This is a genomic window from Nocardia xishanensis NBRC 101358 (assembly GCF_001613365.1).
Taxonomy (GTDB): domain Bacteria; phylum Actinomycetota; class Actinomycetes; order Mycobacteriales; family Mycobacteriaceae; genus Nocardia; species Nocardia xishanensis.
Genome location: NZ_BDCF01000030.1, coordinates 1 through 56,090, shown reverse-complemented (window position 1 = coordinate 56,090; position 56,090 = coordinate 1). Strand labels below are relative to the sequence as shown.

Annotated in this window: 55 protein-coding genes, 2 tRNA genes and 1 pseudogene (1 of these 58 running past the window's edge); 35 read left to right on the top strand and 23 right to left on the bottom strand. The window is 69.5% G+C overall.

The genetic code is table 11. The features are described 5' to 3' along the window. From NX1_RS22295 to NX1_RS22280, 4 genes are all read right to left on the bottom strand, one after another. A protein-coding gene (locus tag NX1_RS22295) for an RNA polymerase sigma factor (RefSeq protein WP_245668626.1) crosses the window boundary here: on the bottom strand, positions 1-823 show its 5' portion. Its footprint begins 59 nt before the window's first position; only the first 823 of its 882 coding nucleotides appear in the window; it begins with the start codon at positions 821-823; its stop codon lies beyond the left edge, outside the window. Positions 824-901: 78 nt separating this feature from the next. Next, entirely contained in the window at positions 902-1,774 is an 873-nt protein-coding gene (locus NX1_RS22290; protein WP_068062858.1) for a haloalkane dehalogenase, read from the bottom strand. A gap of 106 nt (positions 1,775-1,880) precedes the next feature. Beyond that, entirely contained in the window at positions 1,881-2,768 is an 888-nt protein-coding gene (locus tag NX1_RS22285; RefSeq protein ID WP_068062962.1) for an RNA polymerase sigma factor, read from the bottom strand. A 116-nt stretch (positions 2,769-2,884) separates the two neighbouring features. Further along, complete coding sequence (locus NX1_RS22280; RefSeq protein WP_068062855.1) at positions 2,885-3,763, bottom strand: haloalkane dehalogenase; 879 nt, start codon at positions 3,761-3,763, stop codon at positions 2,885-2,887. 213 nt (positions 3,764-3,976) lie between these two features. On the opposite strand from NX1_RS22280, the gene NX1_RS22275 reads away from it, so the two are divergent. After that, positions 3,977-5,176 carry a winged helix-turn-helix domain-containing protein gene (locus NX1_RS22275; RefSeq protein ID WP_068062852.1) on the top strand — a complete coding sequence of 400 codons (1,200 nt, stop codon included), beginning with the start codon at positions 3,977-3,979 and terminating at the stop codon, positions 5,174-5,176. Positions 5,177-5,219: 43 nt separating this feature from the next. Here the strand turns inward: NX1_RS22275 and NX1_RS22270 are convergent, their stop codons facing one another. Beyond that, complete coding sequence (locus NX1_RS22270; protein ID WP_068062848.1) at positions 5,220-5,660, bottom strand: toxin-antitoxin system HicB family antitoxin; 441 nt, start codon at positions 5,658-5,660, stop codon at positions 5,220-5,222. Positions 5,661-5,807: 147 nt separating this feature from the next. Between NX1_RS22270 and dapA the strand changes: the two genes are divergently transcribed. Both dapA and NX1_RS22260 read left to right on the top strand, forming a co-directional pair. Further along, positions 5,808-6,716 carry a 4-hydroxy-tetrahydrodipicolinate synthase gene (dapA, locus tag NX1_RS22265; protein WP_068062845.1) on the top strand — a complete coding sequence of 303 codons (909 nt, stop codon included), beginning with the start codon at positions 5,808-5,810 and terminating at the stop codon, positions 6,714-6,716. A gap of 55 nt (positions 6,717-6,771) precedes the next feature. Beyond that, positions 6,772-8,868, top strand: a complete 2,097-nt coding sequence (locus NX1_RS22260; protein WP_068062843.1) for a ribonuclease J — start codon at positions 6,772-6,774, stop codon at positions 8,866-8,868. Positions 8,869-8,923: 55 nt separating this feature from the next. On the opposite strand, the gene NX1_RS22255 is transcribed toward NX1_RS22260, so the two are convergent. Beyond that, positions 8,924-9,478 (bottom strand): WKL family lipoprotein, encoded by a 555-nt coding sequence (locus NX1_RS22255; protein ID WP_068062841.1) that lies wholly within the window; start codon positions 9,476-9,478, stop codon positions 8,924-8,926. A gap of 60 nt (positions 9,479-9,538) precedes the next feature. Continuing rightward, on the bottom strand, positions 9,539-9,907 hold the full coding sequence (locus tag NX1_RS22250) for a DUF4189 domain-containing protein (protein WP_084501663.1): 369 nt from the start codon (positions 9,905-9,907) through the stop codon (positions 9,539-9,541). A gap of 164 nt (positions 9,908-10,071) precedes the next feature. Here NX1_RS22250 and NX1_RS22245 point away from each other — a divergent pair, with 164 nt between their 5' ends. Next, the gene (locus NX1_RS22245) at positions 10,072-10,695 is read left to right on the top strand and encodes a TIGR03085 family metal-binding protein (RefSeq protein WP_068062839.1); all 624 of its coding nucleotides are present in this window, start codon (positions 10,072-10,074) and stop codon (positions 10,693-10,695) included. Positions 10,696-10,810: 115 nt separating this feature from the next. Further along, on the top strand, positions 10,811-13,378 hold the full coding sequence (locus NX1_RS22240; RefSeq protein ID WP_068062836.1) for a DNA translocase FtsK: 2,568 nt from the start codon (positions 10,811-10,813) through the stop codon (positions 13,376-13,378). A 63-nt stretch (positions 13,379-13,441) separates the two neighbouring features. Here the strand turns inward: NX1_RS22240 and NX1_RS22235 are convergent, their stop codons facing one another. The 4 genes from NX1_RS22235 to NX1_RS22220 all read right to left on the bottom strand — a co-directional run bounded on the left by NX1_RS22235 (position 13,442) and on the right by NX1_RS22220 (position 15,313). Then, complete coding sequence (locus NX1_RS22235) at positions 13,442-14,122, bottom strand: GAP family protein (RefSeq protein WP_068062958.1); 681 nt, start codon at positions 14,120-14,122, stop codon at positions 13,442-13,444. A 78-nt stretch (positions 14,123-14,200) separates the two neighbouring features. Further along, positions 14,201-15,025: a class I SAM-dependent methyltransferase gene (locus NX1_RS22230; protein WP_218024168.1), complete on the bottom strand. Its 825-nt coding sequence runs from the start codon at positions 15,023-15,025 to the stop codon at positions 14,201-14,203. A gap of 113 nt (positions 15,026-15,138) precedes the next feature. Continuing rightward, positions 15,139-15,212: transfer RNA gene (locus tag NX1_RS22225), tRNA-Arg, on the bottom strand. Between the two features lie 27 nt (positions 15,213-15,239). Further along, a tRNA-Leu gene (locus tag NX1_RS22220) sits at positions 15,240-15,313 on the bottom strand. 575 nt (positions 15,314-15,888) lie between these two features. Between NX1_RS22220 and NX1_RS22215 the strand changes: the two genes are divergently transcribed. Continuing rightward, positions 15,889-16,878 carry a TerC family protein gene (locus NX1_RS22215; protein WP_068062820.1) on the top strand — a complete coding sequence of 330 codons (990 nt, stop codon included), beginning with the start codon at positions 15,889-15,891 and terminating at the stop codon, positions 16,876-16,878. 72 nt (positions 16,879-16,950) lie between these two features. On the opposite strand, the gene NX1_RS22210 is transcribed toward NX1_RS22215, so the two are convergent. Together NX1_RS22210 and NX1_RS22205 are read right to left on the bottom strand one after the other, a co-directional pair. Next, a complete protein-coding gene (locus NX1_RS22210; RefSeq protein ID WP_068062817.1) occupies positions 16,951-17,235 on the bottom strand; it encodes a YciI family protein in 285 nt (94 codons plus the stop codon). 24 nt (positions 17,236-17,259) lie between these two features. Continuing rightward, positions 17,260-17,826 (bottom strand): amino-acid N-acetyltransferase, encoded by a 567-nt coding sequence (locus tag NX1_RS22205; protein WP_068062815.1) that lies wholly within the window; start codon positions 17,824-17,826, stop codon positions 17,260-17,262. 143 nt (positions 17,827-17,969) lie between these two features. On the opposite strand from NX1_RS22205, the gene pgsA reads away from it, so the two are divergent. From pgsA to NX1_RS36985, 6 genes are all read left to right on the top strand, one after another. Next, positions 17,970-18,650, top strand: coding sequence for a CDP-diacylglycerol--glycerol-3-phosphate 3-phosphatidyltransferase (pgsA, locus tag NX1_RS22200; RefSeq protein WP_084501662.1), 681 nt, complete (start codon positions 17,970-17,972; stop codon positions 18,648-18,650). Continuing rightward, positions 18,647-19,138, top strand: coding sequence for a CinA family protein (locus NX1_RS22195; RefSeq protein WP_068062812.1), 492 nt, complete (start codon positions 18,647-18,649; stop codon positions 19,136-19,138). The genes pgsA and NX1_RS22195 overlap by 4 nt, the downstream gene beginning before the upstream one ends. A gap of 141 nt (positions 19,139-19,279) precedes the next feature. Next, positions 19,280-19,738, top strand: coding sequence for a helix-turn-helix domain-containing protein (locus NX1_RS22190; RefSeq protein ID WP_068062952.1), 459 nt, complete (start codon positions 19,280-19,282; stop codon positions 19,736-19,738). 199 nt (positions 19,739-19,937) lie between these two features. Beyond that, positions 19,938-20,765, top strand: coding sequence for a phage shock protein PspA (gene pspA / locus NX1_RS22185; protein ID WP_068062809.1), 828 nt, complete (start codon positions 19,938-19,940; stop codon positions 20,763-20,765). Between the two features lie 162 nt (positions 20,766-20,927). Beyond that, positions 20,928-21,818, top strand: coding sequence for a phage shock envelope stress response protein PspM (pspM, locus tag NX1_RS22180; protein ID WP_084501661.1), 891 nt, complete (start codon positions 20,928-20,930; stop codon positions 21,816-21,818). A 149-nt stretch (positions 21,819-21,967) separates the two neighbouring features. Continuing rightward, positions 21,968-22,141 carry a hypothetical protein gene (locus NX1_RS36985; RefSeq protein ID WP_169810825.1) on the top strand — a complete coding sequence of 58 codons (174 nt, stop codon included), beginning with the start codon at positions 21,968-21,970 and terminating at the stop codon, positions 22,139-22,141. A 66-nt stretch (positions 22,142-22,207) separates the two neighbouring features. Here NX1_RS36985 and NX1_RS22175 read toward each other — a convergent pair whose 3' ends face one another. After that, on the bottom strand, positions 22,208-22,795 hold the full coding sequence (locus NX1_RS22175; protein WP_084501660.1) for a peptidylprolyl isomerase: 588 nt from the start codon (positions 22,793-22,795) through the stop codon (positions 22,208-22,210). A gap of 118 nt (positions 22,796-22,913) precedes the next feature. Here NX1_RS22175 and NX1_RS22170 point away from each other — a divergent pair, with 118 nt between their 5' ends. From NX1_RS22170 to NX1_RS22155, 4 genes are all read left to right on the top strand, one after another. Beyond that, on the top strand, positions 22,914-23,621 hold the full coding sequence (locus tag NX1_RS22170; protein ID WP_068062948.1) for a PIG-L deacetylase family protein: 708 nt from the start codon (positions 22,914-22,916) through the stop codon (positions 23,619-23,621). A 343-nt stretch (positions 23,622-23,964) separates the two neighbouring features. Then, complete coding sequence (locus NX1_RS22165; protein ID WP_068062807.1) at positions 23,965-25,128, top strand: glycosyltransferase; 1,164 nt, start codon at positions 23,965-23,967, stop codon at positions 25,126-25,128. A gap of 44 nt (positions 25,129-25,172) precedes the next feature. After that, entirely contained in the window at positions 25,173-25,367 is a 195-nt protein-coding gene (locus NX1_RS22160) for a DUF3046 domain-containing protein (protein ID WP_067782853.1), read from the top strand. Continuing rightward, entirely contained in the window at positions 25,364-26,605 is a 1,242-nt protein-coding gene (locus NX1_RS22155) for a phosphotransferase (protein WP_245668625.1), read from the top strand. Before NX1_RS22160 ends, NX1_RS22155 begins: the two co-directional genes overlap by 4 nt. Positions 26,606-26,634: 29 nt before the next feature. On the opposite strand, the gene NX1_RS22150 is transcribed toward NX1_RS22155, so the two are convergent. Then, the gene (locus NX1_RS22150) at positions 26,635-27,150 is read right to left on the bottom strand and encodes a CGNR zinc finger domain-containing protein (protein ID WP_068062805.1); all 516 of its coding nucleotides are present in this window, start codon (positions 27,148-27,150) and stop codon (positions 26,635-26,637) included. A 156-nt stretch (positions 27,151-27,306) separates the two neighbouring features. Between NX1_RS22150 and NX1_RS22145 the strand changes: the two genes are divergently transcribed. The 6 genes from NX1_RS22145 (at position 27,307) to NX1_RS22120 (ending at position 32,492) form a co-directional block, all read left to right on the top strand. Then, on the top strand, positions 27,307-27,768 hold the full coding sequence (locus NX1_RS22145; protein ID WP_068062802.1) for a VOC family protein: 462 nt from the start codon (positions 27,307-27,309) through the stop codon (positions 27,766-27,768). A gap of 17 nt (positions 27,769-27,785) precedes the next feature. Then, a complete protein-coding gene (locus NX1_RS22140; protein WP_068062797.1) occupies positions 27,786-28,670 on the top strand; it encodes a pyridoxamine 5'-phosphate oxidase family protein in 885 nt (294 codons plus the stop codon). Positions 28,671-28,694: 24 nt separating this feature from the next. After that, positions 28,695-29,144 (top strand): nuclear transport factor 2 family protein, encoded by a 450-nt coding sequence (locus tag NX1_RS22135; RefSeq protein ID WP_068062794.1) that lies wholly within the window; start codon positions 28,695-28,697, stop codon positions 29,142-29,144. Positions 29,145-29,338: 194 nt separating this feature from the next. Next, positions 29,339-30,382 carry a recombinase RecA gene (gene recA, locus NX1_RS22130; RefSeq protein ID WP_067782568.1) on the top strand — a complete coding sequence of 348 codons (1,044 nt, stop codon included), beginning with the start codon at positions 29,339-29,341 and terminating at the stop codon, positions 30,380-30,382. A gap of 346 nt (positions 30,383-30,728) precedes the next feature. Beyond that, positions 30,729-31,316: a recombination regulator RecX gene (recX, locus tag NX1_RS22125; protein WP_084501668.1), complete on the top strand. Its 588-nt coding sequence runs from the start codon at positions 30,729-30,731 to the stop codon at positions 31,314-31,316. A gap of 315 nt (positions 31,317-31,631) precedes the next feature. After that, positions 31,632-32,492 (top strand): 3-hydroxyacyl-CoA dehydrogenase, encoded by an 861-nt coding sequence (locus tag NX1_RS22120; protein ID WP_068062792.1) that lies wholly within the window; start codon positions 31,632-31,634, stop codon positions 32,490-32,492. Positions 32,493-32,638: 146 nt separating this feature from the next. On the opposite strand, the gene NX1_RS22115 is transcribed toward NX1_RS22120, so the two are convergent. The 4 genes from NX1_RS22115 to NX1_RS22100 form a co-directional block, all read right to left on the bottom strand. Further along, complete coding sequence (locus tag NX1_RS22115) at positions 32,639-33,538, bottom strand: amino acid ABC transporter permease (protein WP_068062789.1); 900 nt, start codon at positions 33,536-33,538, stop codon at positions 32,639-32,641. A 73-nt stretch (positions 33,539-33,611) separates the two neighbouring features. Further along, positions 33,612-34,283 carry an amino acid ABC transporter permease gene (locus tag NX1_RS22110; protein WP_068062785.1) on the bottom strand — a complete coding sequence of 224 codons (672 nt, stop codon included), beginning with the start codon at positions 34,281-34,283 and terminating at the stop codon, positions 33,612-33,614. 97 nt (positions 34,284-34,380) lie between these two features. After that, positions 34,381-35,214, bottom strand: a complete 834-nt coding sequence (locus NX1_RS22105) for a glutamate ABC transporter substrate-binding protein (protein WP_068062781.1) — start codon at positions 35,212-35,214, stop codon at positions 34,381-34,383. A 54-nt stretch (positions 35,215-35,268) separates the two neighbouring features. Continuing rightward, the gene (locus tag NX1_RS22100; RefSeq protein ID WP_068062943.1) at positions 35,269-35,997 is read right to left on the bottom strand and encodes an amino acid ABC transporter ATP-binding protein; all 729 of its coding nucleotides are present in this window, start codon (positions 35,995-35,997) and stop codon (positions 35,269-35,271) included. A 263-nt stretch (positions 35,998-36,260) separates the two neighbouring features. Between NX1_RS22100 and miaB the strand changes: the two genes are divergently transcribed. Beyond that, positions 36,261-37,793 carry a tRNA (N6-isopentenyl adenosine(37)-C2)-methylthiotransferase MiaB gene (gene miaB / locus NX1_RS22095; RefSeq protein WP_068062778.1) on the top strand — a complete coding sequence of 511 codons (1,533 nt, stop codon included), beginning with the start codon at positions 36,261-36,263 and terminating at the stop codon, positions 37,791-37,793. A gap of 289 nt (positions 37,794-38,082) precedes the next feature. Then, positions 38,083-38,664, top strand: a complete 582-nt coding sequence (locus NX1_RS22090; RefSeq protein ID WP_084501667.1) for an Rv2732c family membrane protein — start codon at positions 38,083-38,085, stop codon at positions 38,662-38,664. Between the two features lie 31 nt (positions 38,665-38,695). Here NX1_RS22090 and NX1_RS22085 read toward each other — a convergent pair whose 3' ends face one another. After that, positions 38,696-39,274 (bottom strand): VanZ family protein, encoded by a 579-nt coding sequence (locus NX1_RS22085; RefSeq protein ID WP_068062772.1) that lies wholly within the window; start codon positions 39,272-39,274, stop codon positions 38,696-38,698. A 55-nt stretch (positions 39,275-39,329) separates the two neighbouring features. Further along, positions 39,330-40,709, bottom strand: a complete 1,380-nt coding sequence (locus tag NX1_RS22080) for a DUF349 domain-containing protein (RefSeq protein WP_068062768.1) — start codon at positions 40,707-40,709, stop codon at positions 39,330-39,332. A gap of 265 nt (positions 40,710-40,974) precedes the next feature. Between NX1_RS22080 and NX1_RS22075 the strand changes: the two genes are divergently transcribed. From NX1_RS22075 to NX1_RS22040, 8 genes are all read left to right on the top strand, one after another. Then, positions 40,975-41,736, top strand: coding sequence for a class III extradiol ring-cleavage dioxygenase family protein (locus NX1_RS22075; protein ID WP_068062765.1), 762 nt, complete (start codon positions 40,975-40,977; stop codon positions 41,734-41,736). After that, positions 41,733-42,707, top strand: a complete 975-nt coding sequence (miaA, locus tag NX1_RS22070) for a tRNA (adenosine(37)-N6)-dimethylallyltransferase MiaA (protein WP_084501657.1) — start codon at positions 41,733-41,735, stop codon at positions 42,705-42,707. Before NX1_RS22075 ends, miaA begins: the two co-directional genes overlap by 4 nt. Next, positions 42,704-43,540: a TrmH family RNA methyltransferase gene (locus NX1_RS22065; protein WP_068062762.1), complete on the top strand. Its 837-nt coding sequence runs from the start codon at positions 42,704-42,706 to the stop codon at positions 43,538-43,540. Before miaA ends, NX1_RS22065 begins: the two co-directional genes overlap by 4 nt. A gap of 31 nt (positions 43,541-43,571) precedes the next feature. After that, on the top strand, positions 43,572-44,453 hold the full coding sequence (gene dapF, locus NX1_RS22060) for a diaminopimelate epimerase (RefSeq protein ID WP_068062942.1): 882 nt from the start codon (positions 43,572-43,574) through the stop codon (positions 44,451-44,453). 168 nt (positions 44,454-44,621) lie between these two features. Continuing rightward, entirely contained in the window at positions 44,622-46,058 is a 1,437-nt protein-coding gene (gene hflX, locus NX1_RS22055) for a GTPase HflX (RefSeq protein WP_068062941.1), read from the top strand. Positions 46,059-46,391: 333 nt separating this feature from the next. Beyond that, positions 46,392-47,252, top strand: a complete 861-nt coding sequence (locus tag NX1_RS22050; RefSeq protein ID WP_084501656.1) for a lysophospholipid acyltransferase family protein — start codon at positions 46,392-46,394, stop codon at positions 47,250-47,252. A gap of 57 nt (positions 47,253-47,309) precedes the next feature. Beyond that, positions 47,310-48,359, top strand: coding sequence for an alpha/beta hydrolase (locus NX1_RS22045; protein ID WP_068062759.1), 1,050 nt, complete (start codon positions 47,310-47,312; stop codon positions 48,357-48,359). Between the two features lie 205 nt (positions 48,360-48,564). Further along, positions 48,565-49,710 (top strand): acyl-CoA dehydrogenase family protein, encoded by a 1,146-nt coding sequence (locus NX1_RS22040; RefSeq protein ID WP_068062757.1) that lies wholly within the window; start codon positions 48,565-48,567, stop codon positions 49,708-49,710. Between the two features lie 334 nt (positions 49,711-50,044). On the opposite strand, the gene NX1_RS22035 is transcribed toward NX1_RS22040, so the two are convergent. Both NX1_RS22035 and NX1_RS22030 read right to left on the bottom strand, forming a co-directional pair. Continuing rightward, complete coding sequence (locus tag NX1_RS22035) at positions 50,045-50,689, bottom strand: histone deacetylase (RefSeq protein WP_245668624.1); 645 nt, start codon at positions 50,687-50,689, stop codon at positions 50,045-50,047. A gap of 56 nt (positions 50,690-50,745) precedes the next feature. Next, positions 50,746-51,819 carry a YeiH family protein gene (locus NX1_RS22030; RefSeq protein WP_068062750.1) on the bottom strand — a complete coding sequence of 358 codons (1,074 nt, stop codon included), beginning with the start codon at positions 51,817-51,819 and terminating at the stop codon, positions 50,746-50,748. Positions 51,820-51,939: 120 nt separating this feature from the next. On the opposite strand from NX1_RS22030, the gene NX1_RS22025 reads away from it, so the two are divergent. The 3 genes and pseudogenes from NX1_RS22025 to NX1_RS22015 all read left to right on the top strand — a co-directional run. After that, positions 51,940-52,857, top strand: coding sequence for a LysR substrate-binding domain-containing protein (locus tag NX1_RS22025; RefSeq protein ID WP_068062747.1), 918 nt, complete (start codon positions 51,940-51,942; stop codon positions 52,855-52,857). A gap of 134 nt (positions 52,858-52,991) precedes the next feature. Next, entirely contained in the window at positions 52,992-53,777 is a 786-nt protein-coding gene (locus NX1_RS22020; RefSeq protein ID WP_068062744.1) for a GntR family transcriptional regulator, read from the top strand. An 11-nt stretch (positions 53,778-53,788) separates the two neighbouring features. Beyond that, positions 53,789-56,090: pseudogene (locus NX1_RS22015) on the top strand (fumarate reductase/succinate dehydrogenase flavoprotein subunit); the annotation flags it as partial.

Genomic DNA, 56,090 nt, shown 5'->3' with positions numbered 1-56,090 from the left:
CTTGCGGCGCCGCGTAATCCGGGTGCGCGCGCAGCACGGCCGCGGCGTCGCGCAGCCGGTGGATCTGGGCGGCCGCTTCGGCGACGCCGCGCCCGCCCGGGCTGACCGGGTGGGCGGTGAAGGCGGGATTGTCCAGGTCGACGCGGCCGAGTGCGCGGGCCTTGCCGACGCGGCGCGGGCAGCGGCACAACGCTTTCGGCTCGACCACCCCGCAGGTCGACCGCAGAAACGTCCCGAGGCGCTGTTTGACGCGTTCGAGCCGCTTCTGGCAGGCCGCCGGGGTGGTGCCGAGGATCCAGGCGGCCTCGGCGGCCTTCAGTTCGAAGATCTCGCCGAGCACGAAGACGACGCGTTCCTCGCGGCCGAGGCATTGCAGCATCCCCTGCGTGCAGCTCAGTCGCACCTCCTCGGCCAGCAGGGCGGCCTCGGGGCCTTGGTAGTCGGCGGCGGCGAGACCGTCGGCGAGGTCCGCACGGAAATCGTCCAGGCCGATCTGTTCCTGTTCCTGCGGCGAGCGCCTGCGCAGGTTGAGCAGGTAGTTGACGCCGACGCGGTAGGCCCAGGTCAGCAGTTTGGCCTCGCCGCGCCAGGTGGACAGCCGGGTGACGACGCGCAGCAGGATCTCCTGCACGGCGTCCTCGGCATCGGGTGGGCGGCCGACCATGCGCAGCGCCAGCCGGTACAGCGGATCCTGCAGGCGGCCGATCACCTCGCGCAGCGCCGCCTGGTCACCGTCGACGGCGCGCGCGACGAGCCGTAATTCTTCCGGATCCGGGCCCGTCACAGTGGAATCGGCCGCCTCGGCTCCGGTTCCGCCGCTCACGGCGTTCCTCGCTGAACGTCGTCGGCGCACGTCGAATTCGACAGCGCTGCACAGTACATCGTCGCCTTCCTCTCTGTCCTACACCGCGGTCGGCTGTGTGGTCAGCGCGTGCCTGCGCAGCCAGTTCGCGACGGCTCGCCCGATGGCGTCGGGCTGGTCTTCCGGGCTGTGATGCGCGCCAGGCCCGACGGACTCGACCTCGACGGCGGCGAAAGTCCGCGCCGCCCAGTCGATCACCTCCGGGGAGCCGAGGCCGACCCCGGGCTCCACACGCATCAGCAGCTTGGGCACCTCGGGACTCTCCGCCATCCACCGCCCGTATTCAGCGACCCGCCGGGCGACGTCGGCGGGCTCGCCGTCGAGCGGGAATTCGCGGGCCCACGCCAGCATCGGCTTGCGCGTTTCCGGGGTCGGGTAGGGGGCGCGGTACGCGTCGAGGTCGGCCTCGGTGAGTCCGGCGATGAGCTTGGGCAGGTTGTATTCGATGAACAGATTCTGTTCCAGCACGGCCTTTTCCCCTTCCGGCGAGCGGAAGGTGCGGAACATCTCGGCCGATCCCTGCGGCAGTTCGTCCCAGCGCATCGGGCGCAGGAAGGTTTCGATCAGCGCGATGCCGCTGACCCGGCCCTGGCGGCGAGCCGCGTAATCCATCGCGAGGGCGCCGCCCCAGTCGTGGCCGACGAGGACGACCCGATCGAGGGCGAGTGCGTCGAACCACCCGTCGAGGTAGCGGGCGTGGTCGTCGAGCCGGTAGGCGATGTCCGGCTTGCCCGACGCGCCCATGCCGATCAGATCCGGCGCCAGGCACCGCGCCTGATCCTCGACGTGCGGAATCACATTGCGCCACAGGTAGGACGACGTCGGGTTGCCGTGCAGGAACACCACGGGGACCTCGCCCGATCCGGTGTCGTGGTAGTGGAGGAACGAGTCGAGAACATCGATGGTTGCCATAGGGGCGTCCTTTCCGGTGTTGTGCCCTGTCACTCCGGTTCGACACAGGTTTTCGACGCGGTCCGACAACTCCGGTGTGTGATGTGCGCCACTGCGGCGCTCCCGTTCAGGCCAGCAGCGGAAACTGCCCCGATCGCAACAGCGTCGCGATGGCGTCCATCCGTTCGCTCGGTGCTGCGTAGTCCGGATGCCCACGCAGCACCGCCGCCACGTCGTGCAGCCGGATCATCTGCTCCTCGGCTTCCAGCACTGTCCGGCCGCCGGGGCTCACCGGATGGGTGGCGTATCGCGGCGCCGCCGGGTCGACGCGGCCGAGCGCGACCGCCTTCTCGACCCGCCGCGAGCAGCGGCACGCGGCGCGCGGGTCGGCCACGCCGCACGCTGAGCCGAGGAACGCGCCGAGCCGTTTCTTCGCTCGCTCCAGTCGTTTTCGGTAGGCGGCCGGTGTGATGTCGAGAATCCACGCCGCCTCCGCGGAACCGAGTTCGAAGACCTGGCCGAGCACGAACGCGACGCGTTCCTCGCGGGCCAGGCATTGCAGCATGCCCTGGCTGCAATTGAGCCGGACCTCGCTCGACAGCAGCGCGGCCCGTGGCCCTTGGTAGTCCTCGGCGGCCAGGCCGTCGGTGAGGCCGGCGCCGAACTCCTCCAGGCTGAGCTCGCGCTGTTCCTGCGGCGACCGCGTGCGCAGGTTGATCAAGTAGTTGACGCCGATGCGGTAGGCCCAGGTGAGCAGCTTCGCCTCGCCGCGGAAGGTGGCGAGACGGGTGACCGCGCGGATCAGGATCTCCTGGGTGGCGTCCTCCGCCTCCGCGGGCCGCCCCACCATCCGCAGGGCCAGCCGATACAGCGGATCCTGCAGCATGCGAACGATTTCGGCGATCGCGTCCCGGTCGCCGTCCACCGCGCGGGCGACCAGCGCCGCCTCGGCGCGACGGACGTCCGCCGCCGCGTCCTGGCCTGGGTCGACCGCGGGGGTGTCTGCACTGCTCATCGGGCCATCTTCGGCAGCGCGCCGCCGTGCCGCAAGCGCGGAGGGGCCGTCGCGGCGGACGGGCCGGACCGGCGGACCGGCTCGGTCGTCCCGCACGCCGCCACCGACGACGGGATTCAGGCCCGCGCGACATCCGAAACCAGTGCGCGCCTGCGCAGCCATTCCGCGACCGCCGTGCCGATCTCATCCGGCCGATCCTCCGGTGCGTGATGACCGGCGGGTGGGATCGAGACCAGCTCGGCGTCGGCGAAAGTGCTTGCGGCCCATTGCACCGCCTCGGACGAGCCGAGGCCGACGCCGTTCTCCAGCGCCATGATCAGCGTCGGGATTCCCGGCGTCTCGGCCAGGTACCGGCCGTAGTTGTGCACGATGGCGACAACGTCGGCCGGTTCGCCGCCCAGCGGGAACTCCCTCGGCCACGCCAGCAGCGGCTTGCGCGCGGCGGGCGTGGGGTAGGGGGCGCGATAGACGTCGTGGTCGCGCTGCGACAGATTCGCGACGCCTTTCGGCAGGTTGAACTCGATGAACATGTTCTCCTCCAACACCATTCGTTCTCCCTCGGCACTGCGGAACTTGCGGAACAGCTCGGCGCCGAGCGGCGGCAGCTCCTCCCATTCCAGCGGGCGCAGGAAGGTCTCGATCAACGCGATGCCGCGCACCCGCCCGGGGTGGCGCGCGGCCCAGTCCATGCCCAGCGCGCCGCCCCAGTCGTGGCCGACGATGACCACTTCGTCCAGGCCGACCGCGTCGAACCAGGCATCCAGGTAGCGCGCGTGGTCGACGAAGCGGTAGTCGATGTCGGGCTTGCCCGACGCGCCCATGCCGATGAGATCGGGGGCCAGTGCCCTGGCCTGGTCGCTGACGTGCGGAATCACGTTGCGCCACAGGTAGGACGAGGTCGGGTTGCCGTGCAGGAACACCACGGGCACGGAACCCGCGCCGGTGTCGGTGTCGATGTAGGAGATGAACGAATCGAGAACGTCGACGGTGGGCACGATGCTGCTCCCTCGGGATCGTGGGTGTGGCGCGGTGGGCCACTCCCTTTGTTGCTGACACCCGTTTCGACACACCGTTCGGTCCCGCTGTGACCGGGCGATGTGTGACGCTCGACACAGCCTGTCGCCGAAGGTCGTCCCGATCTGTGGATGGGCCCCGTGTGCGGAACCTGCCGTCCGATTCGTGTCGGACCCCCGTGGCATTGTTCGGGTATGCGGAAGATGAGTGCGGCGGCCGCGCGTCGGACGGCCCTGGCCGCGCAGGGGTTCGGCAGGCGACGGCCTGCGACCGTCACCCGGCGCACGGTGGCCGAGGTGCTCGCCAGAACCCAGCTCTTGCAACTCGATTCGGTGTCGGCGGTGGTGCGCGCCCACTACGCCCCGGTGTTCAGCAGGATCGGCGCCTACGATCGCGCGCTGCTCGACGAGTTCGCCTGGAGTCACAGCGCCAAGCGGCCGCGGCGGCTCGTCGAGTACTGGGCGCACGAGGCCGCGCTCATCCCGGTGGAGGACTGGCCGCTGATGCGCTGGCGGATGGAGCGGTACCGGCACGGCCGCTGGTCCGGGATGCGCAAGGTGCTGGAACGGAATCCGACGCTGGGCAAGGACATCCTGGACGTCATCCGTGACGTCGGCGCGGCGACCGCCGGTGAGGTGGAACGGCATCTCGAGCTGGACAAGCCGCGACCGAAGGGGTCCTGGTGGAATCTCAGCGACACCAAGATGATCTGCGAACAGCTCTTCGCCGCGGGCGAGCTCTCCGTGGACAAGCGCGTCGGCTTCGCGCGGCACTACGACCTCGCCGAGCGGGTGATCCCGCCGGAAGTGTTGGCGCGCAACGTCTCCGAGGAGGATGCCGGGCTGGAGCTGGTCCGCCGCGCGGCCACCGCGCTCGGCATCGGCACCGAGACCGACCTGCGCGACTACTACCGAATGCATCGCGCCCAGACCGAGCCCGCGATCGCGGCGCTGGTGGACGCGGGCGAACTGGAAGAGGTCGAGGTCGACGGATGGGGCAAGCCCGGGTACCTGTGGTCGGCGGCGGCGACGCCGCGCCGCGTCGAGGGCGCCGCGCTGCTGTGCCCGTTCGATCCGCTCGTCTTCTTCCGGCCGCGCACCGAGCGGATCTTCGATTTCCACTACCGCATCGAGATCTACACCCCCGAGCACAAACGGGTGCACGGCTACTACGTCTTCCCCTTCCTGAAGGACGGCGAGCTGGTCGGTCGAGTCGATCTGCGCGCCGAACGCGCGAACGGATGGCTGCTGGTGCCCGGCGCGTTCGCCGAGCCCGGCCGCTGTGACGGGGAGACCGCCGCGGCGCTGCGGACGCTGTTGCGTGAGATGGCGGACTGGCTCGAACTCGACGATGTCGTGATCGGCGAACGCGGAGACCTGGCCGCGCTGCTGTGATCGCAGGGGAGGCAGCGGGCCCGATCGGGTGCGGCGACCGATGTCAGATGTCGCGCTTGGGTCCGTGGCCTCGCATCTGGTCGCGCAGCGCACCGGACACCGCGTTGGACAGCCACGAGTTCAGCGAGACCCCGCTGGCCGCGGCCGCCTCCTCGGCCTTCGCCTTCATCTGCTCGACGAGGCGCAGCGTGACCCGGCTGATGTCGCCGGTCATCTCCTCGATGGTCGGGTGCTCCTCGGTGGCGTTCTTGCGCACGTCCACGGTGGCGTCGGTGCCGTCCACCGAGACGCGCACGGTGCGGTCGGTCAATTCCGCGCTGACCTCGGCGGCCAGTTCGGAGAGGGCCGCGAGCAGCACGAGACGCGCCGACGATTCGGTCGCCGCGGCCAGGGCGGCGGCGGTGGCCTGGGTCTTCTCGTCGCCGAGCGCCGCGGCGGCCACCAGGTTCTCGCGCAGCTGAGCGGTGTACTTGTTCAAATCCATGACACCAGTGTGACGCCACTTTTGATGTCATTCAAGGAAGGAGTGATGTCTTCGTGGCGTCGGTGGGAGGTGAATCACCCGGCCGGGCAGCCGGATCGCCGGTCACGGTGTCGAGGGTGTTCCTGGGACCGGGTAGCCTTTCTGACCATGACGAACGGTGAATCGACGCCAACGGAGCTGCGCGCGTCCGGCACAGTAGGTGTCGCGATGGTGACCCCCTTCAGTGCCGACGGCAAGCTGGATGTCGATGCCGGGGTCGCGCTGGCGGCCCGTCTCGTCGACCGCGGCGTCGACCTGCTCGCGATCTCCGGTACCACCGGCGAATCGCCGACCACCACCGAGTCGGAGAAGTTCGACCTGCTGCACGCCGTTGTCGACGCCGTGGGCGATCGCGCCACCGTGATCGCGGGCGCGGGCACCTACGACACCGCCCACTCCATCGAACTCGCGCGCAACGCGCAGCGAGCGGGCGCGCACGGTCTGCTCGTGGTGACGCCCTACTACTCGCGCCCGTCGCAGGAGGGCCTGATCGCGCACTTCACCGCGGTCGCCGACGCCACCGACCTGCCGGTCACCCTCTACGACATTCCGCCACGCTCCATCATCCCAATCGGCCCCGACACGATTCGCAAGCTCGCCGAGCACCCGCGCATCGTCGCGGTGAAGGACGCCAAGGGCGACCTGAACGCGGGCGCCGAGCTCATCGCCGAAACCGGCCTCGCCTTCTACTCCGGCGACGACAGCCTGAATCTGCCCTGGCTGTCCATCGGCGCCGTCGGATTCATCAGCGTCATCGGCCATCTGGTGCCCGAGCGCCTGCGCGAACTCGTCGACGCCTACCGGGCGGGCGACGTGGCGCGGGCCCGTGACATCAATGCCCGGCTCGTCCCGTTGAACCACGCCATGGCCCGCCTCGGCGGTGTCGCGATGACCAAGGGCGGCCTGCGCCTGCTCGGCGTCGAAGTCGGCGAGCCGCGGTTGCCGCAGCTGATGCCGAACACCGAGGCGCTGGACCGGCTCGCCGTCGACCTGCGGACCGCGGGGGTGCTGGGATGAGCGACCACAGTGACCTAGTCCGAGGCGCATCCGTCACCGGAGAGGAGACATCGTCATGACGACTCCGCGCCGTCCCCGCCGCGCCGCGTCCCGCCCCGCGGGCGCCCCCGAACCGACTCCCGTCGAGCGGGAACGCACCGAAAAGCCCGCCGCCGAACCCGTCGCCGCGCAGGCCGAAACCACCGCGAAGCGCGAGACCACCGCGAAGCGCGAAGCGGCCGCTCAGCCCGAAACCACCGCGCGGGAAACCGCCGCGCAGCGGGAAACCGCCGCGCAGCGGGAAACGGTCCGCCAGGCCGAGTCCGCCCGCGCCGAGTCGGCGCGAAAGTCGGACCGCGCCAAGAAGTCGCAGCCCGCTCAGGCTCAGCAGCCCGAATCCCCGCGGCAGAACGGTCAGGGCCGCCGCGCCGGACGCGGTCGGCAAGGCCGCGGCCGCGGCGAACAGGCGCCCGCCAAACCGCCCGTGGTCGCCGCGCAGGACCGGCTCGGCGCCCCGCCGAAGCTGCCCAAGAACGGTCTGCGCGTCTTCGCGCTCGGCGGCATCGGCGAAATCGGCCGCAACATGACCGTTTTCGAATACGACGGCAAGCTGCTCATCGTCGACTGCGGCGTGCTCTTCCCCGAGGACCAGCAGCCCGGCGTCGACCTGATCCTGCCCGACTTCCGGCCCATCGAGGACCGGATGGACGATGTCGTCGCGATCGTGCTCACCCACGGGCACGAGGACCACATCGGCGCGGTGCCGTTCTTGCTGCGCATGCGCGGCGACATCCCGGTCATCGGTGCCAAGTTCACCCTCGCGCTGGTCGCGGCGAAGTGCCGCGAGCACCGGCTGCACCCTAAGCTCATGGAGGTCGTCGAGGGCGAGACCACCATCCACGGTCCGTTCGAGTGCGAGTACTTCGCGGTCAACCACTCGATCCCGGACGCGATCGCGGTCGCCATCCGAACCCCGGCGGGCGTCGCGCTGCACACCGGAGACATCAAGCTGGACCAGCTGCCGCTGGACGGACGACTCACCGACCTGGCCGGTTTCTCCCGGCTCGGTGACGAGGGCGTCGACCTGTTCCTGGTGGACTCCACCAATGCCGAGGTGCCCGGGTTCGTCACGCCGGAACGCGAGATCGGCGGCGTGCTGGACAACGTGATCGGCAAGGCGCGCAACCGGGTCATCGTGGCCTCCTTCGCCAGCCACGTGCACCGCATTCAGCAGGTCGTCGACGTGGCCCAGAAGTACGGGCGCCGTGTCTGTTTCGTCGGCCGCTCGATGGTCCGCAACATGCAGATCGCCCAGGATCTCGGCTACCTGACGGTGCCCGACGGCGTTGTCGTCGACCTCGACGTGGCCGCGACCCTGCCCGGCGACCGCCTGGTGCTCATCTCGACCGGATCGCAGGGCGAGCCGCTCTCGGCGCTGTCCAGGATGGCGCGCGGCGATCACCGGCAGATCCACATCCGCGCCGACGACCTGGTCGTACTGGCCTCCTCCTTGATCCCAGGCAACGAGAACTCGGTGTTCGCCGTGGTCAACGGGCTGGCCAGGCTGGGCGCCACGGTCATCACCCAGCAGAACGCCAAGGTGCACGTTTCCGGGCACGCCTCAGCGGGCGAGCTGCTGTACCTGTACAACGCGGTGCGCCCCACCAATGCCATGCCGGTGCACGGCGAATGGCGGCACCTGCGCGCCAACGCCGCGCTCGCGGTGGCCACCGGCGTCCCCGAGGAGCGGGTGGTGCTCGCCGAGGACGGCGTGGTGGTCGACCTGGTGGACGGCATCGCGTCGATCGTCGGCCGGGTGCCGGTCGGCCACGTCTACGTGGACGGCCTTTCCGTCGGGGATGTCGGCGAGTCCACCCTGTCGGACCGTCTGGTGCTCGGCGAAGGTGGTTTCATCTCCATCACCGTCGCCATCGACGAGACCACCGGCAAGGCCGTGAGTGCGCCGGAACTGAGCGGGCGCGGCTTCTCCGACGACCCGACCGCGCTGGCCGACGCCGCGGAACTCGTCGAGGCCGAGCTGCTGCGGCTGGCGGGTGAGGGCGTCACCGACATCCACCGCATCGCCCAGGGCGTGCGGCGGGTGGTCGGGCGCTGGGTCGCCGAGACCTACCGCCGCCGTCCGATGATCGTGCCGACTGTCATCGGCGTCTGATCCCGAATCGCGAAAAGCGCCGGAGGGCAATGCCTTCCGGCGCTTTTCACGTCTTCTACTGAGCCTGGCAGGCGGCGGAGTCCAGCTTCGCCGAGCGCACGATGTTGCAGGTGAACTGGTGGGAGACCTTCCAGTCGCTGCCTTCCGCGACGAACTCGACGAACGCGTTCTCCACCGGCTGCCCGTCGATGGTGACCTTCGCGTCGGCCTTCAGCTTGCCGTCCTTGGGTTCCTGCACATTGGTGATCTGGACGGTCACCTTGTTGCGCTTGGCCGCGTCGACCAGCTTGTCGACCAGCTGCGGATCGCGCTCGGCGTCCTGGATCCAGCTGATCTTCTCCTCGGCGCTCACCGAGGGATCGAAGGCGCGGTTGATGCGCTCGTTGAGCAGCGAAGCGGCGGGCTTGGGCAGGTTCGGCCGCGTGGTCGAGGTGGGCGCCTTGCCGTCGACGGCCTTGTCCTCGTTCTTACCTTCCTCGAACTTGCCCGCGGGCGAGGTGCTCGCGCCCGTGGTCGAGGAGGAGTCGGTGCTGGAGCTGCACGCGCCGAGCGCGAACGCCGAGGCGGTCAGCAGCACGGCGACCGCGGCCCGAATGGAGCGGTGTTTCACGATTTTCCCCTGGTGAAGTGGTGTCGCGCCGACACAGCTGACGGCGCGACGGTGTCGGATTTACAGCGAGTAGCCCGAGGTGCAGCGCCAGTCGACGACCCAGCCGCCGGAGAGGCGGCTCAGCGCCGCGGCCCGGGCCTCGGAGTAGCTCGGCCGCGCCGACGCGCTCCAGCGTGTGTCGGAGCTGGCGAGCACGCCGCAGCCGTTGGTCCAGGAGACCAGGGTGGAGCAGCCGTAACCGCAGACATCGATAGCGGCGTCCTCGGCGGCGCTGTAGCTTCCGTAGTTGTTGGCGATGCCGTAGCTACCGTCGCTCGACACGGCGATCGCGCCGTAGTAGCCGTATCCGGCCTGCGCCGGTGCCGAGGTGGCCAGCATCGAACCGACCGTTGCCACGATGACCGCGGCAGCGGTGAAGAACTTCTTCAAGGTGAATCCCTTCGAACTGAGAGGTCCACGACCCTATGGACCAGTGACAAGCTACCGAGCAACCATTCGGGAATCCAGTCGGCGCATTCCATTTCGGTGTCGCACGGGTCCAGACGACCGGCCGGGCTCCCAAGCGACCTTCCGGTATCGGTTATGGTCGGCACGTGAGCATGGCACAACGGGAACGTCGAGCGCTGGTGGCCGCGATGTCGTCGGCCGGTCCCGATGCACCGACCCTTTGCGGCGGGTGGACCGTGCGAGACTTGGCGGCGCACTTGATCGTTCGGGAACGCCGCCCCGACGCCGCGCCCGGCATCCTGCTGAAGCCGTTCGCCGGCTACCTCGAGTCGGTGCAGGACCGCGTGGCGCGCAAGCCCTTTCCCGAGCTGCTGGACCTGGTGCGGACCGGCCCGCCCTGGTGGTCGCCGCTGAAGCCGGTGGACGCGGTGGTCAATCTGAGCGAGATGTTCGTGCACCACGAGGATGTGCGCCGCGCCGGATCGGACTGGCAGCCGCGCGAACTCTCCGACGCCGACGAGTCCCAGTTGTGGAACGTGGCGCGACGGGTCGGCAAGATGGCCTACCGCGCCGCCCCCGTGCCGGTGGTGCTGGCGACGCCCGATGGCCGCCGTGCGGAAGTGAGGTCGGCCGAGGGCGCCGCGGTGACGCTCACCGGTAAGCCTTCCGAACTGGTGCTGCACGCGTTCGGCCGCGACAAGGTGCGCATCGAGACCACGGGCGACGAGGACGCCGTGCGCGCGGTGCTGGAACTCGACCGCTCGTTCTGAACCGCCCGTATCCATCGCTCGAGCGGGGCGTTCGGCTGTGATCCGCCGCGCTCGAGGCGGGCGATACGGGTGTTGCGGATGGTCTGGATGGGGCGTTTGCGGCTAGCCTGGGTCCATGGCAGGTAAGTCCCGCAGCACCACGACACCTCGTGCGCGGGCGGGATCGGCCCGGGGGAGGACCACCACGGCGCGGTCTCGTTCCACCACACCCCGGGGTGGTTCCGCTCCGCGCGGGCGCGCCACACCGGCCCGCAGACCCGTGCGCCGCACGTCCGACACCGCGCCGCTCGCGGTCATCAGCCGGGGCATCACCAGCGGTTGGAACATGCTGGCCCGTGGGCTCGGCGCGACCACGCGCACGCTCAGCCGGGCGGGCGAGATCGAACACGGACACCGCCGCGACGGCATCGCGCTCGCGCTGATCGCGCTCAGCGGCGTGATCGCGGCCGCGGTATGGCTCTCGGCGGGCGGCCCGATCGGGCACTGGGTGGAGGAGGCGATCCGGGCGGTGTCCGGGTCCGCCTCGGCCGCACTGCCGTTCGTCGCGACCGGCATCGCGATCACCCTCATGCGCACCGAACCGCACCCGGAGATCCGACCTCGGCTGGTGCTGGGCGGGCTCTTGGTCGGTCTGCCGCTGTTGGGCATCTGGCACCTCGCCGCGGGGGCGCCCGGCGACGCGCACGGCCGTTCGCACGCCGCCGGTTTCGTCGGGTATGTCATCGGTGGGCCGTTGGCGAGCGGGCTCACCGCCTGGCTGGCGGTGCCGATCCTGTTGCTCGCCATCGTCTTCGGCGTGCTGCTGCTGACCGGGACCACGGTCAGGGAGGTCCCGCAGCGGCTGCGCGAATACTTCGGCACCGCGGCGGGCGGCGACGAATACGGCGACCTCGAGCCGGAACGCGACTACACCCCCGCCGACTACGACGCCGACGGATTCCCCGTGCGCCGCACCGCATCCCGGCGTCGCGGCCGCACCCCCGCCGAGAACTATCCGCCCGACGAGTTCGCTGGATCCGACGCGGTCACCGAAGCGCTGGGCGAGCCGCCACTGCGCGACGCCAAACCGATCGCCACCGAGCCGCCGCCGGAACCGCCCAAGCCCAAGAAGCGCGCGGCGCCGAAGGTGCAGGACCAGACCCCACCGCCACCCAAGGATCCCGAGTTCGTCGCCGACCGGGTGATCGAGGGCGACTACACGCTGCCGCCGCTGACGCTGCTCACCGACGGCGAACCGCCCAAGAAGCGCAGCGCCGCCAACGAATCGATGATCGAGGCGATCACCGAGGTGCTGGTGCAGTTCAAGATCGACGCGGCGGTCACCGGGTTCGTGCGCGGCCCGACGGTCACCCGGTACGAGGTGGAGCTCGGCCCCGGCGTGAAGGTGGAGAAGATCACCGCGCTGGCACGCAACATCGCCTACGCTGTCGCCACCGAGAACGTCCGGCTGCTCGCGCCGATCCCGGGCAAGTCCGCCGTCGGCATCGAGGTGCCCAACTCCGACCGCGAACTGGTGCGGCTGGCCGACGTGCTGAAAGCGCCGTCCACCCGGAACGACCACCATCCGTTGGTGATCGGCCTCGGCAAGAACATCGAGGGCGAGTTCGTCTCGGCGAACCTGGCCAAGATGCCGCACCTGCTGGTCGCGGGCTCCACCGGTTCCGGTAAGTCCAGCTTCGTCAACTCGATGCTGGTGTCGCTGCTGCAACGCGCCACACCGGACGAGGTCAGGATGATCCTGATCGACCCCAAGATGGTCGAGCTCACCCCGTACGAGGGCATTCCGCACCTGATCACGCCCATCATCACCCAGCCGAAGAAGGCCGCCGCCGCGCTGGCCTGGCTGGTGGAGGAGATGGAGCAGCGCTACCAGGACATGCAGGCCAACAAGGTGCGCCACATCGACGACTTCAACAAGAAGGTGAAGTCCGGCGCGATCACCGCGCCGCTGGGCAGCGAGCGGGTGTACCGGCCCTACCCGTACATCCTCGCCATAGTCGACGAGCTCGCCGATCTGATGATGACGGCGCCGCGCGACGTGGAGGACGCGATCGTCCGCATCACCCAGAAAGCCCGCGCCGCGGGCATCCACCTGGTGCTGGCGACGCAGCGTCCGTCGGTGGACGTGGTCACCGGTCTGATCAAGACCAACGTGCCGTCCCGCCTCGCGTTCGCGACCTCCTCGCTCACCGACTCCCGGGTCATCCTGGACCAGCCGGGCGCCGAGAAACTGATCGGCATGGGCGACGGCCTGTTCCTGCCGATGGGTGCGGGCAAACCCACCCGTCTGCAGGGCGCGTTCATCAGCGACGAGGAAATCCACGGCATCGTCGACTTCGTCAAGAACCAGGCCGAACCCGAGTACCAGGAGGGCGTCACCGCCGCCAAGGCCGGGGAGAAGAAAGACGTCGACCCAGATATCGGCGACGACCTCGACGTGCTGCTGCAAGCGATCGAACTGGTCGTCACCTCCCAGTTCGGCTCCACGTCCATGCTCCAGCGCAAGCTGCGCGTCGGTTTCGCCAAGGCGGGCCGCCTGATGGATCTCATGGAGACCCGCGGCGTCGTCGGTCCCAGCGAAGGGTCGAAGGCCCGCGACGTGCTCGTCAAGCCCGACGAGCTGGAAGGGCTGCTGTGGTCGATCCGCGGCGGCGGACCGGAGCCGGACGACGCCGCAGAGTAGGCGGACCTTCGTCCCGGTCGCGCGAGATCCGAAGACGGTCTCCGCTCCGGTCGCGCCCGCCGGTCACCACAGGTGCGCGTGGTGGATCATCGCGTCGGTGATCAGGGCGGCGCCCAAGAGCCCGAAGATGATTCGCACCGAGAGCGGGCCGTACTCGGTGAGGACGCGCACGATCGTCCGGTAGATGCGACGGGCACGCGCGCTGCCGCGGGTGGACAGCGCGAGAATCAACAGCGGCGGGAGCAGCGCGACCGCGCAGTAGGAGACGATGATCAGCGGCCACAGCGTAGGCAGCGGATCGTGCGCCGACAGCATGGCGAGGCCCGCGAGATACGGCACCGCCGTAGGCGCCTGCGCGAATCCGATCGCGACACCGACCAGCGCCAGCACCCAGGGGCGTCGCCGGGCCTTGGTCGCCCACGCGGGCGGGTCGCGGCGCGCGCCGGAAGGCAACACGGAGAACAGCAGCAGGAGGAGGCCGACCGCCAGCTCGCCCCAGTAGCGGATCGTCGGCGTCAGTTCGAAGCCGATCAGCGAGGTGAGCCAGTTGATGCCGAGCACGGCGCAGATCCCGAACGTGGTGGTCATCGCGAAGACGCCCGCGACGAAACTCAGACCGCCGGGAAGTGGTGACCGCCGCGCGAGTTTGCTGTCGTACACGATCGCGACCGTGACGCCGACGAGCAGCAGATCGAGCGAATCGAGGAAGGCGAAGCCGGTCAGCGCCAAGAGCAGAGTCACCATGACCACACCGAACTTACGCGAGCCCCGGCCCGCCCCGATCGTCCGGCGTGCCCCGGATCCGCTCTCGAGCGGTGGCCGTCACTCCTTGCGGGCTCGCAGGGTGTAGCTGAGCGGGACGCGTTCGGGATGCTCGATCAGCCGCCACTCCTCGTGTTCGTCGCAGCTCATCCTGCCCGGCAAGGCATTCCACGGGACGCTGCGGTGTTCGGTGAGCCCGGTGAGGGTGAGACCGTTGGCCAGCAGCGCCGAGATCATCTCGCCGAGGCCGTGATTCCACTCGTGGGTGACGGTCGGATCGAGACGGCCGTCGATCTCGACGTAGGTGGAGTCGTTGGAGAACACCATCGGCTCGGGCGTCTCGAAATACGAGTAGCCGATCGTCAATCGGTCGGTGACGTCTTCGTCGAGGGCCAATAGCACCGGATGGGCTTCGCGCAGGAACAGCCGCCCGCCGGGGCGCAGCAGCGCGGCCACGGTCCGTGCCCAGCGGTCGACGCTCGGCAGCCAGCACAGCGCGCCGATTCCGGTGAACACCAAATCGAACCGTTCCGCGCCGAGCGCCGAGACCGCGTCGTACACATCGGCTTCGACGAAATGGACGTCGGCGCCCGTCTTGTGCGCCAGCGATCGAGCCTGCGCCAGCGAAGCCGGGCTGAAGTCGAGTCCGGTCATCCGAGCGCCCAGTCGCGCCAGCGAGATCGTGTCGGTACCGATGTGACACTGCAAATGCACGCCGCGCAGCCCGCGTACGTCACCGAGCATCGGCAGGTCGAAACGCACTGTCGGACTCAGGAACTCCGGTTCGGCGAGAAACCGCGACACCCGATAGCCCGGCGACGCGGCGTGCAGCGGCGCTCGCTGATCCCAGGTGGCCCGATTCAGGGTGCGGTAGTCCTCGGTCACGATCATCGACTGTGACACGCCTGTCTGCTTGTCGCACGCGAATATTCGGGCCTGATCCGGCCCGCCGGACCGCGGCGCATCCGCCATGGTTGCCGTACGTCACACTTCATCGGCGCGCTTGGGAGGACTCGAACCTCCAACCTCCCGCTTCGTAGGCGGGCGCTCTGTCCCATTGAGCTACAAACGCTCGTCCGCGCAGATTCGCGCGAACCTGTTCCCTCGGCGAGATTCGAACTCGCAACTCCCGGCTCCTAATGCCGGCGCCTCTGCCAGTTGGGCTACGAGGGAGTGCGGCCTTGCGGCCGAAAGTTCGTGGCGGCTGACAGTCGAGCCGCGTCCGCGTACGAAAAAGGGTCATTCCCAGGCCGATTGCCGCGGAATGACCCCGTGTGAGGGTTCTCGAACGTCGAGAACTCAGGGGCCGCTCCGGACGCGCGTCCAGGGGGAGTCGACTAGGCACGTGGTGCGCAGGGCGTTCGGGCGCGCGGCGGCGTCGAGCGACCACTGTCGCTGCTGCCGGATCCGCGCTGTCATCGCCGGTGCCTTTCGGTTCGTGGGTGGGGAAGCGGTTCCCCCGACGCCCCGGTTGGAGCGGTCGTACTTCGTCCTCGAACGCTAACACCCGAATCGGCCGGGCGACACTGGTTTTCCCTACCCGGTTGTTATGTCCGATTTTTCCGGCGCCGCAATGTGCGCGCAATCACCCAGATGCGGACTTTCCGGCGTCCGACGTGTGCTCTTTTGCTCGGCGAGCGGTTTACCGGAGTGTGACAGGATGGTCGGCAACCAACCCGCTAGCCGACAAGAACGGACAAATCGGGCATGATGGCCGTCATGACTACCGCCTCCGATCGGGCCGCAGCATGCAGGTGACCGCACTCGAATGGGGGATCACCGTCGCGGTGATCCTCGGCTTGTTCGTCTTCGACTTCTTCGCCCACGTGCGAACCCCGCACGAACCGACATTCCGCGAATCGGCCTTCTGGTCGGCGGTCTACATCAGCATCGCCTTGGCCTTCGGCGGGTTCGTCGCCTGGCGGTGGGGCTCGACCTTCGGCGGGGAGTACTACGCCGGTTTCGTCACCGAGAAGGCGCTCTCGGTGGACAACCTGTTCGTCTTCCTGATCATCATGACCACCTTCGCCGTGCCACGGATCTACCAGCAGAAGGTGCTGCTCATCGGCATTGTGCTCGCGCTCGCCATGCGCGGTGCGTTCATCGCGGTCGGCGCCGCCGCGATCAGCGCGTTCAGCTGGGTCTTCTACCTGTTCGGCGCCTTCCTGATCTACACCGCCGTCAAGCTGCTGCGCGAGAGCGGCCACGAGGTGGAGGCCGAGGAGAAACGCGACAGCCGCATCGTCGCGCTGGCCAAGCGGGTGCTGCCGACCACCGACGAGTACGACGGCGACAAGCTCCTCACCCGGGTCGGCGGCCGCTTGGCGGTGACCCCGCTGCTGCTCGCGCTGCTCGCCATCGGCTTCGCGGATCTGCTGTTCGCGCTGGATTCCATTCCCGCGATCTACGGCCTCACCGAGGAGCCGTACCTGGTGTTCACCGCCAACGCGTTCGCGCTCATGGGCCTGCGCCAGCTGTACTTCCTGATCGGCGGCCTGCTGGACCGGCTGGTGTACCTGTCCTACGGCTTGGCCGCGATCCTGGCGTTCATCGGCGTCAAGCTGGTGCTGCACGCGCTGCACGAGAACACGCTGCCGTTCGTCAACGGCGGTGAGCACGTCAGCGTGCCGGAGATATCGACCCCGGTCTCGCTGGGCGTCATCATCGGCGTGCTCGTCGTCGCCACCGTCGCGAGCCTGATCAAGACCCGGGGCACGGCTCCGCAGGACGCACGGTAGGCGCACCGGGCCTCGAGGCCTGACGAAGAGCCCCGCACCCACTCGACAGGGTGCGGGGCTCGCTTCGTTCGATCAGGCGGAGAAAGCGCCCATCACCGGTTGCCACTCCACCGCGCGCACCGCGTCGATGAGCCCTTCCCTCGCGAAGGGGTCCTGCGCGAGCAGATCCTTCAGCGTCGCCTCGTCCTCGGCGCGGAAGATCAGCAACGCGCCCGACCCGTCCGGGTACGGTCCGCTGGACAGCAGCGTTCCCGCGTCGACCAGCCCGGACAACCACCCGCGGTGCTCGGGCCGGTGGGTGTCGCGGCCGGGAACGGTGGCCTCGGAATAGGTGTAGTGGACGGCGAAGATCGGCACGGTATATCGCTTTCTTTCGGCGCTTCAGAGGGTCAGCAGCATGCGGGTGTTGCCGAGAGTGTTCGGCTTCACATAACTCAAGTCGAGGAACTCGGCCACGCCGGTGTCGTAGGACCGGCACATCTCGGCGTAGACCTCGGCGGTCACCGGGGTGCCGTCGATCTCCACGAAGCCGTGCCTGCCGAAGAACTCCACCTCGAAGGTCAGCACGAACAGCCTGCGCAGTTCCAGTTCCCTGGCCACCGCGATGAGCCGCTGCACGATGAGCTTGCCCACTCCGGTGCCCTTGGCATCGGGGTGCACCGCGACGGTGCGCACCTCGCCGAGATCGGCCCACAACACGTGCAGCGCGCCACAGCCGACCACCCGGCCGCCGACCTCGGCGACCCAGAACTCCTGCACCGATTCGTACAGGGTGACCAGGTTCTTCTCCAGCAGAATGCGGCCCGCGTAGACGTCGACGAGGCGTTTGATCTCCGGGACGTCCGAGGTTCGGGCGCGTCGCACGATCGGTCCCGAGCCGGGCGCGGCGGAGGCCGCGCTGGGATGCGCGTCGCTGGTCGAACCACCTAGTGGTCCCCGAGAGGTCATGGGGTGCACAGTAGTCGGCGCGCTTACCGATAGTCTGGACATGTGCCGCACATCCTGTCGTTCCGCTCACCGCATCGCGCCGGGGTAGCGCAACCGGATGGAGACGTGGCCGTCTTCGGATCGGGCGCCCGCGAGGCGAGGGCATGAGCGTGCAGCCCGAAGAGATCGATCGTCGCTGGCCCGACGCGGCGGTGCTGCGCCCGGGAACGGAGCGCTCGGGGCCCGGTCTCACGGCAGCCCCGGCCGACACCGCCGTGCCGCTGATGAACATCGCGAACGTGCTGACCATGGCGCGCATCGCCATCGTTCCGCTGTTCGTCGCGGCGTTGTTCGCAGGCGGCGGCCACCAGACCGGATGGCGGATCGCCGCCGCCGCGCTGTTCGCGCTGGCCGCCATCACCGACCGCTTCGACGGGCAGCTGGCGCGCAAGTACGGGCTGGTCACCGATTTCGGCAAACTGGCCGACCCGATCGCCGACAAGGCGTTGATCGGCGCGGCCCTGATCGGGCTTTCCATACTCGGCGACCTGGCCTGGTGGATCACCCTGGTGATCTGCGGACGCGAACTCGGCGTCACGCTGTTGCGACTGCTGGTGGTGCGGCGGGGAGTGATCCCCGCCGGGCGCGGCGGCAAGCTGAAGACGCTGGTGCAGTCGCTGGCGATCGGGGTGCTGCTGTTGCCGCTGTCCGGCGGCTTCGAGGTCGCGGGCATGGCGCTGATGTATCTGGCGGTGGTGCTGACGGTCGTCACGGGCCTGGACTACGTCGGGCAGGCCGCGCGGGTGTGGTTCGCGGGCAGCCCCGGCCGGACGCGCGGAGCATGACCGATCCGCTGACCGCGTCGGTACCCGCCGACGAGCTGGTGCGCGCCCTGGTGGCGGCCCGCCAAACCGTGGCCACCGCCGAATCGCTCACCGCCGGGCTGGTCGCCGCGGCCATCGCCGGGGTGCCCGGCGCGAGCGCGGTGCTGCGCGGCGGACTGGTGGTGTACGCCACCGACCTCAAGAGCAGCCTGGCCGGTGTCAGCGCGGACCTGCTCGCCGCCGAGGGACCGGTGGCGGCGAGCACCGCCGAGCAGCTGGCCGTCGGCGCGCGCACCCGCTGCGGCGCCGACTGGGGGATCGGCCTGACCGGCGTCGCGGGCCCCGACGGCCAGGACGGGCACGCGGTCGGCACCGTCTTCCTCGGGCTGTCCAGCCCGTGGCATACCGAGGTGATGCGGTTGCAACTGTCCGGCGACCGGTGGACCATCAGACTCACCGCGACCGAGAACGCGGTGCGGGAGCTGCTTCGGTGTGTTCAGGGCGACTGAGCGCGTCGCGCGAGTAATCGCCCGACGAGTTCGCCCGCCGGGAACCAATGGGCCGCCCCGGGACGTTGTGCCAGAAAGAACGGTGCGCGCCAGGGCGACTGCGCGAAGCGGCGCCCGGTGTTCGGAGCGAAGGAGATCGAGATGACGCTGCTGCGAGAGGCGATCGGGGACAGTCTGCGGCGTGCACGTCTTGCCCAGCACCGGACCTTGCGTGAAGTGTCCACCTCGGCGCGCGTGAGCCTGGGGTATCTCTCGGAGGTCGAGCGGGGTCGCAAGGAGGCGTCGAGCGAGCTGCTCGCCGCGATATGCGCCGCACTCGACGTGCCATTGTCACGGGTCTTATGGGATGTGAGCACGATCATGGCCGGCGTCGACGGTGTTCCGGCCGGCGAGGCCGCGCAGGCCGCAGCGACCCCCGCGGGAGAGGCCGAGCAGACGGCCGCCGCCGCGGAATCCGCCGAGGTCGCCCCGGCACAGGAGCCCGCGATGGCTCCGGCGTCCGCGAGCATGTCGGCTGTCCGGCCGCAGATCGCCGAGGACACCCGAATCGTGATTCCGGCGCCGAAGGCCGACATGCTGGTCCTGGTGAAGAGCAACTGACAACAGAAGACCGGACGCCCAGCCGCGGGCAACGCTGCGGGCCGACGCCGAAAACGGATAGATTCTGTAGTAGGCGTCGGTTGGGCCGGGTCGCCCCGGTCCAGGTGCCGCATGGTGGAGGATAGGCACAAGCGGGTGCACGAGGGTCGTGTACCCGGGCCGCGTCAAGCGGTACATCAGATGGAGGCGGGATCAATCGATGGCTAATCCGTTCGTCAAGGCCTGGAAATACATGATGGCCCTCTTCGATTCCAAGATCGAGGAGCACGCGGATCCGAAGGTGCAGATTCAGCAGGCTATCGAGGAAGCTCAGCGCCAGCACCAGGCCCTCTCGCAGCAGGCCGCTTCGGTCATCGGCAACCAGCGTCAGCTGGAGATGAAGCTGAACCGTCAGCTCGACGAGGTCGAGAAGCTCAACGCCAACGCGCGCCAGGCCGTCCTGCTCGCCGACCAGGCCACCGCCGCGGGCGACACCGAGAAGGCGATCCAGTACACCAACGCCGCCGAGGCGTTCGCCGCCCAGCTGGTCACCGCCGAGCAGTCCGTCGAGGACCTCAAGGTGCTGCACGACCAGTCGCTGCAGGCCGCCGCGCAGGCCAAGAAGGCGGTCGAGCAGAACGCGATGTTGTTGCAGCAGAAGGTCGCCGAGCGCACCAAGCTGCTCAGCCAGCTGGAGCAGGCCAAGATGCAGGAGCAGGTCTCCGCGTCGCTGCAGCAGATGGACTCGACGCTGTCGGCTCCCGGCACCACCCCGAGCCTGGACGCGGTCCGCGAGAAGATCGAGCGCCGCTACGCCAACGCGCTCGGCGCCGCGGAACTCGCGCAGAACTCGGTGCAGGGCCGCATGCTCGAGGTGCAGCAGGCCAGCATTCAGATGGCGGGCCACAGCAAGCTCGAGCAGATCCGCGCCTCCATGCGCGGCGACGCGCTGCCCGCGGGCGGCGGCCAGCCCGCCATCAATGCCGATCGGACGCAGGCGAATCCGGCGCAGCCGCAGATGAACAAGGGCCAGGCCGCCCAGCAGTAACGGCTCGATGCAGGCAAGGACCGGTGCGGTGAAGGACGCGGGCACGCGCGAGACCGTGCAGCGCCGAGGGGCGTCCTCGGCACGCCCCGCGGACGCGGCGCGCCCTCGTCGACCCGCGCGGGTCCCGACTGTCATCCGGCTCGAACGGTGTGAGGAAAGCGCATGAGTCGCAAGCGAATTCCCCTGAAGACCGGCGTTCCGGCGGCGCCTGCGCAGTCCCCGTTCGGCGTGCCGCAGGCTGTGTCGAACATGGGGCCGGACACGCTGCGCGACATGGGCGAACACGCGCTCGTCGCGGTGCGCCGCTGGGCCGACCCGCGCGAGCGGGAACTTCGTAAGCGCCGCCGCGCCCGGCGGCGCAGCTATCAGCTCGGTACCGTCTCCGGGCTGACGACCGTGGGCGCCGTCGGTCTCGTCGTCGTCTCCGCGCCCGCCTGGGCGGTGGTCGTGCTCGGCGGCGGCGCGGTCGCGTTCGTGACCGGGACCGCGCTCAGCGCGCGGCGCTATCTGCGGCTGCGCCGATCCCCGTTGCCGCAGGCCGCTTTCCTGCCGCGCAAACAGCCGCCGATGCGCTCGGCCGCCCGCGTCCCGATCGCCCGGCTGGTGCAGGCCGAACGGGCGATGCACGGGCTCGCCGTGCAGATCGCCGCTTCGCACCGGTTGCCCGCCGAGGAGTTCACCGAAATGGTCGAAACGGCCGCATCGGGAGCCGCCGCGCTGCACGCCCTCGCCGCCGACATCGTCCAGCTGGAGCGCGCCGCCGCCGTGGTCGGGCGGACCAATCCCGAGGCGACCGCCTCCCTCACCGACAATCTGCGATTCGCGCTGACCAGGCTGGAATCAGGTATCGCCGAATACGAGCTGGTCGTCGCGGCCGCGAGCCGCGTTCTCGCGGTGCCCGAAACCGCCGTCGTGGCACACCGATTCGACGGCATCGTCGCGGAATTGCGGCACGCTGCGGATCGTCTCGACGGCTGGGCGCAGGCGCTGACCGAGGTCGCCGACCGTCCCACCATCGCGGTCTCCCCGCCGCCGCCCGGTCTGCCTCGATAGCCTCCTGGCGCCCCCCGAATACTCGGGGTGAACCCTGATTTGTACCCGGATATCGCCGCTGACCTGGTGATTTCTCGTGCTTGGGCTGCCAGCATGGAGATATCGGATCGCCGGACGGCGATTCGGAAGAGACCTCATGGAGGCTGGAAATGCTGTGGAAGATCATCGGTGTCGTCGCGGTCGTCTGGATCGCGCTCGCCATCATCGGTGCGCTGATCAAAGGGCTGTTCCCGATTCTGGTGATCAGCGCGGTCGTGTTCGGCCTGTACCTGCTGTACAAGGCGGTGTCCGGATCGGACAACTCGACGGTCAGCAAGCTGTAGCACGAAAAGCGAACGGGCCGTGCGTCATCCGGAAGGACGACGCACGGCCCGCTGTCGTTTACGCGGTCAGAGCTGTCCGCTGTTGTCGATCACGACCTTGCGGCCCGGCGTGCCGGAAGGCGAGCCGACCTGCTCGATCGCGTGCACCACGTCCATGCCCTCGACGACGGAGCCGAACACGACATGCTTGCCGTCCAGCCACGGGGTGTCCGTCATGGTGATGAAGAACTGCGAGCCGTTGGTGCCCGGCCCGCGGTTCGCCATGCTGACCGTGCCGGGAGTGGCGTGGGTCAGCTGGAAGTTCTCGTCGCGGAACGCCGGACCGTAGATGCTCTTGCCGCCGGTGCCGTCACCGTTGGTGAAATCGCCGCCCTGCGCCATGAAGCCGGGGATCACGCGGTGGAAAGTCGAACCCTTGTAACCGAAGCCCTGTTCGCCGGTGGCCAGCGCGCGGAAGTTCTCCGCGGTCTCCGGCACCACGTCCGAACGCAGCTCGATGACGATGCGGCCGGTGGGGATGCCGGCCACGGACACATCCAAGAACACGCGGGGTAGCGGGTCGGCTTTGGCGGGGGCCGCGGTCAGCGGCCCGGGGCTGATGAGTGCGATGAGCGCAAGACCGAGGACGGCGGCGGCGCGTGTGAGCTTCGTCATGGCCACAGTGTCTACAGCAGTGCAGGCCGAGCCGGCCACCCGGACCCGGTTCCTGGCCGTTTTCGGGCGCGGTTGCGCGTTTGCGCCGGTGCGGATCTCGGGTGTTTCAATGGGTGCCATGGAGCAGGTTCCCGAAGACTGGCAGCGCGGCCTGGTGATCGTCGCGCACCCCGACGACATCGAGTACGGGGCCGCGGCGGCCGTCGCGCGGTGGACGGGGCAGGGCAAGGACATTCGCTACGTGCTCGTCACCAGCGGCGAAGCGGGCATCGCCGGCATGCCGCCCGCCGAGGCCGGGCCGCTGCGCCAGTCCGAGGAGATCGCTTCGGCGAAGGTGGTCGGCGTCGAGCAGGTGGAGTTCCTCGGTTACCCGGACGGGCGGGTGCGGGAGAGCCTCGAGCTGCGCCGCGACCTGGCCGCCGCGATCCGCAGGCACCGTCCGGAGATGCTGGTGCTGTTCAACTTCGGCGACACCTGGGCACCCGGCTACGCCAACAGCGCCGACCACCGCGCCGTCGGCCGGGCCGGACTGGACGCCGTTTCCGACGCGGGCAACGAATGGATCTTCCCGGAGCTGGCCGATCTGCCGCCTTGGTCGCCGCGCTGGGCCGCGGTCGTCGGACCGGTCGCGACGCACGCGGTCGATGTCACCGCCACCGTCGAGCAGGCCGCCGCCTCCCTGGCCGAACACCGCCGCTACCTGGAGGTGCTCAGCTCCGAGCCGCTCGCCGACCAGGTGAAAGCCATCGTCGACATGGCCACCGGCCCCAAGGAAGGTTTTCCTGCCGAACGAGCGGTGGGATTCGAGCTGTACTACTTCGGCTGAGCGAATCCGGCTCGCGCCGTGGGGAAAAGCCGGTGCGAGGCGGTTCCTTCAGCGTCGGCCTCCCCGCACCGCGACGCGCTCGATCAGGTCGACGACCTTTCCCGCGTCGTCGGCGCGGCGCAGGGCGAGCGCCGCGCGAGATAGCGTTTGGTGACAGGCACCGCAGCGCTCCCTTCGTGCGTCCGGTCCCGCCCCGAACCGTCGAAATGGTCTGGACCGGAATGCCTTCCGCACCGGTCACGCGGATTGCGCGCCGATGGCGGCGCGGTGAACGCCGAGGCCGTGCCTGCCAACTCAGGGCGGGCGCCGTCGGTTCGTGAGGCCGGTGTGGCAGGCTGGGCAGATGCGTGTTGCCGTCGTTGCCGGTCCCGATCCGGGACATGCCTTTCCGGCGTTGGCGCTGTGCGAGCGGTTCCTGGCCGCGGGCGACGAGCCGGTGCTGTTCACCGGGCCTCGCTGGTTCGACTCCGCGAAGGACGCGGGTATCCCGGTGCGCAGACTCAAGGGTCTGGCGCCGCGCGCCGTCGACGACGACGGAGACGCGGGCAGGCGCATCCACGAGCGCGCCGCGCACATCTCGACCGAGATCCTGCCCGATCTGAGCGCGATGCTGCCGGAGCTGGTGGTCTCCGACGTGCTCACCGCGGGCGGCGGCATGGCCGCCGAGCGGCTGGGGGTGCCCTGGGTCGAGCTCTCGCCGCACCCGCTCTACCTGCCGTCGAAGGGGCTGCCGCCGATCGGCAGCGGACTCGCGGTGGGCGAAGGCCTGCGTGGCGAACTGCGCGACCGGATGCTGCGCGCCATGACGGCGCGGGCGATCCGCAACGGCCTGCGTCAACGGGAGAAGGCCCGCGCGAGCGTCGGGCTGCCCGCCGCCGATCCCGGCCCGGCCGCCCGCCTGCTGGCCACCCTGCCCGCGCTGGAGGTGCCGCGCCCCGACTGGCCGGACAACGCGCACCTGGTCGGCCCGCTGCTGTGGGAGCCCACCGACGACATCCTCGCGCCGCCGCCTGGCGACGGTCCGCTGGTCATGGTCGCGCCGTCCACCGCGCACACCGGCGTCACCGGCATGGTCGAGACCGTGCTCGAGGCGCTCGACGGCGCCGGTGTCCGGGTTGCCGTCTCCATGATCGACACGCCGCCGACCGGGCTCCCGTCCTGGGCCACCGCGGGACTCGGCCGCCAGGACGAGCTGCTCGGCCACGCGGCCGTCGTGGTCGGCGGCGGCGGGCACGGATTGCTGGCCAAGTCGCTGCTCGCCGGAGTCCCCGTCGTCACCGTGCCTGGCGGCGGCGACCAGTGGGAACTGGCCAATCGCGCGGCCCGCCAAGGCAGTTCGATCGTGGTGCGTCCGCTGACCGTCGAATCGGTGCGCGACGCGGTGCTCGCCGTGCTCGACCACCCGCGCTACACCGCCGCCGCCGAGGAAGCGTCCATGAGCATCGCGGAGGTCGCCGACCCGGTGGAGCTGTGCCATCGGGTGCGCGAGGGCGTGCACGCCCCGTAGGAGTACCTCCGTGCACCCGCGGGGACCGGAGTATCTTGAATACGGTGCGGTTGACTGAGTTCCAGGAGCTGTTGCATACCGAATTCGGAGTGGCGCGCGGTGACGCGCTGCTGACCGACCACGTGATCCCCTCCCTCGGCGGCCGGACCGGCGCCGCCGCCATCGAGGCCGGGGTCGACCCGCGGGATGTGTGGCGCGCGCTCTGCGCCGACTTCGACGTGCCGAAGGTGCGGTGGTGACCGCCCCCGATCCGGTGGCCGAGCGCAGGCCGTACCGATTCGACGAGCGACTGCGCATGGTCCCCGTAGACCCGGAGGCGCTGGCCGTCCGCGTGGCACAGGCTCGTCCGGACGATTTCGCGAGCTTCCGGCAGACCGGTCTCGAACTGATGCTGCTCGGCCGCCACGAGGAGGCGCTCGATCACCTGGATCGGGCACTCGAGCTGGCTCGCGAATCGCGTCAGCGCCTCTCGGTCTGGATCAACCTGGCCGATGTGTACCGGTATCGCGGTGACGCGCCGACCGCCGAGATCCTCTATCGCCGAGCCGTCGAGGCCGCCCGCGGCAGCGATGCCGAGGCCCTGTCGTTCGCCGCCCAGCACCTCGGCAAGGCGCTGGCCGAACAGGGCCGTCTCGACGAGGCCCGCGAGCTGCTCAACGAGGCGCTGCGGCTGCGGGTCGCCGAGGGCGACATCGAGCTGATCGAATCCACCCGCACCGCGCTGGACGGCCTCGACGAGTTGCCGATCCCGCTGCCGCCCGCCGTGGTGGCGGTGGTCGGCGCGAACCCGGAGTTCTCGGACGAGCACGAGGGTCTCAGCGGCGGCGTCGCCCTGGTGAACGGCGCCTACTGGGTCAAGCGGGGCCCGCGCGCGACCGCCGAACACGATCGCCTGAACTGGTTGCGCGCCAGGGGAATCCGGGTGCCGGAGGTGGCCGCGTTCGCCGAGGACGTGCTCGTGCTCGGCGACGCGGGCGCGCCGAGCCTGGCCGCGCGGGAGGGCACCGCCGCGGCGGCGTCGCCATCGATCGGCGCGGTCATGGGCGAGCTGCTGCGGCGGCTGCACGCGCTGCCCGTCGCGGAATGCCCGTTCGACGGCAGGCTCGACACCGTGCTGGCGCAGGCGCGCAGACACGTGCTCGAGGAACTGGTCGACCAGGACGATTTCGACGACGACAACGCGGGCCTCGGCCCCGAGCAGGTCTTCGACCGGTTGCTCGCCCAGCGTCCGGAGACCGAGGACCTGGTGGTGGCGCACGGCGATTTCACGCCGCCGAATGTGCTGGAGAACGGCATCCTGCTCGATGTCGGCGGCCTCGGCGTCGCGGATCGCTACCGTGACCTGGCCCTGGCCGAACGTGATTTGCGCGAGGATTTCGGCGACGGTGAGGTGCGCGCTTTCTTCGCCGCGTACGGGCTCGACGCGCCGGATCGGCGGCGGCTGGACTACTACCGGCTGCTCGACGAACTCTTCTAGAGCCGGGCCTTTCGGCGTCCTCGGACCGCTCAGGTCTTCTTGCCGTAGTGCCTCGCCGCCTTGGTGCGGTTGCCGCAGGTGGCCATGGAGTGCCAGCGGCGGGTGCCGTTCTTGGACGTGTCGTAGAAGAACAGCACGCACTGCGGATGCGCGCACTGGCGAATCCGGTCCGGCGCCTTGGCGATCAGTCCCAGCAGGTTCTCCGCCGCCAGCCAACCGGGCAGCCAGGCAGGATCGGCGATGTCGGGCACGTCCTGCGGGCCGTCGTCGGTCAGGCGGCGTTTGATCCTGCCGTGTTCGAGCACGTCGTTGAGCGCACCGTGCGCGCCGTGCTGGACGGCGTCGTCGATCGCGCTGCGCGCGGTGAGCACCGCGGCCAGCGTCCGCTCGTCGGCCTGCGCTCGATCGGCCAGGCCCGCGGCGGTCAGCCAGACGCGCAGGCCCGCCACGTCCGTCAGCAGATCCTGCGGTCCGTTCTCGATCCACCGTGTGTTCAGCAGATCGAGCGCCAGCGGTTCACCGACGTGGGGGCGTGGATCGAGCATGCCTGAGGGTAACGAGCCGTGTCGGGGAGTCAGGACAACCACCGCCGTTCTAACCGATCAATTAAAGATCAATGGTTGACGCGAGGGACCGCGCCGGATTAAGTTCTAACCGTTGAAACATCCAAAAGCGGTTTACGATTCCAGGAGGGCAATATCATGACCACGGTGACCGCACCCCAGCTCGCGACCGGGCACGTCGGGCTGAACGTCTCGGATCTGGACCGCTCGGTGGACTTCTACCGGCGCGCCCTCGGCTTCGAACAACTCGCCGCGGGCGATGCGGCGGAGCGCAGGTGGGCGTTCCTCGGCGCGGACGGCAAGCTGGTGATCACCCTGTGGGAACAGTCCGACGGCGCCTTCTCCACCGAAACGCCCGGACTGCATCACCTTTCGTTCCAGGTCGAGGACATCGAGCAGGTGCGCGCGGTGGAATCGGTGCTGCGCGAGTTGTCCGTGCGTTTCGTGCACGACGGCGTGGTCGCGCACGGCGAAGGGGTGTCCTCCGGCGGCATCTTCTTCACCGATCCCGACGGCATCCGGCTCGAGGTCTACGCGCCCACCGGGGCGGAATCCGCGCCCGCGCCCAGCGGAGCCGCCCCCACCTGCGGATTCTTCTGAGTCTGCGGAGTTTCGAGATGGCGCTCTACCACTCGGGCGAACTCGCCGTGCAGCGGCGCATGGGGCAGGCGGACATCGCCGCGAAGGTCGGCCGGATGATCCGCCGCGACCTTCCCTCGGTCGCCGCGGATTTCCTCGCCGCGCAGCCGATGGTGGTGCTCGCCGCCGCCGATGCCACCGGGCGGTTGTGGGCGAGCCCGCTGGTCGGGCGGCCCGGATTCGTGCACGCCGTCGACCCAGGGACGATCGCCGTCGACGCGCGGCCCGCCGCGAGCGACCCGCTGGCCGAGGCGCTGACGCGTCCGGCTCGGGTCGGCATGATCGCGCTGGAACCGGTGCGGCGCAGGCGCATGCGGGTCAACGGGACCGCGCGCCCGCACGACGACGGGCTGCGGATCGTCACCGAACAGGTGTACTCCAACTGTCCCAAATACATCTCGCGTCGCTGGGTGACGGCCAACGACCCCGAGGCCGCGCAGGTCGACGCGCGTCGCGGCGCCGGGCTCGACGCCCGGCAGCGGGCGATCGTCGCGTCCGCCGACACCTTCTTCGTGGCCAGCGCCGACGGCGAAGGGCACGCCGACGCCTCGCATCGCGGCGGGAATCCCGGTGTGCTGCGCGTCCTTTCGCCGACCCGGCTGCGCTGGCCCGACTATCGCGGAAACTCGATGTTCATGACGCTCGGCAATCTCGCGGTGCGGCCGCACTGCGGACTGCTGATCTCGGACTGGCCGACCGGCGGCGCGCTCCAGCTCACCGGCACCGCCGAGCTGAACTGGGACGCGGACACGTTCGCCACGGGAGCGCAGTGCTCGATCGACTTCACCGTCACCGAGGTGGTGTGGCGGGACGCGGGGCCGCTGCGCTGGAGCCCGCCGGAACTGTCACCCGTCAACCCCTGACCCCCGCATCGAAAGGATGAATCCATGCGACCTCCACTGCCGCCGTTCGATCGCGCCTCCGCCGAGGCCAAAGTGCGTGCCGCCGAGCATGCCTGGAACACCCGCGACCCCGAACGCGTCGCGGCCGCCTACACCGAGGATTCCGTGTGGCGCAACCGCGACGAGTTCTTCACCGGGCGCGCGGCCATCGTCGACTTCCTGACCAGGAAGTGGACCAAGGAGAACGGGTACGCGCTGCGCAAGGATCTGTGGGCGTTCGACGGCAACCGCATCGCCGTGCGCTTCCAGTACGAATGGCACGACGAATCCGGCCGGTGGTGGCGCAGCTACGGCAACGAACAGTGGGAGTTCGCGCCGGACGGGCGGATGTCGCGGCGCGAGGCCAGCATCAACGACGTCCCGATCGCCGAATCGGAACGGCGCATCTTCGGTCCGCGCGGTCCGGAGGAGGACGCCGTGCTGCCGCAGCGCTAGGAACGGGCGATGCTCGCCCGTGAGTAGCGCGGAAATTGCTGGTCGCGGAAGAAGCGCTGCGTGTCGCGGGGCGCGTCGCTTGACTCGAACACTTGTTCGTCTAGTCTTGTCGTCAGAACTTGTCGGTGCCGCCCTCTAATGTGGGCGCCAACCACAGATCGAGAGACTTACCCGTCGAAAAGGGGACCAACGACATGGCACCACAGGCGTACGACCGCGACAAGGCGCTCGAGCTCGCCCTCGCCCAGGTGGAGAAGAGCTTCGGCAAGGGCGCGGTGATGCGGCTCGGCGAGGAGGCGCGTCAGCCCATCTCGGTGATTCCGACCGGGTCCATCGCGCTGGACGTCGCCCTCGGCATCGGCGGTCTGCCGAGGGGCCGCGTCGTAGAGATCTACGGCCCCGAGTCCTCGGGTAAGACCACCGTCGCGCTGCACGCGGTGGCCAACGCGCAGGCGGCGGGCGGCGTCGCCGCGTTCATCGACGCCGAGCACGCCCTCGACCCCGATTACGCCCGCAAGCTCGGCGTCGACACCGACGCGCTGCTCGTCTCCCAGCCCGACACCGGTGAGCAGGCGCTGGAGATCGCCGACATGCTGGTGCGCTCGGGCGCCATCGACATCATCGTCATCGACTCCGTCGCCGCCCTGGTGCCGCGCGCGGAGATCGAGGGCGAGATGGGCGACAGCCACGTCGGTCTGCAGGCTCGCCTGATGAGCCAGGCGCTGCGCAAGATGACCAGCGCGCTGAACAACTCCGGCACCACCGCCATCTTCATCAACCAGCTGCGCGAGAAGATCGGCGTCATGTTCGGCTCGCCCGAGACCACCACCGGTGGTAAGGCGCTGAAGTTCTACGCCTCGGTGCGCCTGGACGTGCGCCGCATCGAGACCCTCAAGGACGGCAGCGACGCGGTCGGCAACCGCACCCGCGTCAAGGTCGTCAAGAACAAGGTCTCGCCGCCGTTCAAGCAGGCAGAGTTCGACATCCTGTACGGGCACGGCATTTCCAAGGAGGGCTCGCTCATCGATATGGGTGTCGAGCAGGGCTTCATCCGCAAGTCCGGCTCCTGGTACACCTACGAGGGCGACCAGCTGGGCCAGGGCAAGGAGAACGCCCGCAAGTTCCTGCTGGAGAACACCGACGTGCGCGACGAGATCGAGAAGAAGATCAAGGAGAAGCTCGGTATCGGCGCCGACGTGACCGCGGATGCCGCGGGCGAGGTGCCCGCCGATTTCTGAGTCCACCTCGGGTCGGCCGCCGCACCGTGCCGATCGAGCCGCCGCCGAGCGGCCCGATCCGGTGCACGACATGCGGCGCCGGCTGCACGAACTCCTGTCCGCCGACGGGCGATCCGTGGAAAGCCACGGACCCCGCCCCGGCGCACGGGAACCGGGACCGGTCCGGTCGGCCGATGGTGGTTCGGCCGACGCGGACATCCTGGGAGCCCGGTCGAGCACGCCCGATCCGCAGCGGGCTGGCTCGACCGGGCCCTCCCACTCGTCCCGGCGCGGGCGGCGGAACAGTCCCCGCCGCAACGACTCCCGGACGGTCGAGACCGATCGGAACGGGCGACGGGTGGATCCGGTGGCGGCCGGATCCGCAGGGGATGCGCGGGAGGCGGAGGCGGGCACCGGCCGGTCGACGTCGGAACGCACCCCCGAAGGCGGGACGGTCGAGCAGGCGAAGGAGGCGTGTCTTCGTCTGCTCGCCGTCCGCGCCCGCAGCCGCGCCGAACTGGCGCAGCGATTGGCCGCCAAGGGTTTCACCGCGGAGGTCACCGACCGCGCCCTCGACCGCCTCGCGGAGGTCGGCCTGGTCGATGACGCGGCCTTCGCCGAACAGTGGGTCCATTCCCGGCACGCCTTCTCCGGCAAAGGCAAACAGGCGCTCGCCCAGGAGCTGCGCCGTAAAGGCGTCGCGCCCGCGGACGCCGCGCCCGCCCTGGAGGCGATCAGCTCCGACGACGAGCAGTCCCGCGCCATCGAATTGGTGCGCCGCAAACTTCGCACCCTGCCTCGGGATCTGGACCGCGACAAGGCCATTCGCCGCCTCGTCGGCATGCTCGCCCGCCGCGGCTACAGCCAGTCCACCGCCTTCACCGTGGTGAAAGCCGAACTGGCCCAGGCCGACTGGAGTGCGGAGCCGGTCGACGAGGCGGATCCGCTGGACTGATCCGGCGTCCGCAGGCTAGCGCGCGTGTGACAGGCTGGCGAGGCCATCACGGGCCCGTCGCCGAACCTGTCGCTGCCCACCGAAGGTTTGCCGAATCGTTACTCGCGCGCGGGGTCGATATGTCCGATACACGTCCGCGCGCCGGCGCACGCCGGACCATGATGGGGGTATGGAGTCCACGGAGAGTGGGGTCGTACCGCGCGGCGAACCGCGCGCCGTGGCTCCCCGCGCCGAAGGGTCCGGTGCTCCGGGTTTTCGTCTCACTACCGTCCACAAGGGGCGGACCGTGCCCCGTGACGAGGGAGGAGAACGAGTATGGCCATCGATATCCGTAAGGTGACAGTCCTGGGGACCGGAGTGCTCGGTTCGCAGATCGCCTACCAGACCGCGTTCCGCGGCTTCGACGTCACCGCCTATGACATCAACGAACCCGCGCGCGAGGCCGCGCGGGAGCGGTTCGCCAAACTCGCCGCGACCTATGTCGCCGAGGTGCCCGGCGCCGCGGGCGGCAAGGCGGAGCAGACGGCGTCGGGCATCGCGCTCACCACCGACCTCGCCGAAGCGGTGAAGGACGCCGACCTGGTGATCGAGGCGGTGCCCGAGGTGCTGACCCTCAAGCAGGAGATCTACCGGCACCTCGGCGAGGTTTCCCCTGAGCGGACCATCTTCGCGACGAACTCCTCGACCCTGCTGCCGAGCGACATCAAGGACTCGACCGGCCGCCCGGACAAGTTCCTCGCGCTGCACTTCGCGAACCAGGTGTGGAAGTTCAACACCGCCGAGATCATGGGCACGACGGACACCGACCCCGCGGTGTTTCGTGCCCTCGTCGATTTCGCCGAGGCGATCGGCATGGTCCCGATCGAAGTGCACAAGGAGAAGGCGGGTTACGTGCTCAACTCGCTGCTCGTGCCGTTCCTGAACTCGGCCATGGCGCTCGGCGCCGGCGGCTACGCCGACCCGGAGGCCGTCGACAAGACGTGGCGGATCGCCACCGGCGCGCCGATGGGCCCGTTCCAGATCCTCGACGTCATCGGTCTCACCACGCCCTACAACATCCTCGCGCACGGCGACGAGGAAGCCCAGCGCCTCGCGGCCTGGCTCAAGGACAACTACATCGACAAGGGCAAACTCGGCATCGCGACCGGCGAGGGTTTCTACCGGTACTCCGCATAGCGCCAGCGCAGCGCTACCGCGCCGGCCTCGGGAGACGAAGCGTCGATCCCGGAAACGACGGGAGAGAAGCGGTGGCCCACCGAGGCCGGTGCGCTCCCGTTTCTCTCCCGAATTCGCGTGTCCGCTGATGCCTTGCGTGTGCGGGTCTAGGGCGTCTTCACCACGTCGACGCCGGGAGCGGCATCGGTGATGACCGAATCCGCGGCGAGCACGGCGCCGCCCTTGGTGCGCTTGCGCGACCGCAACCTCCGCTCCAGCCTGGTCGCCACCATCGTCAGCGTGCTGTTCAGCACGATCATGATGATCGCCACGACGATCAGCGCGGGCAGCGTGTTCTGCTCCGACGCGCCCAGCTGCTGGCCCGAGCGAACGATCTCGACGTAGGTGATCTGGTAACCGAGCGCCGTATCCTTCAGCGCGACAACCATTTGCGAGACCAGTGCGGGCAGCATCGCGGTGATGGCCTGCGGCAGCAAGATCAGCCGCATCAGCTGGTTCTTGCGCATACCGAGCGCGACGGCGGCCTCCGTCTGGCCCTTCGGCAGCGAGCGAATGCCCGCGCGCACGATCTCGGCGATGACCGAGCCGTTGTAGATCGTCAGCGCCGTCACCACCGCGGCCAGCGCGAGGTCGTCGGACTTGAAAACGTCATATTCGCTGTAAAGAGCGAACAGGAAGATCATCAAGATCAGCACCGGGATGGCCCTGGCGAATTCGACGATCGCGCCCGCGACGAGCCGCACCGGACGGTGGTCGGACAGTCGCAGGATGCCGAAGATCATGCCGATCGCCATCGCGAAGACGATCGAGATGACCGCCGCGACGACAGTGCCACGCAAACCGGGCAACAGGTAGGTCGACCAGACGTCGCTGTCCAGGAACGGCTCCCACTTCTCCGCCGCGAACTGACCCTGTTGGTCGAACGCGCGGAAGAGCAGGAACCCGGCCACCAGGACGAGGGCGACGACCACCACCGAATAGATGGCGTTGCGCGCCCGTGCCTTCGGACCCGGCGCGTCGAAGAGAACGGAAGCGCCGGCGCTCATGCCTGCACCTCGCTGACGCTCGGCTCCGGCATGCGCGCGGCACGCTGGCACATGATTCGCTCACTTCGTTCGCTCATCGGGCGACCTCGTATCGCTTGGCGAGCCAGCCGAACAGCAGGCCCGTTGGCAGGGTGATGACGACGAACCCGAGCGCGAAGATCGCGCCGATGGCGAGCAGCGCTGCCTCGGTCTCGATCATCGACGCCATCAGGTTGGCGGCCTCGGCCACACCGATCGCCGCGGCGATGGTGGAGTTCTTGGTCAACGCGATGAGCACACTGCCCAGCGGGGCGATTACGGACCGGAAGGCCTGCGGAAGCACGACGAGCCGCAGGTTCTGGGTGAAGCCGAAGCCGAGCGAGCGGCCCGCCTCGGACTGGCCGAGCGGCACCGTGTTGATGCCGGCGCGCAGCGACTCGCAGACGAACGAGGCGGTGTAGACGCTCAGGCCGATGATGGCCCAGCGGTAGTTGTTGTCGGTGATCGAATCGCCCGCGATCTTCCAGCCCAGCGTCGAGTACAGACCCAGCGAGCAGAAGATGATGATCAGCGTGAGCGGGGTGTTGCGAAAGATCGTGACGTAGGCGGTGCCCAGCCAGCGGGCCACCGGCACGGGGGACACCCGCATCGCGGCGACGATCGTGCCGAGTATCAGCGCCCCGACCGCGGAGAACGCGGTCAATTTGATCGTGACCCAGAAGGCTTCCAGGATCTTGGTGTCGTATTCCGAGATCAGATCGAACACGGCGGGCGCGTCCCTCCCATCGGTGTGGCGTGGTTCATCGGTGGTGAGCCGCGCGGGTGGCCCGGAGGATCGCCCCGGACCACCCGCGTCACGAATCTCAGTAGCGGTTCACCTGCGGAGCGGGCGAGGGAGTGAAGCCGGCGCCGCCGACGGTCTGCTGGAGCGCCTTGGCCCACGAGCCGTCGGCGATCATCGCCTCGATCGCGTCGTTGACCTTGTCGCGGGTCTCCTTGTCACCCTTCTTCAGGCCGATGCCGTAGTTCTCCGTGGTGAAGGGCTTGCCGACCACCTTGAGCTGGCCCGGCGACTGCGCGGCGAAACCGGCCAGGATGATGTCGTCGGTGGTCACCGCGTCGACAGAGCCGTTGCGCAGCGCCTCGACACACAGCGAGTAGGTGTCGAACTCCTGCAGTTGAACGTCCTTGGCGTACTTCTCCTTGACGTTCTGCGCGGGCGTGGAGCCCTTCACCGAGCAGAGCTTCTTGTTGCCGTTGAGGGATTCGACGCCGGTGATGTCGGTGTTGTCGGCCTTCACCAGCAGCGACTGGCCCGCCACGTAGTAAGGGCCCGCGAAATCGACCTTCTCCTTGCGCTTGTCGGTGATCGAGTAGGTGGCGACGACGAGATCGACCTGACCGTTCTCGATGAGCGTCTCGCGCTGCGCCGACGGCGCTTCCTTGAAGGTGATGGATTCCGGCTGTACACCGAGCTTTCCGGCGACGTACTTGGCCACCTCGACGTCGAAGCCGCTGTAGGAGCCGTCCTTGTTGCGCAGGCCGAGGCCCGGCTGGTCGAACTTGATGCCGACGGTCAGTTTGCCGTCCTTGGCGTGGTCGAGGGCGCTGCCCTCGTTACCGCCGCCGCAGGCGGTCGCGGCCAAAGCCAGGGCGAGCGCCCCGAGCCCGAGTCGAAGTGCACGATTGATCCTCATCGAGTTCCTAACTTTTTTGTGTGACTGTCGATGCCGTCGTCTGTGCCGAATGGGTCAGTGACTGAGAATCTTGCCCAGGAAGTCCTTGGCGCGCTCGGATTTCGGTGCGGTGAAGAAGGTTTCGGGCTCGGTGTCCTCGACCACCTGGCCGTCGGCCATGAAGAGCACCCGGTTGCCCGCGCGGCGCGCGAAGCCCATCTCGTGGGTGACCACCAGCATCGTCATGCCGTCCTTGGCCAGCGAGACCATCACCTCGAGCACCTCGTTGACCATCTCCGGGTCGAGCGCCGAGGTCGGCTCGTCGAACAGCATCACCTTCGGGTTCATCGCCAACGCGCGGGCGATGGCCACGCGCTGCTGCTGGCCGCCGGACAGCTGAGCCGGGTACTTCTCGGCCTGGTTGGCGATGCCGACCCGTTCGAGCAGTTCCATGGCGCGGGTGCGCGCCGCGTCCTTCTTGATCTTGCGCACCTTGATCGGCGCGAGCATCACGTTCTCGATGATGGTCTTGTGCGCGAACAGGTTGAACGACTGGAACACCATGCCGACGTCGGCGCGCAGCGAGGCCAGCGCCTTGCCCTCCGCGGGGAGCGGTACGCCGTCGACGGCGATGGCGCCCGAGTCGATCGGCTCGAGCCGGTTGATGGTGCGGCACAAGGTCGATTTCCCGGAACCCGATGGGCCGAGGACGATGACGACCTGTCCCTTGGGTACCTCGAGATTGATATCGCGCAACACGTGCAGATCACCGAAGTGCTTGTCCACATTGCGCATCGAGATCATCGGCGGCGCGCTGGTGGCGGGGCCCTTGTCCAAGCTCGTGGCGTCCCCGGTCGTGTCGGGCGCGGCGGCGGCGTCGGTCATGGTCCTTGACCTTAAGGGGAAAAACCGAATTTGCCCCGGTTTCCGCGACACACCGGTCCGCCACGCCGGAACGTCACAGCTCTGTAATGTCTCGGCCGCTTCCGGCTCCGGACCGCGGCGAGCCTCCGAGCCTGCGGCGATGCGCTCGAAACCCGCTCGACCGGCCCCCGTACCCTGGATGGGTGGATTCGATCGGACAGGTTGTGGCGGGAGTGCGCAGTTACGAGGTCCGCACCTTCGGGTGCCAGATGAACGTGCACGATTCCGAACGCTTGTCCGGCCTGCTGGAGGACGCGGGCTATGTGAAGGCCGCGCCGGGGGCGACGGCGGACCTCGTGGTCTTCAACACGTGCGCGGTGCGCGAGAACGCCGACAACAAGCTCTACGGCACGCTCGGCCACCTCGCCCCGATCAAGGCGGACAGGCCGGGCATGCAGATCGCGGTCGGCGGCTGCCTGGCGCAGAAGGACCGCGACACCGTCGTGCGCAAGGCGCCGTGGGTGGACGTGGTGTTCGGCACGCACAACATCGGCTCGCTGCCGGTGCTGCTGGAGCGGGCGCGGCACAACGAAGAAGCGCAAGTCGAGATCCTCGAATCGCTGGAGGCTTTCCCGTCGACGCTGCCCGCCAAGCGCGAGTCGGCGTACGCGGGCTGGGTGTCGATCTCGGTGGGCTGCAACAACACCTGCACGTTCTGCATCGTGCCGTCGCTGCGCGGCAAGGAAGTCGACCGCCGTCCCGGCGATGTGCTCGCCGAGGTGCAGGCGCTGGTCGATCAGGGCGTGCTCGAGGTGACGCTGCTGGGCCAAAACGTGAACTCCTACGGCGTCAACTTCGTCGACCCGGCCGAGCCGCGCGACCGCAGCGCGTTCGCGAAACTGCTGCGCGCCTGCGGCGGCATCGACGGCCTCGAGCGCGTCCGGTTCACCTCGCCGCATCCGGCCGAGTTCACCGACGACGTCATCGAGGCGATGGCCGAGACGCCGAACATCTGCCCGCAACTGCACATGCCTTTGCAGTCCGGATCGGACCGCGTGCTCAAGGCGATGCGGCGCTCCTACCGCAAGGCGCGTTACCTGGGCATCATCGAGAAGGTTCGCGCGGCCATGCCGCACGCGGCCATCACCACCGACATCATCGTCGGCTTCCCCGGCGAGACCGAGGAGGACTTCCAGGAGACCCTGGACGTGGTGCGCCAGGCCCGGTTCACCAGCGCGTTCACCTTCCAGTACTCGAAGCGGCCCGGCACGCCCGCCGCCGACATGCCCGACCAGCTGCCCAAGCAGGTGGTCCAGGAACGCTACGACCGGCTGATCGCGCTGCAAGAGGAGGTCTCGCTCAAGGCCAACCGCGCGCTGATCGGCACCGAGGTGGAGCTGCTCGTCGCGGAGGGCGCGGGCAAGAAGAACGCCGCGACCGCGCGAATGAGCGGGCGGGCCAGGGACGGCAGGCTGGTGCACTTCCGGCCGGGCGGCACCGCCGAGACCGTGCGCCCCGGCGACGTGATCACCGTCGACATCACCGAAGCCGCGCCGCACCATCTGATCGCGGACTCCGCGATCAAGACCCACCGCAGGACACGGGCGGGCGACGCGCACGAGCGCGGCGTCATGCCGAAGACCGCACCCATCGGCGTCGGCCTCGGGCTGCCCGGGATCGGCGCCCCCACCAAGGAGCCGGTCGCCTCCGGCTGCGCGACGGGTTGCGACGCATGAGCGAGCGGAGCGAGCGAATCATGTCTCAGCGCGCTTCGCGCATGCCGGAGCCGAGCGCCAGCGAGGCGCAGACATGAGCGCCCGCCCCGCCGCGGGAGACGACGAGACCCCACGCCGGGGCCCCGACGATTCCGCGCGGGGCGCGGCCGACGCCGCAGGGAACGCGCAGGGACCCGACTTCGGTACTACCGCGCGTAGTGGGTCGGATGACGCGGCGGCCGACGGGGCTGGCACAGTGGACTCGGACAAGCCCAACGCCGACCATCCAGTCGAAGGAGACGACAGCGCCGTGAGCTCGGTCGAGAGCAGCAAGGATTTCGAGCAGTTCCGTGACGAGCTCGACGCTGTCGAGCGACGCCTGGCCGGCGAGATCGATCCGGGCATCCGCGCCATGGTGGTGGCGGGCGCGGTGTTCGTGCTGCTCTTCTCGCTGGTGCTGTCGCACGCGGGCAGCGCGCGCGGCTTCGACGTGCTGCTCGCCACCGACACCACCCGCATCGAGCACATCGGGCTGCCATCGCGCATTTTCGTCTGGTTCGTCGTGGTGTTCGGCATCGGTTTCTCGTTACTGGCGTTGATGACCCGGCGCTGGGTGCTCGCCTGGATCGCGGTGGCGGGTTCGGCCATCGCCAGCGTGTTCGGCGTCCTCTCCATCTGGCACCGCCAGACCCCCGGTCTCGGCAACTACGTCGGCGCGGGCCCGGGCATCGGCTTGATCATCGGCACGCTGGCCGTCATGGTGCTGACCTTCCACTGGATCCGCGTGGTGTGGAGCCGCACCACCATGCACCTGGCCGCCGAGGAACAGCGCCGCAACGCCGCGGCCGCCGCCGAGGAGCGCGACCGCCGCAGGCTGCTCGGCGACTCCTGATCGCCGGCTCGGGCGGAACGTCACCGCGGCGTCAAGCAGCCCAGCCCAAGTGAGCGAGCACGCGCGCGCTGCGTGAACGACCGGCCTCGCGCCGCGCGACATGGATCTGGGCCAGCAGCGCCCCCAACCCCGCGCCAGCGGCGTTCATCAGCACGTCGTCCACGGAGGACACGCGGCCGAGATCGAACACGTACTGCGCGATTTCCAGCGTCGCCGACACCGCCGCGCCGAGCAGCGTCATCCGCGCGACGCCCGCGAATCGGGGAAGACGCAGCGGAAGGAAGAACCCGAGCGGCACGAACAGCAGTGTGTTCGCCCCGACTTGGATCACCGCGCTCGACGGCGAATCGCCGAGCGTCGCGACGAGGTCCCGCAGCGGCACCGCGCTGACGGTGCCTTCGGCCGCGACCGGCGTCAGAATCATCCACACCCAGGGCAGGGTTCCCGCGAGCAGGCCCGCCTCGGCCGCCGTGTACCGCAGCGCCAGCTCGGGAGTCAGCCCGCGGCGCATCCGCCACCGCGTCATCGAGACGATCGCCGCGACCAGCGAGGGCACCGCGCACGCCCACACGATCAGCACGTGGCCCCACGTGTCCCATACCTGTCGCACGGGTCAACGCTACCGGCGCGGCCGAGCCGTTGGCCGCCAACCGAAGTCGGGCGGGTCAGCGGTTGCTGACGGCGCCCTCCGCGGCCTCGGCCCACTCGCGCCACTGCTTGGCCTGCTCGAGCGCCTTCTCGGCGTCGCGCTGCTTGCCCGCCGCCTGCGCCTTGGCCGCCTGCTCCTCGAACTGGGCGACCTTCTCGCGGAACTGAGCGGCGCGCGCCACGGCCTCGGGGTCGGTGCGCCGCCACTGAGCGTCCACCGCGTCGCGGACCCGCTTCTCGATGGACCGCAACTTGCCCTCCAGCTCCTGGATGCGCTCGCGCGGCACCTTGCCGATGGCGTCCCACCGGTCCTGCAGCTCACGCAGCTGCGCCCGTGCGGTGTCAAGGCCCATCGACGGGTCGATGTGCTCGTAGGCTCGCAGCAGCTCCTCCTTGGCGGACGCGTTCGCCTCGAACTCGGCGTCGCGCTCGGAGACCGCGGCATTGCGCGCCGCGAAGAACACGTCCTGCGCGCTCTTGAAGCGCCGCCACAGCGCCTCGTCGGCCTCGCGGGGCGCGCGGCCCGCGGCCTTCCACTCGGCGAGCAGGTCGCGGAAGACGGCGGCGGTGCCGACCCAGTCGGTGGAGCCGGACAGTTCCTCGGCGCGGACGCACAGCTCTTCCTTGCGCCCCTTGGCGGCCGCCCGCTCGCGGTCGAGTTCGGCGAAGTGCGCGCCGCGGCGGCGGTTGAAGGACTCGCGGGCTTTGGAGTAGCGCTTCCACAGCGCGTCGTCGACCTTGCGGTCCACGCCGCGGATGGACTTCCACTCGTCGAGGATCTCGCGCAGCCGGTCGCCCGCGGCCTTCCACTGGGTGGATTCGGCGGCGATCTGCTCGGCCTCGGCACAGAGCGCTTCCTTGCGCTCGGTGTGCTCGTGGCGGGCGCGCTCCTTCTCCTCCTTGGCGTGCGCGGCCGCTTCCTCGGAGTGCTCGGTGATCGCCTGTAGCCGCTTGGCCAGTCCGTCGATGTCGCCGATGACGGCGGCGGTGGGCAGCGATTCGGCCAGCGCCAGCGCGGCGGCCTTGGTCTTGCGGGCGTCGGCGCCCGCGGCGAGCCGCGCTTCCAGCAGCGCGACCTCGGTGGCGAGGTCGTCGAAGCGGCGGCCGAAGTGCGCGAGGCCCTCGGCGGCGTCGCCCGCCTGCCAGGATCCGACGATTCGTTCGCCCTCGGCCGTCTTCACCCAGGCGGTGCCGTCGTCGTCGACCCGGCCCCAGCGGCTGGGGTCGGTGACGGTGGGTACGACCACCGCGTGCGGGTGCTGCTGATCGGCCGGGCCCGGCGCGGGCTTGACCGCGTGGGGCTTGGGATGAGTTTTCTGGCCACCGGGCTTCGGGGCACCGGAGGGGCGCGGTGTCGTGCCGGGAGTGGCCTTCGCGGTTCCGTTGCTGTCGGTCATTGTTCTCCGTCCCTGCCGCGCGTCACGGCTGCCTGGTTACGCCCTAGCTCATCCCATTGAACCCGGTCCGAGCCCTGGAGACCATTGCTCTACGCTCTCCCCGGAATCGAGCTCCGGGCGGACAACCCGTGGTGACCTGGGTTGTCGCACCTCGACACTATCAATCTCGGGGCGAATTGACGCTACAGACACTCGAAGCCGACCGGCGGGCGTCTGGGTACCGCCGTGCGCCGGGCCCGCGGGCCGAACAGATACGGTTTAGCGCGTGTTCAGTATTGCGGCCCTGGTCCCGTCGCCGCCGATCCTGGTGCCCGAACTAGGCGGTCGCGCCGCGGTCGGAGCGGGGACGGATCCGGCCGACCCGCCCGCCGTGCTACGCGCGGCCGCGCTGGACGCGGTCGAGAAGCTGGCGGCGGTGACCCGGCGGTGGACGGTGGTCGGCATCGGGACCGTCGATGGTGTGCTCGGCCCGGAATCGGCGGGAACTTTCCGCGGTTTCGGTGCTGACGTGCGCGTCGCGCTCGCCGGCGCGCCCGGGTTTGCTCCGGATCCGCGGCTTCCGCTGCCCGCCCTGATCGCCGGATGGTTGCGGGGACGCGTCGCGCCGGACGCGCGCGCCACCGCGCGCTTGATCGCCGAAGATGCCGCCCCGGCGCGGTGCATGGAGCTCGGCGCGACGCTGCGCGCCGAGCTCGACGCCGACGACGAGCCGTGCGGTGTACTCGTCGTCGCCGACGGCGCCGCGACCTTGACCGTCAAATCGCCCGGCTATCTCGACGAGCGCGCCGCGCCGCTGCAAGCCGAGCTCGACCGCGCGCTGAGCGCGGGCGACCGGTCGGCCCTGCGCGCGCTCGATCCCGCGCTCTGCGCCGAACTGGCCGTGTCGGGGCGGGCCGCCTATCAAGTGCTCGGCGGTCTGTTCGCCGCGGATCCGTCGGATCCAACCGTCGAAACCCAGTACCGTGACGCGCCTTTCGGAGTCGGCTATCACGTGAGCGTCTGGCGGCCGGAAAGGGAGGCGCGATGACAGTGCCGATCGCGGTGGTCGGCCCCACCGCCACCGGCAAGTCCGATCTCGGACTGGATCTCGCCGCCCGCCTCGGCGGGGAGATCGTGAACATCGATGCCATGCAGCTCTACCGCGGCATGGACATCGGCACCGCCAAGCTGCCCGTCGCGCAACGGCGCGGCATCCCGCACCACCAGCTCGACGTGCTCGCGGTGACCGAGACCGCGAGCGTGGCCACCTACCAGCGGGCGGCCGCCGCCGACGTCGAGGACATCATGGCGCGCGGCCGTACGCCGATCATCGTGGGCGGCTCGATGATGTACGTGCAGGCGCTGCTGGACGAATGGGAGTTTCCGGCCACCGATCCGGCCGTGCGCGCCCGCTGGGAGCAAGTCCTGGCCGAGCAGGGCGTGGCCGCCGTGCACGCGGCACTGCGCGCGGCGGATCCGGTCGCGGCCGCGACCATCCTGCCCACCGACGGCCGCCGCATGGTGCGGGCGCTGGAGGTCGTCGAGCTCACCGGGCAGCCGTTCGCGGCCTCGGCGCCCACCATCGGCGCGCCGCGCTGGAACACCGTTATCCTCGGCGTCGACCGCGACACCGCCGAACTGGACGCGCGCATCGAGCGACGCACCGCGCTGATGTTCCAGACCGGGCTGGTCGACGAGGTGCGCGGACTGATCGACCAGGGCCTGCGCGAGGGCGTCACGGCGCGACGGGCCATCGGCTACGCGCAAGTCCTCGCCTACCTGGACAACGAATACGACCTGAACCACGCCGAGGAACGCACGTTCATCGGCACCCGCCGCTACGTGCGCAGGCAGCGCTCCTGGTTCCGCCGCGATCCCCGGGTGCGCTGGGTGGACGGCGCGGATCCCGACCTGCTCGGCGCTGCGCTGCGTGCGATCGAAACGCCGCATGCGATCGAAACGAGGCCTGCGATCGAAACGCCGGGCGCTATCGACAGCACAGAACGGACCCCTCAGTGACCAGACGTGTCAGCACCCGCAACGCTTCCGTGCAGGTGTGGCAGGCATACCTGAACAATCGCGCCAAGCGCCACCGCGACAGCCGGTTCCTGGTGCAGGGCGTGCGCCCGATCACCCAGGCGCTCGCCAACGGGTGGCCGCTCGAGACGCTGCTCTATCGGCTCGGTGCGCCCGACCTGTCCGGCTGGGCCAGGGAGGTGCTCGACACCACCGACGTGCCGCAGGTCGGCCTGGTGCCGGAGCTGATGGCGGAGCTGGGCGAAAAGGCGAGCGCGGTACCGGAATTGGTGGCCGTCGCGATCTCGCGTCAGGCCGAGCTGGAGACCTTCGAGCCCGGCGAACCCGGCGAGGACCCGCCGGTCGTCGTGGTGTTCGACCGGCCCAACTCGCCCGGCAATCTCGGCACCCTGATCCGGTCGGCGGACGCCTTCGGCGCGTGCGCGGTCATCGTCACCGGCCACGGCGCCGACCAGTACGACCCGCAATCGGTGCGTGCCTCCACCGGCTCGCTGTTCGCGGTCCCCGTCTACCGCGCCGCCGGGCCCGCCCAGGTGCTGGAATTTCGCGAGCGCCAGGTCGCTCGCGGAATTCCGACCCGGATCGTCGGCACCGACGAGCACGGCTCGCACGCGGTGTTCGACCACGATTTCACCGAGGCCACCGTCCTCGTCATCGGGAACGAGACCAGCGGGATGAGCGCCGCCTGGCAGGATGCGTGCGACGACCTGGTGTCCATCCCGATGGGCGGCACCGCGAGTTCGCTCGGCGCGCCCTCGGCCGCCGCGGTGGCGCTGTACGAAATTTCCCGGCAGCGCCGGACGTTTGTCAGATGACGACCATGAGGAGAGCACACGCGTGACGGACATCGAATTCACGAAGGGGCACGGCACCCAGAACGACTTCGTGGTGCTGCCCGACGAGGATGTCCGGCTCGAGCTGACTCCGGACCGCGTCGCCGCGCTCTGCGACCGGCAGCGCGGTCTCGGCGCCGACGGCGTGCTGCGGGTCGCGCGGGCCGGTGCGCTGCGGGATGCCGGCGTGCTCGCCGACCTGCCAGAGGGCGTCGGGGCGGACGACTGGTTCATGGACTACCGCAACGCCGACGGCTCGCTGGCCGAGATGTGCGGCAACGGCGTGCGGGTCTTCGCGCACTACCTGGCCGCGACCGGTCGCGAGCCGCGCGCGGAGTACGTGGTTGGCAGCAGGGCGGGCGCCCGGCCGGTCGTCGTGCACGCGGGCGGCCAGGTGGAGGGCGAGGTGACCGTCACGATGGGCCAGGTGAAGGAGCTCGGGGAATCGACCGCGACCATCGCGGGTTGGCCTTATCCGGGAATCGGCATCGATGTCGGCAATCCGCATCTGGCCTGCGTGGACTCCGGGCTGTCGGCCGAGGCGCTCGGCAAGCTCGACTTGACCGTCTCGCCCGGATACGACCCCGACCTCTTCCCGCACGGGGTGAACGTCGAGATCCTGACCCCGCTGGACGGGGACCGCGCGGTCGACATGCGCGTCTACGAACGCGGTGTCGGCGAAACCCGTTCGTGCGGAACAGGAACCGTTGCGGCGGCCGCGGCGGCGCTGGCCGCCGACGGCTTCCGCATCGCGCAGGATTCCGGTCGAGTGACGGTCCGGGTGCCCGGAGGGGCGGTCACGGTGCGCCTCGAGGGCGGGTCGGCCTGGCTGCGCGGGCCTTCGGTGCTGGTCGCCACCGGCACGCTCGCCGAACAGTGGTGGAACGGGCGCTGAGCGCGCCCGGCGAATAACGGAATGCGCCCGGTGGTCGCACCGTGGCAGCATGGATGGTGTATGAGGAATTCAGAGACGTATGACATCAATTCGGCCGACGACGCCTTCGTCGACTCGGCCGGTGACACCGAGCGCTCCGGTGACGTGGTGGCCGAACGTGCCGCCCGGATGAAGCGCAACGGCTGGACGATGGAGCCGACGGTCGGTGAACTGCAACTGGACGAACGCAGCTCGCTACGCCGCGTCGCCGGTCTGTCCACCGAACTCACCGACATCACCGAGGTCGAGTACCGGCAGCTGCGCCTGGAACGGGTCGTGCTGGTCGGCGTGTGGACCTCGGGCTCGGTGGCACAGGCCGAGGCGAGCATGGCCGAGCTGGCCGCGCTCGCCGAGACCGCCGGTTCGGAGGTGCTCGAGGCGCTGATCCAGCGTCGCGACCGTCCCGACCCGGCCACCTACATCGGGTCCGGCAAGGCCGACGAGCTCCGCTCGGTGGTGCTCGAGACCGGCGCCGACACCGTCATCTGCGACGGTGAACTGACCCCGGCCCAGCTGACCGCGCTGGAGAAGGTGGTCAAGGTGAAGGTGATCGACCGGACCGCCCTGATTCTGGACATCTTCGCCCAGCACGCCACCTCCAGCGAGGGCAAGGCGCAGGTCGCCCTGGCTCAGATGGAGTACATGCTGCCCAGGCTGCGCGGCTGGGGTGAGTCGATGTCCCGGCAGGCCGGTGGTCGTGCGGGCAGCAACGGCGGCGTCGGTCTGCGCGGTCCCGGTGAGACCAAGATCGAGACCGACCGCCGCCGCATTCGCGAGCGGATGGCCAAGCTGCGGCGCGAGATCCGCGAGATGAAGACCGCGCGGGAGACCAAGCGGGCGCGGCGGGCGTCCTCGGGCATCCCGCAGGTCGCCATCGTCGGCTACACCAACGCGGGCAAGTCCAGCCTGATGAACGCGCTCACCGGCGCGGGCATCCTGGTTCAGGACGCGCTGTTCGCCACCCTGGATCCGACCACCCGGCGCGCCGACCTGGACGACGGCCGCGAGGTCGTGTTCACCGACACCGTCGGGTTCGTGCGGCACCTGCCGACCCAGTTGGTCGAGGCGTTCCGCTCGACCCTGGAGGAGGTCACCGGCGCCGATCTGCTGCTGCACGTGGTGGACGGCGCCGACCCGATGCCCGCGGAGCAGATCAAGGCCGTGCGCGAGGTGATCACCGACGTGATCAAGGAGCAGGGTGCGGCCGCTCCACCGGAACTGCTGGTGCTGAACAAGATCGATGCCGTCGATCCGATGGAGCTGACCAGGCTGCGCGCTCTGCTGCCGGACGCCGAGTTCGTCTCGGCGCAGAGCGGCGAGGGCATCGAAGGCCTGCTCGACCGGCTGGCCGAGGTGCTCGGCGGGCTGGACGTCGAGGTCGGCGTGCTGCTGCCGTACACCCGCGGCGATCTGCTGGCGCGCATCCACGCCGACGGCCGGATCCTGTCCTCCACCCACGAGGAGTCGGGAACACGGGTCAGGGCGCGAGTGCCGCACTCGTTGGCCGCGGCGCTTTCGGAATACGCCCACGCGGGCGGCGACGGCGCGGCGCCCGCCGAAGGGTAGCGGTCCGCCGAGGACGGAAACAGAACCGACCGTCACGTTCGGTATCTCACGGATGCCGGACGTGACGTGTCGGTTCCCTTGTGTCGCGGTGGTTCGACCCGGCCTTGGATCGCATTCGGCCGCATGGGAATTCGAGGTCGAATCGCTCGCGGATCGCCGGTCCCGCGAATGCCTGTGTTGTGACCGGCCACACAAAAAAGCCACCTCTGTTGCAACGTGTTCCAAAGGCTTCGGGTAGGGTGGGCCGCGAAGCCGTATTCGATTGCGGCGCAGGGGACGTGAAATTCCGTACGACGATGTGCTGGGATCCGACATGCGATGGGGTAGCCACCAATGCCTGAATCCTCGCCTACCGCAGCGGTGCTGACCGATGGGGCGCCGCTCGAGGTGCGTCTCGACGAGACCGACATCCGGCTGATCGAAGCGCTGCTCGCGCCGCTGCGAGCTTGGACGAGTCCGCGCTTCTACGGCCTGGACAACATTCCCGCCGACGGCCCGGTGCTGCTGGTCGGCAACCACAACCTGATGGGCGGCATCGACGCACCGCTGCTCATGCCCGAAGTGCTGCGCCGCCGCGGCAGGCTGATCCGCGGCCTCGCCGAGAACGTGCTGATCGCCGTGCCAGGCTTGCGGCACTTCATGCACTACTACGGCGCGGTCCGTGGCAACCGGCACAACTGCATGGCGCTGCTCGCGCGGGGCGAGGCGGTCATCGTCTTCCCGGGCGGCGGGCGCGAAGCGGTGCGCCGCAAGAACGAGAAGTACCTGCTCAAGTGGGAGGGCCGCAGCGGGTTCGCGCGAATGGCGATCGAGGCGGGCGTGCCGATCGTGCCGGTCGCGATGATCGGCGTCGACGACGCCTACGACATCGTCTTCGACGGCGACCATCCGGTGATGCGCCCGCTGCGCTGGACGGTCGAGGCGCTCGGTCTCAAGCGCGAGCTCACCCCGCCGTTGCTGCGAGGTCTCGGCCCGACCCCGATCCCGCGCCCCGAACGGTTCTACTTCTCCGCGGGCGCGTCGATCGATCCGGCGCCGTGGCGCGACGCCGAGGATCTCGACGCCGCTGCCACCGACCTGCGCGATGTGGTGCGCAAGGCGCTCGAGGAGGAGCTGAAATTCCTGTTCGCCGAGCGCGAGCGTGATTCGGGCCGCACCCTGGTCGGCCGGGTGCGCGGATTGCTCCCTTTCTGAAAGAACACTGAGAAAACGCTCGGCAATCTCTCAGGTACGGATGCGTACCGTGGGGAGATGCGTAGGAGAAGACTCAGATCGGCCGTCACGGCAGGCGCGGCCGCGTTCGTGTGCGGTGTCACCGCGACGGTTGCCGGAAACGCCGCCGCGGCGACGAACGATTCGCCGGCCGCGTCCGGAATGCCGCTGCGGACCAACGGTTCCCACATCACCGACAGCGCGGTGCTCGACCAGCGCAACCTGCGGCTTCGGGTGTACTCGGCCGCCATGGGCCGGACGATCGAGATCGACGTTCAGCGCCCGGCCGACAACTCGGCGCCGCGCCCGACGCTGTACCTGCTCGCGGGCGCGGGCGGCGGTCAGGACACGGCGACCTGGCAGCAGCGGACCACAGCGTTGCAATTCCTCGCCGACAAGAATGTCAACGTGGTCCAACCGGTCGGCGGTGCGTGGACCTATTACACCGATTGGCGCGCCAATGATCCCGTGCTCGGGGTCAACCAGTGGCAAACGTTCCTGACCGAAGAGTTGCCGCCGCTGATCGATCGCGCGCTCGGCACGAATGGTACGAACGCCATCGCGGGACTGTCCATGTCGGGCACCTCGGTGCTGCAGCTGCCGATCGCCGCGCCGGGGCGCTACCGCGCGGTCGCGGCCTACAGCGGGTGCGCCCAGATCAGCGATCCGGTCGGCTACAACTTCGTCAGAACGGTCGTGACCACCGGCGGCGGCAACACGGCGAACATGTACGGCCCGCAAGGTGATCCGATGTGGGCGGCCAACGATCCCTACCTGAACGCCGAGGGGCTGCGCGGGCTCGAGCTGTTCCTCTCGACGGGCACCGGCATACCTGGCCAGTGGGACACCCTCGACGGTCCGTACACCTTGCCCGGTGTGGGCGGATGGGCCAATCAGCTCGCCGTCGGAGGCGCGCTGGAGGCGGCCTCGAACTACTGCACGCGCAACATGCAGGAGCGCTTGAACGAACTCGGCATTCCAGCGACCTTCGATTTCCAGCCGGTCGGCACGCACTCGTGGGGCTATTGGGAGGACGCGCTGGTCGCGTCCTGGCCGGTGCTGGCCAAGGGACTCGGCCTTCCCGCCTGATGGCTTTGTAATAGCTGAAAGCTATCGAATGCAGTCCGTTCAGGTTTGTCGGGAATCGGCGGAAAAGTGCGCACCGATGCGCGACCCGTACCAGGTGAAACCGCGAATTTCGGACGTGAAGTGAACTGTCATTCGTGTTCCGGGTACCGTATGCGGTAACGACGGGTCGGTGTGGACCGCCCGGTGTGGTCACTAGGAGGTTGGTGTGGAGCGCACACTGTTCGAGCCCGAACACGATCTGTTCCGGGAGTCGTTCCGCAAGTTTCTCGATCAGCACGTCGCGCCGAACCACGCGAAGTGGGAAGAGCAGGGCATCGTCGATCGCGCGGTCTGGCTCGAGGCGGGCAAGCAGGGCTTCCTCGGCATGGCCGTCCCGGAGGAGTTCGGCGGCGGTGGGGTGCGCGACTTCCGCTACAACGCGATCGTCACCGAGGAGTGCGTGAAGGGGCAGTACTCCGGCCTCGGCTTCTCGCTGCACAACGACGTCGTCGCGCCGTACCTGCTGGAGCTGGCCAACGACGAGCAGAAGCAGCGGTGGCTGCCCAAGTTCTGTTCCGGCGAGATCATCACCGCCATCGCGATGACCGAGCCGGGCACCGGCTCCGACCTGCAGGGCATCAAGACCCGCGCGGTACGCGACGGCGACGACTGGATCCTCAACGGCGCCAAGACCTTCATCACCAACGGCATCAACGCCGACATCGTCATCGTGGTCGCCCAGACCGATCCGGAGAAGGGCGCCATGGGCTTCAGCCTGCTGGTGGTGGAGCGCGGCATGGCGGGCTTCGAGCGCGGCCGCAACCTGGACAAGCTCGGCCTCAAGGCCCAGGACACCGCCGAGCTCAGCTTCACCGACGTGCGTGTACCCGGCAAGAACCTGCTCGGCACCGAGGGCATGGGCTTCATCCACCTGATGCACAACCTGCCCCAGGAGCGGCTGTCCATCGCCGTCATGGCCGCCGCCGCCATGGAGGGCTCGCTGGAGATGACCTGCCAGTACGTACGCGACCGCAAGGCGTTCGGCAAGCCGATCGGCGCCCTGCAGAACACCCGCTTCGTGCTCGCCGAACTGGCCACCAAGACCACCGCCGTGCGGATCATGGTCGACCGCTTCATCGAGGACCTCAACGCGGGCAAGCTCTCCGCCGAGGACGCCGCCATGGCCAAGTGGTGGAGCACCGAGGAGCAGCTCGACCTCGTCAACCGCTGCCTCCAGCTGCACGGCGGCTACGGCTACATGAAGGAATACCCGATCGCCAAGGCCTACATGGACGCCCGCATCCAGACCATCTACGGCGGCACCACCGAAATCATGAAGGAGATCATCGGCCGCTCGCTGAACCTGGCCTGATCCCTGCCTTTTCGCCTCCGGCCGCACGGAACATCGTGCGGCCGGACGCGTTTCCGGTGCCGGCGTGTTCGGCGAAAGCCGAGTCCCGCTCAGTGGACCGGTTCGAGTGAACACGCTCGCCCGGGCGACGCCTTCGATAGCTTGGTGCGATTTCCGCTGGAGTGAAGGTGCGCACGCGCCGCACCGGCCCTGGTGTTGCGGCGCGACATTTCGGCGCTACCTGCTCATGTCCGCGGCGAACAAAGCCGAGCTCGAGGCGGGATTCGCCCGGTACGGCTGTGGGCACCTGCTGTAGCGCGCCACCTGGTCGGGGCACCGGCGGTGGCGAGAGGCGCTATTCGGCGGGCAGGGGCGGGGGATCGGTGGTGCGGAGGAGGTTGGCGACGGCGGTGGGTGTCCAGTGCAGGTCGGCGCCGGGGCGGGTGGCGAGATAGGCGGCGGTGCGGGGGAGCGGCCAGCCGTGTGATTCGGTGATGCCCGCGGCCAAGTGGCGCAGGTAGGCGGGGGCCGGTGGGTTGCCAGGGACGTCGGTGTGGCGCCAAGGGGCGGTGCAGGTGAGGATCGGGTGGCCATCGAGAGTGCCTGCGCGGACGATGGTTTCGTAGCGGCCGGGGCCGAGGGCGGTGCGGCCGTCGGCGAGCACCTCGGTCAGGTCGAGATCCTCGCCCGGCGGGCGGTACATCTCCTGGGCGACGATGTCGGAGAACTGCGCGGCCGTCAGTAGATAGGCGCGGGCTGCGGTCTCACCCGCGGCATCCGGTGCGTAGAAGGCCCGGCCGCCGGTCCAGGTGAGTGATTCGGTGGCGAAGTAGAGCAGGCCGGGCAGCACGATCGGACGGGACTCCTGCGGGCCGGAACGGTCGCGGCAGCCGGGCAGTTCGATCGCGCCGCCTTCGGGCCTGCCGCCCTCGAGATAGCAGTACAAGCGGCGGTGATGCATATTGGAGCCGTAGGCGGCGTACCACACGAGGCACGTCACCATGCCATTGTCCCTCGCCACGCGGTGGTCTGCCCGACGACCGCGATCGGGTGGCCTCACAGCCATCCGGTGACTTGCTGTAAGGCCAAGCAGGACACCGCCAGCACCAGGCCGATCGCTCCGCCGAAGACCAAGGGGCGCATTCCCGCCGTGCGGATGCGTTGCCACGAAAGCGACGTCCCGATGGCCGCCAGCACCGCCGCGATCAACCACGCGCTCACCGCGCCCAGCGGCTCCGACCAAGATTCGGGCACCAACCCGAACCCGGCGATCACCGAGGCGGCGACGAAGAGCACCACGAAGAGCGGCACCACTCGCCAGGCCGCGCGGCGGGCGTCGGTCTCGTCGACGGCTTGCCCGGCACTGCGTCGCTCACTGTCAGGTCGGCCGGCGTCGTGTTGCCCACCGCCGGGATTCCCAGCGCCGCGCCGCCCGAGATGCAGCCCCACGCACATCGGCACGATCAGCAGACTGCGCACCAATTTCACGATCACCGCGAACTGCGCCGCGGCGGGACCGAAGATCGCGCCCGCCGCCAGCACCGAGGAGGTGTCGTTGATCGCGGTGCCCGCCCACAGCCCGAACGCCTCCTCGGACATGCCGAGCATCCGACCGAGCGGCGGAAAGATCAGCACAGCAAGGACATTGAAGACGAAAATAGTGCCGAGCGCGTAGGCTACCCGCTCCCGGTCCGGCTTCATGACCGCGGTCGCCGCCGCGATCGCCGACGCGCCGCAGATCGTCGTCCCCACCGCGACCAGCGTCGCCGATTCCCGATCCAGCGCCAGCATCCTGCCGACCACGACTGCGGCGACTGCGCCCGCCACGACGGTCCCGATGAGCACCACCGCCGTCTGCCGCCCCACGGTCAGTACCGCGCCGAACGGCAGCCCCAAGCCCAGCAGCACGATGGCGAGCCCGAGCACGCGCTGCCTGGTCACCGCCAGCCCCGGCCCGAACACGCCGTCCTCGTCCACCGACCTCCTGCGCGCGAGCCCGGCCAGCGCCCCGGCGACGAGCGCGAACACCGGCGCTCCGATCATGGGCGCGGCCCGGCCGGCCAGCGTCGCGACGGTGGCGAGCCCGGCGACCAGCGCCAGTCCGGGCAGAAAGCGAGGTAAGCAGCACACGCTTTCACCCTCGCGCCGCGGACGTCACCCAGGTAGAGAGCGCTTTCGAAGGACCTCATAAGATTCCCTTATGTCCGTCCATCACGCTCCGGGCCGCGGCCGGGCCCATAATCGGTGCCCATGACGCTGCCACCGGGAACGCCCGATCTGGATGTTCTCGATCTGCTCGTCTCCGTCGCCGAACTCGGCAGCCTCGGCGCGGCCGCCCGCCGCCACGGCATCAGCCAGCCCGCCGCCAGCATGCGCATCAGCGCGCTGGAACGCAGGCTGCACCTGCGGCTGCTGGACCGCGGGCCGACCGGTTCGGCGCTGACCGCGGCGGGCCGCGCGGTGGTCGACCACGCGCGCCCTGTGCTCGAGGCCGCCCGCTCCTTCGGTGTGGCGGTCGCCGCTCTCCGCGCGGGCAGCGTCCCGCGATTGCGCGTGGCAGCCTCCAAAACCATTGCCGATCATCGGATTCCGCAGTGGTTACAGGAACTGCGCAGTATCCACCCCGAAGTGACGGTCGCACTGGAGGTGGCCAACAGCAGTCAGGTGATGGAGCTGGTGCGTAGCGAGGCCGCCGATATCGGGTTCGTCGAGGGACCGCATCCGCCTGCGGATCTCGGCAGCCGTGTGCTCGGCACGGACGAACTCGTCGTCGTGGTGGCGCCCGCCCATCCGTGGGCGCACCGCCGCGGGCCGTTGTCGCTGCGGGAGCTGGCCGCCACCGCACTGCTGTGGCGGGAGCCGGGATCGGGGACCCGCGACGCGGTCTGGGAGGTGCTCGGCGTCCACGGCGAACCCGTAAGGCCTGCCGCGGAACTGGGCTCGGCGGCCACGATCATCGCCGCCGCCCGCACGGCGGTGGCGCCCGCGGTGGTCAGCAGGCTGATCGCCGCGCCCGAACTCGAGCGCGGGACGCTCGTCCGGGTGCCGCTGACCGATGCCACCGCGCTGACCCGGCAGTTCCGCGCGGTCTGGCGGCCGCGTTTCCCGCCCGCCGGTCCGGCGAAGTTGCTGGCCGAGATCGCCGCGCGCAACGAATCGGACAGCTGAGTCAACTGGTGATACTCGGGAGGGTCCGAGTGTTTTCGCAGGTGAGAGACCTGCGCTGGGATTCGGAACTGGCGTAACCATCCGGTAATCGCCGGAAACGTCGCGCGTAACGATCCGTTCCCAGCATTTGCCGCATGACAGCCAGAACGTATCCCGGCACCGGACGTCGCTCGGCGCCCGCCCGGCGGGTGAGGGACATTCTGCGGGCGCGCATTCGCAGCGGTGTCTACGGCAACCGGCCGTTGCCCTCCGAGAGCCAGCTCGCGGCCGACTTCGACACCAGCCGCAATGTCGTGCGCGACGCGCTGGCCCTGCTGCGCGACGAGGGACTCGTCGACCGGGTCCCCGGCGCGGGCACGTTCGTGGTGGCCGACAAGGCCGTGCAGGGCTTGGACCGCCTGCGCGGCCTGGCCGAGACCTTCGAGACGGGCAGCGATCGCGTGGTCAACACGGTCCTGCTGGCCGAGCTCGTCCCCGCGACCCCGATCGTCGCCGAGCGGCTCGAGCTGGAACCGGGCACACCGGTGGTGGCGCTCGAACGTGTCCGCCATCTGGACGGCGCGCCGCTGTCGTTGGATGCCAGCTACCTGACCGCCGACGTCGGCGCGCCACTGCTGGAGTGCGATCTCACCGGCTGCGACGTCTTCGGCCTGCTGGAGGCGGAACTCGGTCTGCCGCTCGGCTCGGCGGCGGTGTCCATCGAGGCGGTCGCGGCCGACCCGACGGTGGCCGGGCTGCTCGCGGTGCGGCCCGGCTCTCCGCTGCTGTTCCTGGAACGACTCACCTACACCGATTCAGGCCGGCCCATCGACCTCGAGTACGTGCGCTATCGCGGCGACCGGTTCTCGCTGTCCGGCCGGCTGCACCGCATCCCGGTCACACCGAATCGCGGTGCGGCCGAACCGAAGGAAAGGGGCTGATCCGGATGTCGATGGACATTCCACCTGTCGCTGGACGCCGAGAAGTGAGCTGCGACGTGCTCGTCGTCGGCGGGGGTACCGCGGGCACCATGGCCGCGCTGACCGCGGCCAGGCACGGCGCCGACGTGCTGCTGCTGGAGAAGGCGCACGTGCGCCACTCCGGGGCGCTCGCGATGGGCATGGACGGCGTCAACAACGCCGTCGTGCCCGGCAAGGCGAGCCCGGAGGACTACGTCGCCGACATCACCATCGCCAACGACGGCATCGTCAACCAGCGCACCGTCTATCAGACGGCCACCCGCGGCTTCGATATGGTGCAGCGGCTGGAGGGCTACGGCGTCAAGTTCGAGAAGGACGAGCACGGCGAGTACGCGGTGCGCAAGGTGCACCGATCCGGCAGCTATGTGCTGCCGATGCCGGAGGGCCGCGACGTGAAGAAGGTGCTGTATCGCACCCTGCGCGCCCGCGACGTCCGCGCCAAGGTGACCATCAGCAACCGGGTGATGCCGGTGCGGGTGCTGACGGTGGCCGGCCGGGCCGTCGGTGCCGTCGGATTCGACACGCGGACAGGCGAATTCGTCACTATTTCGGCGGGCGCGGTGATCCTCGCCACCGGCGCGTGCGGTCGACTCGGACTGCCCGCCAGCGGCTACCTGTACGGCACCTACGAGAACCCGACCAACGCGGGCGACGGCTACGCGATGGCCTACCACGCGGGCGCGGAACTCTCCGGCATCGAGTGCTTCCAGATCAACCCGCTCATCAAGGATTACAACGGCCCCGCCTGCGCCTATGTCGCCAACCCCTTCGGCGGCTACCAGGTCAACGCCGAGGGCAACCGGTTCGTCGACTGCGACTACTGGTCGGGGCAGATGATGGCCGAGGTCAAGCGAGAACTCGACAGCGCGCGCGGCCCTATCTACCTCAAGCTGAGCCACCTGCCCGACGCCACGATCCGGGAGATCGAGGGCATTCTGCACACCACCGAGCGACCGACCCGCGGCACTTTCCACGCGGGCCGCGGCACCGACTACCGCACCAGCGACATCGAGATGCACATCTCCGAAATCGGTTTGTGCAGTGGGCATTCCGCGTCCGGCGTGTGGGTCGACGAGCACGCGGCCACGACCGTGCCGGGTCTGTACGCGGCGGGGGACATGGCCTTGGTGCCGCACAACTACATGATCGGCGCCTTCGTCTACGGTGACATCGCGGGGGAGAGCGCGAGCGGATACGCCCGTGGCGCGGCGCGGCCCGCGCTGCCGGAGGATCAGATCGAGGCGGCGCACGCGCTGATCTACCGTCCGCTGGGCAATCCGGACGGTCCGCCGCAGCAGCAGGTCGAATACAAACTGCGCCGCTTCGTCAACGACTACCTGCAACCCCCGAAGACGCAGAGCTACCTCACCCTCGGTCTGGCGGCGTTCGAGCGGATGCACGTCGACATCTCCCAGATGAGCGGACACACCCCGCACGAGCTGATGCGGTGCGCCGAGGTGACTTTCATCCGTGACTGCGCGGAGATGGCGGCGCGTGCTTCCTTGCGGCGCACCGAAAGTCGCTGGGGGCTCTACCATCAGCGCTCCGACTGGCCGGCGCGCGACGACGCGGAATGGTTCTGCCACCTCAACCTCTATCGCGGCGAGTCCGGCGACATGCGGTTCCTGACCCGTCCGGTGGCGCCCTACATCGTCGCGGTGCCCGGCTTCACGCGGCCCGACGGCGTTCCCGACGTCGCGGCGCCGGAGCTGGTCGGCGCGTGGAGCGCCCGATGAGTGCCCGGCTGCTCGAACTGATGGACCTCGCCGAAGAGTGCCCGCGGCTGTCGGAGCTGAGGCCGTTCCTGGCCGACGCCGACCCGGAGGTGCGCCGCACCGCGCTCTCGGTGCTCAGCGAGACCACCGAAGAGTGGGCGGAATCCTCGCCCCTGGTCGCGGCGGGCCTGTCCGATCCGGACGTATCCGTGCGCCACGCCGCCATCGGTCTGCTCACGGAGTTGCTCGAAGTCCTGGTCGCGGGAACGGAATTCGACGCGGCCCTGCATGACGCGGTGACGGCGCGGGAACCCGCGGTGCGCGCCGCCGCGATCGAGGCGCTGTGGCGGCACCGGCGCACCGACGCCGCCGCACTGTCCGGCTGGTTCGCCGACGCCAACGCCGAGGTACGCCGCACCGTGGTGGCCGGGTTCACCTCGGTGGACGCGCTCGTCGAACTCGATGCCGCGGCCGCGGACCCGGCGCCGAACGTCCGCATCGCGGTCGCGAAAGGCGTTGCCGCGGTGGGCGACCCGCGCGGCGCGGCGACCCTGATCCG

Bases quoted from the DNA above. Each gene is read 5' to 3' on its own strand.
- NX1_RS22290 (WP_068062858.1), bottom strand. From the start codon at position 1,774: ATGGCAACCATCGATGTTCTCGACTCGTTCCTCCACTACCACGACACC.
- NX1_RS22285 (WP_068062962.1), bottom strand. From the start codon at position 2,768: ATGAGCAGTGCAGACACCCCCGCGGTCGACCCAGGCCAGGACGCGGCG.
- NX1_RS22275 (WP_068062852.1), top strand. From the start codon at position 3,977: ATGCGGAAGATGAGTGCGGCGGCCGCGCGTCGGACGGCCCTGGCCGCG.
- NX1_RS22270 (WP_068062848.1), bottom strand. From the start codon at position 5,660: ATGGATTTGAACAAGTACACCGCTCAGCTGCGCGAGAACCTGGTGGCC.
- dapA (WP_068062845.1), top strand. From the start codon at position 5,808: ATGACGAACGGTGAATCGACGCCAACGGAGCTGCGCGCGTCCGGCACA.
- NX1_RS22260 (WP_068062843.1), top strand. From the start codon at position 6,772: ATGACGACTCCGCGCCGTCCCCGCCGCGCCGCGTCCCGCCCCGCGGGC.
- NX1_RS22240 (WP_068062836.1), top strand. From the start codon at position 10,811: ATGGCAGGTAAGTCCCGCAGCACCACGACACCTCGTGCGCGGGCGGGA.
- NX1_RS22235 (WP_068062958.1), bottom strand. From the start codon at position 14,122: ATGGTGACTCTGCTCTTGGCGCTGACCGGCTTCGCCTTCCTCGATTCG.
- NX1_RS22215 (WP_068062820.1), top strand. From the start codon at position 15,889: ATGCAGGTGACCGCACTCGAATGGGGGATCACCGTCGCGGTGATCCTC.
- NX1_RS22205 (WP_068062815.1), bottom strand. From the start codon at position 17,826: ATGACCTCTCGGGGACCACTAGGTGGTTCGACCAGCGACGCGCATCCC.
- pgsA (WP_084501662.1), top strand. From the start codon at position 17,970: ATGAGCGTGCAGCCCGAAGAGATCGATCGTCGCTGGCCCGACGCGGCG.
- NX1_RS22195 (WP_068062812.1), top strand. From the start codon at position 18,647: ATGACCGATCCGCTGACCGCGTCGGTACCCGCCGACGAGCTGGTGCGC.
- NX1_RS22190 (WP_068062952.1), top strand. From the start codon at position 19,280: ATGACGCTGCTGCGAGAGGCGATCGGGGACAGTCTGCGGCGTGCACGT.
- pspA (WP_068062809.1), top strand. From the start codon at position 19,938: ATGGCTAATCCGTTCGTCAAGGCCTGGAAATACATGATGGCCCTCTTC.
- pspM (WP_084501661.1), top strand. From the start codon at position 20,928: ATGAGTCGCAAGCGAATTCCCCTGAAGACCGGCGTTCCGGCGGCGCCT.
- NX1_RS36985 (WP_169810825.1), top strand. From the start codon at position 21,968: ATGCTGTGGAAGATCATCGGTGTCGTCGCGGTCGTCTGGATCGCGCTC.
- NX1_RS22175 (WP_084501660.1), bottom strand. From the start codon at position 22,795: ATGACGAAGCTCACACGCGCCGCCGCCGTCCTCGGTCTTGCGCTCATC.
- NX1_RS22170 (WP_068062948.1), top strand. From the start codon at position 22,914: ATGGAGCAGGTTCCCGAAGACTGGCAGCGCGGCCTGGTGATCGTCGCG.
- NX1_RS22165 (WP_068062807.1), top strand. From the start codon at position 23,965: ATGCGTGTTGCCGTCGTTGCCGGTCCCGATCCGGGACATGCCTTTCCG.
- NX1_RS22150 (WP_068062805.1), bottom strand. From the start codon at position 27,150: ATGCTCGATCCACGCCCCCACGTCGGTGAACCGCTGGCGCTCGATCTG.
- NX1_RS22145 (WP_068062802.1), top strand. From the start codon at position 27,307: ATGACCACGGTGACCGCACCCCAGCTCGCGACCGGGCACGTCGGGCTG.
- NX1_RS22140 (WP_068062797.1), top strand. From the start codon at position 27,786: ATGGCGCTCTACCACTCGGGCGAACTCGCCGTGCAGCGGCGCATGGGG.
- NX1_RS22135 (WP_068062794.1), top strand. From the start codon at position 28,695: ATGCGACCTCCACTGCCGCCGTTCGATCGCGCCTCCGCCGAGGCCAAA.
- recA (WP_067782568.1), top strand. From the start codon at position 29,339: ATGGCACCACAGGCGTACGACCGCGACAAGGCGCTCGAGCTCGCCCTC.
- NX1_RS22120 (WP_068062792.1), top strand. From the start codon at position 31,632: ATGGCCATCGATATCCGTAAGGTGACAGTCCTGGGGACCGGAGTGCTC.
- NX1_RS22115 (WP_068062789.1), bottom strand. From the start codon at position 33,538: ATGAGCGCCGGCGCTTCCGTTCTCTTCGACGCGCCGGGTCCGAAGGCA.
- NX1_RS22105 (WP_068062781.1), bottom strand. From the start codon at position 35,214: ATGAGGATCAATCGTGCACTTCGACTCGGGCTCGGGGCGCTCGCCCTG.
- NX1_RS22100 (WP_068062943.1), bottom strand. From the start codon at position 35,997: ATGATCTCGATGCGCAATGTGGACAAGCACTTCGGTGATCTGCACGTG.
- NX1_RS22080 (WP_068062768.1), bottom strand. From the start codon at position 40,709: ATGACCGACAGCAACGGAACCGCGAAGGCCACTCCCGGCACGACACCG.
- miaA (WP_084501657.1), top strand. From the start codon at position 41,733: ATGACAGTGCCGATCGCGGTGGTCGGCCCCACCGCCACCGGCAAGTCC.
- hflX (WP_068062941.1), top strand. From the start codon at position 44,622: ATGAAGCGCAACGGCTGGACGATGGAGCCGACGGTCGGTGAACTGCAA.
- NX1_RS22050 (WP_084501656.1), top strand. From the start codon at position 46,392: ATGCCTGAATCCTCGCCTACCGCAGCGGTGCTGACCGATGGGGCGCCG.
- NX1_RS22045 (WP_068062759.1), top strand. From the start codon at position 47,310: ATGCGTAGGAGAAGACTCAGATCGGCCGTCACGGCAGGCGCGGCCGCG.
- NX1_RS22025 (WP_068062747.1), top strand. From the start codon at position 51,940: ATGACGCTGCCACCGGGAACGCCCGATCTGGATGTTCTCGATCTGCTC.
- NX1_RS22020 (WP_068062744.1), top strand. From the start codon at position 52,992: ATGACAGCCAGAACGTATCCCGGCACCGGACGTCGCTCGGCGCCCGCC.